Here is a 55706-nt window from a genome sequence, read left to right on the forward strand (position 1 = left end):
GCAGTCAGCCAACGACGGCGCGACGCTGTCATCGTCAAACCGCAAGACCCAATGCGCCGTCCTCGGGGTGCGGCGCCTGCGAACCCGCAGGCGCGTGATTGACGACCAGACCCGTCGGCACGGCCTCATACCGCGACAACGCCGCGGTCACCCGGCGCATCGCCGCCGAACCGAGCTCGCCGGCGCGCGCCACGAGGACGATCAGGTCCGCATGCGCCGCCAGCGCGATGGCGTCGGGCTGCAAGGCGAGATTGCCGGCATGGACGATGATCAGATCGAACTCCGAACGAATATCGTCCTCGGGCCTCGCGTCTGCCTTTCGGCCGGCACTGAGAAGCTCGTCGATCGACTGAAGTCCCGCCGTGGTCGAGCCGTCGTTCCATTCGGTCACCGGCGGCTGGTGACCTGCGAATTCCGGCTGCAGCCGGATCAATACGCTCATCATGCCGCGGTTCACGGCGGCGCGATTGAGCGAGCGCGCAACGGTGTTGCCGCCAGCACTCTTGCCGACCGACAGCACGAGGGCGACCTTGCAACCGCGCACCGGCACGCGATCGATCCGCTCGAGCAGCGGCCGCAGATAGGCGCCGAGATCGAGCTCGACCGAGGCGGCGATCGGTCTTTGCCAGACGGTGTTGGTCGCAGTCCCGGACGCCAGATCAGGAATGCGGGCCCAGACGGGAAGGCGCGGCATCGCCTCGGGCCGGGGCGCGGCAGCGGCGGAAGGCTGGACTTGAGTTTGGGCTTGCTGCTGGACTTGCGTGTCCTGCGCCCCCGCATGCACGGCGGCCTCGGCAGGCCCAGGCCCGCCGGACATGCTCGTCATCGCCGCTGTGGCGGCGGTCGATGTCAGCAGCGAGCCGATCCCCAGCGCCGCCAGCAGCAAAGCGAGCGGCGGACGGGTCGAGCGCAACGGCGGAATGGCGGGCGAAGCGATCTTGGTCTGGGAGTTTTGCAGCTGACGCTGCTCATTGGTCGTCTTGAACCGCGACAGGAACTGTTCGTAAATGTTCCTGTTGGCATCGGCGTCCCGCTGCAGCTCCTGCAGCTTCACCAGCGCCTGGCCGTCGACCAGCATCTGCGTCTCGACCGCCTTGAGCTGCTTTTCCAGCGCGTTCTGCTGCTCCAGCTGAGCCTCATATTCGGACTTGGCGGTGTCGATGTTCTTCTTCCGCTCGACCTCGATCTGCCGGTTGATATCGGCCAGCTGGCTGTAGGAGATCGCGAGGTCGGGATGGCGCTCGCCGTACACCGCCTTCTTCTGCGCGATCTGGTCATTTAGGGTCGAGCGCTGCGCGCGCAGCATGCTCAGCAGGTCCTGCTTCACGGGACCTTCGACATTGGCCTTGAGATCGCGTTGCACCTGCTCGTAGCGCGCCTTGGCTTCCTCGGTGCGAAGACGGGCGGCGGAGACCTGCTGATTGAGATCGGTCACCCGCAATTGCTGCGTGGTTGAATCCTTGCCGGCATTGAGGATCTTGTGCTCGAGCCTGAAGGCGGCGACGGCGTCTTCCGATGCGCGCAGCCGCTCGTTCAGCGTCTTCAGCCGGTCCTTGAGCCAATCGGCCGCCTCGTCCGTGGCCTCGGTGCGGACGCGGCCCTGGCTGGCAACGAACGCCGCGGCGATGGCGTTGGCGTAGTAAGCGGCCCGCTCGGAGCGGTTCGAGGTGAAGGAAATGGCAATGACGTAAGTGAGCCCGCGCCGCGTGATCTCGAGGCGGTTACGGAATTTCTCGAGCAGGCGCGTCATGTCGGTATGACCGCCCGCGATGTCATCGTCATCGGCGATCTTGAGCTGCTCGATCAGGGGGCGGAGAAAGCCGTCCGATTTGGCGATCTCGATCTGGCTCTGAAGCGCCGCGGCGTCCTGGCCGATGCCCGGCAGCACCTCCTGATCCGAGGTCACGCGCAGCTCCCGGGGATCGAGCACGACCAGGGCGGTCGCGGCGTACCGGACCGGCAGAATCATCAGAACGACGACGCCGAGGGCGAACAGCGCCACCGCCAGCGTCAGAATGCGCCGGCCGTTCTCGCGCAGGAAAGACAGCACACCGGTGACGGTCAGCGATCCCTTGATCAGCGCCGGCGCGGCGCCGTCAGGTTTCATCCGCGCAGCCCGCGGCGCTTCCCACGAAGCCGCAGGCTCCGTCGGGGCGATGCTTCGCGGAGTTGCGCGGCTACCGAACGCCATGGGCTCGACTCGAAATCAACTGACAGTCACAGTTCAGAGGCTTTCGACACCGTAAATATCCATGGTTAACCGGCGGTTACGGCCGGCGCGCGAAGCCGTCATGGCAAATGCCTGCGAACCGGCCCGTTCAGGCGGAAAAGAACGGCTTGGATGGTCTGCGTGCCGGGCCTGCCGCACTGGCAGCCAGCGGCGCCCTCGGCGCGGCCGGCCGCGCGCGCTCGACATCGCCAAGCAGGCAGGACCGCAAGGTTTCGATCTCCGGACAATCGGCAGTGCCAAGCGGCCCGATCAGGAAGCCGCTCTGCAGGGGCTCGCACCTGTAGCCGGGACAGCGCTGCACCCTGTCCGCAATCACGACGTCGACCTTGCCTTCGAGCAGCTCGTGCAGCCCCGCCGGCTGGCTGATGCGAATGGCGAGCTGGGGCTCGGCCCGGCGGAACTGCGCCAGGCGCGCCCGCAACGCATCGATCGCAAAACTGGCGTGGAGGCCGATATGCAGCAGGCTTGTGACGCCCTCGGGCTTGAGCTCGGCGGTGGCCTCGGCAAGACAGCGAAACGCCTCCCGGACCCGCGCCAGATAGGTTTCGCCGGCAGCGGTCAGAATGATCTGCCGTGTCCGTCGCTCGAACAGCTGCACCCCCAGCCGCTCCTCCAAGAGGCGGACTTGCTGGCTGACGGCACCGGCCGTGACGTGCAGCTCGTGAGCGGCCTGCTTGAAGCTGAGATGGCGGGCGGCGGCCTCGAAGGCGCGCAGGGCATTGAGTGGCGGCAGCAGATACGTCATGGCCGGCTCCGGGCGATGCGGGAAGCCGGCAGGATGCATGAGTTTCGCTCGCTCGACAAAAGAGAAATCCTGCTTTGTCGCCGCTGACGGCGAGCGATACCCCAGGGCCGATCCTAGCCCAGCCCGAGGAAACCTGTCGCAGTGCCACCCGAAACGCCGTCGATCGAAAACTTCTATTCCTGGATTCGCCTCACCGTCTCCATGGCACTCAGCACCCTGGGCTGCGTCGGCATGTGGTCGCTGGTCGTGGCATTGCCGGCGGTGCAGGCCGATTTCAACGCGCCCCGCGCCGAGGCAACGCTGCCCTACACGCTCGCCATCATCGGCTTCATGATCGGCGGCATCGTTATCGGCCGCCTGACAGATCGCTTCGGCATCCTGCCGCCGCTGGCCGGCGGCACGGTCCTGATGAGCCTCGGCTACGTCCTCACCGCCTTCGCACCGAGCCTGTTCGTGTTCGCGCTGATCTCAGGTCTCACGATCGGCCTCGGCGGCGCGGCCAGCTTCGCGCCTTTGGTCGCCGACGTCTCGCTGTGGTTCGACAAGCACCGCGGCCTTGCCATTTCCATGGCGATGGCCGGCAGCTCTCTGGCCGGCGTGGTCTGGCCACCGATCGTCCAGCACGCCATCGCCGCGTATGGCTGGCGGCAGACCCATATCGGCATCGGCCTGTTCTGCCTGGCGACGATGCTGCCGCTGTCTCTGGTTTTGCTGCAGCGACCCCTCGCCCGCATGGCCGCACGCGAAGCCGCGGGCAGCGGCAGCACGATGCAGACCATCGGCCTGCCCCCTTCCGTCACCCAGGGCCTGCTGGCGTTAGCCGGCATCTGCTGCTGCGTCGCCATGGCGATGCCGCAGGTCCATCTGGTCGCCTATTGCGGCGACCTCGGCTACGGCTCTGCGCGCGGTGCCGAAATGCTGGCGGTCATGCTCGGCTTCAGCGTGGCGAGCCGCTTTGTTTTCGGCTGGCTGTTGAACCGCATCGGCGGCCTGCCGACCTTGCTGCTGGGCTCGGCGATGCAGGCCATGGCACTCGCGCTCTATCTAGCGTTCAACGGGCTGGTCTCACTCTACGTCGTATCCGCCATTTTCGGCCTGGCGCAGGGCGGCATCGTGCCGAGCTATGCGGTGATCGTCCGCGAGCTGTTCCCGGCGCGGGAAGCCGGCTTCCGCGTCAGCCTCGCCATCTCGGTCACGCTCGCCGGCATGGCGCTGGGGGCCTGGATGGCCGGGGCGACCTACGACTGGACCGGCTCCTACGCTTCGGCGCTGGTCAATGGCATCGCCTGGAACATCGTGAACATGGCGATCGCAGCCTGGCTGCTGCAGCGCCAGCGTCGGCATGTTGTCGGCGTCGTCGCCGCCGCGCTCAGCTGATGTTCAGCAGGATCCGCCCCGATGTGCCGCTGCGCATCAAATCCAGCGCGTCGTTGACGTCGTCGAGCGCGAACTCGTGGGTCACGATCCCGCGGTAGCTCACCTTGCCGGCGTCGCTCAGGCGAACGAGACGCGGGATGTCGCGCGCGGGCTGGCACTGCCCGCCTTCCGAGCCCTTCAGCACCTTCTCGAAATGTAACGGCAGCGTGTAGATCTCGGCCTTCTCGCGGGGAACGCCGACCAGGATACAACGGCCTTTCTTGGCCGTGATCTCGTAGGCGAGCTCGATCAGATTCTTGACGCCCGTCGTCTCTACCACCTTGTCGGGCCCGTCCGAACCGGTGATGGCGCGAACCGCGGCAGCGACATCCTTGACCGCTTCGGAGTTGATGGTGTGGGTGGCGCCGAAATCCTTCGCCATCGCCAGCTTGTTGTCGAGGCGGTCGACCGCAATGACCGGATAGGCGCCGACCATCGCGGCGAATTGCACGATGTTCAACCCGACGCCGCCGACGCCGAACACGACGACGGCTTCGCCGATGGCGATCTGCGCGTCGTTGTTGACGACGCCGAGTGCGGTCGTCACCGCGCAGCCGAGCAGCGGCGCGCTGGTGCGGTCGATCGAGGCGGGAACGGGCGTGACACGGTTCTCCGAGACCACGGCATATTCATTGAAGGTGGTGACCCAGCCCGCATTGAGGCGCTTGCCGCGCCAGGAATAGGCCGGCGTATTGGACTGGATGCCCTTGCCGGGCCGCCAATGCATGACGACGGTGTCGCCCTGCTTGCAGGAGACCACGCCGGGTCCGGTTTCGACGATCGTGGCGAGCGCTTCGTGTCCCAAAAGATGCGGCAGGAACTTGTCGACGCCTTTGACGGCGTCGATCTCGTTGATCTGCGCGCCGCAGATGCTCGACGTGTGCACGTGCGCGAGCACCTGGCCGTGTTCGAGCCTGTCGGGCAAGGTGAACTCGTCGACGATCAGCGGCTTGCCGGATTCGACGAGAATGGCCGCCTTGGCAGTCTTGATGTCCATGAGAGCGCCCGATCACTCGAAATAGATGAATTCGTAATCGCCGGTGTAACCGAGCTTGCCGTAGAGCCAGATCCATTCCGACGTATGCAGGATCGACTCCGCCGTCAGCGCCCAGCATTCGAGGTTGTGCAATTCGGCGACGTTCCGGTAGCCCTCGACCATGACGTATTTGTTCTTGCCGACCCGCTCGACCTCCTTGAGCGCCGCTTCGAGCTCGTACAGCCGAAGATTGTGCAGGGTGCCGAGCGAGATGACGAGATCGAAACTGTCGTCGCCATAGGGGTAGATGTCCTGGGCGCGATAGTTGAAGAGGTAGGGCTTCACCTGCTCGTGTGCATTTTCGAGGCCGTGCTTGGAGATATCGAAGCCGACGACCTTCAAACCCGGCAGGATCTTCTGCATCTCGTACAGCAGAAAGCCCTTGCCGCAGCCGACGTCGAGCACGCTGGAGCCGTTCTTCAGGCCATAGGTCTCGATCAGCGCCTTGGCGACCGGCGCCCAGCGCCCCTCGATGAAGCGGTAGCCGCCATAGCCGAAGCGGCGGTCGCCGTCCCAATAGTCGGCCTCGTATTCCCGCGCTTTCAGCGAGCAGCCGATCTTGTCGTCGTTCATGCGGCCCATGTAGTCGCGCTTCGTCGCCGTATGCAGCGGCGTCACGATATTCAGTAGTCGTCCCATTGAGCCCTCAGATTCCAACACGCGCTGCGATTGCCGCGACTGGCCGGGGAGCCCTGAGTCGCGACTTGCGAGTCGTTCTAGCATTGGTGGTCGAGATCATCATTGCTTCAGATCAATGATGGGGAATCCTGAGACGAGACCGTCAGCCGCCGGCGGAGGTTCCGTTGCTGGCAGCAGAGCCGTGGACTCTGAAGCTCGCATCGCCGCCAAATCCAAATCATAGACTGCCGGCGACGGTTCGATCGCTCGCGGCTGTGCGGTTTCGCCGCAATGGTCGCCGTGAAATGAATCACTATAGTCAGGATGTCATGGCATATGTCGTCGACATAGATGCGCGCACCGCGCGCTTTGGTCTTCACGCCGGCCGCCTCCAAGCAGGCGGTTAGCCGGACGGTGCTTGCGCCGTCCGGGCTCTTTTCCAGCTTTCGTGACCTCGCCCTGAGAGGTCGTCTTGAAGCAGAAGGAGTGTGCCGTGCTGCCTCTTCCAAAAATCGCGCTCGCCGCATCGGACTATCCGCGACTCGAACGGCTTGCCCGCCTTGCCGCCCAAAAAGGCGATTTGGACGGGATATTCCTCATCAGTGAGATCAACCGCGCCGACATCGTGCCGAACGATTGGGACGATCTCCGTTCGCGCGTGACCGTGGGATCATGGGTCACCTGTTGCACGAACTGGGGCGTTCCGCGTCGCATCGTGCAATTGGCCTGGCCCGAGGAGTGTTGGTCGGATCCCGCCCGCATTTCGGTCCTGACACCATTGGGGGCTGCCTTGATCGGCCTGCGGGTCGGCGACCAAATGCCATACATCCTCGCCGGCTGCCTGAACGTCGTCAGGGTTCAGAACGTCACCCAATCAAGCCCCAACGTCGTCCCGCTCTTCCGGGCTCATCGGCGCAGCAAGCCGCGCGATGACGATCCCGGACCAACTGCAGCATAGGAGATTTCAAATGCACAACTTCGAAGCCGAGATTTGGCGCGACCAGCCGGCGTTGCCACCGATCAAGATCACGGAAGACGAATCGCGACGTCTGAGCTCGCTGGCGAATTCGACCATGGATCTGTTTCCCCGTGTCGCGCAGTTTCTGGCGCGCGAACTGGAGCGCGCGTCGGTCGCCGCAGAGAACGATTTGCGCGGCGTGGTCAGGATGGGCTCCAAAGTAACCTATCGCGATGACGAGAAAGGTGCCAGCCGGGAGATCGTGCTGGTCTATCCGCACGAGGCGAACATCGAACTCAACCGGGTCTCGATCCTGACGCCTGTTGGCGCGGCCCTGATCGGCCTCTCGGTGGGGCAGCGGATCGAGTTCGAGACGCCGGACAAGCGCACCAGGGGGCTGACCGTTCTGGCCGTCTCCGAATGAGGGCTGTCATCCGACCGAGCAGAACACTCTAGCGAGGCCAGATAGAAGCGGAGCGTGCTTGCGCAATGTTTCGCGATGCGCAGGCACCCTCCTGCTGTCCTATTGCACCTCGATGTTGGCGTCCTTGACCAGCTTGCGCCAGCGCTCTTCCTCCTGCCCGACATAGCGATCGAGCTGTTCCGGAGCGCCGCCGACCATGATGAGGCCTTCGTTGGCCTCCAGCTTCTTGAAAGCACCGGACTGAACCGCCTTTGCGATCGTCTGATTGAGACGCGCAATCACCGGAGCGGGCGTCTTGGCCGGAGCGTACAGTCCGTACCAGGATTCGGCGGCGTAGCCGGGAACCCCGGCCTCGGCGACTGCAGGCAATTGCGGAAATGCCGCCGAACGTTCGGCGGACGTGACAGCCAGCGCCCGGAGCTGACCTGCAGCCACCAGCGAGGCCGCGCTGGCCACCGTGGTGAACATCACGTCGATCTGTCCCCCTAGGAGATCGCTGATCGCAGGCGCCGCGCCCTTGTAGGGCACAGCGGTCATCTTGACCTTCGCCATCGCATTGAACAGTTCGCCCGCGAGATGAGCCGAGGTGCCGGTGCCGAACGTTCCGAAATTGAGCTTGCCGGGATTGGCCTTGGCTTCAGCGATCAAATCCGAGATCGAGTTGATCTTGGAGGCCGGATTGACCACGACGATATTGAAAGACCGCGCGATCAGCGAGACCGCCGCGAAATCCGTGTGCGGATCGAACGGCAGCTTCTTGTACAGGCTCGGGTTGACCGCGTGCGCGAAGGTCGCCATCAGCAGCGAATAGCCGTCGGGCTCGCTGGTGGCCACCGTCTGGGTCCCGATGATGGTCCCGGCGCCCGGCTTGTTCTCGATGATGACGGACTTGCCGAGGTCCGTCTGGATTTCCTGCGCCGTCGTTCGCGCGATGATGTCGGTCCCGCCGCCGGCTGCGAAGGGCACCACGATCTTGATGATCTTGTCGGGATATTCCGCGCGCGCCGGCGAGGCGCCCAGCCCGGCGACCGCCAGCACGACGGCACAAGCGAGGATGGCGAGGTTCAGCCAGCGCCGCACGGCGAAGCCGTTCCCGCGCGCGCCGTCGTGATTGATGATTCCGCCACTGGCCATCTGGAACTCCATCCGATTTTGTTCAGGCATCGAGAACAACCAATCCGTCTGCCGCCTTCACGCCCCGGCCCGCCGGCAGCACGAAGACCGGATTGATTTCGGCCTCGACGAGGTGATCGCCCAGTTGCGCAACCAGGCGCGAGAAAGCGACGATCGCTTCCGCGAGCGCTTCGACATCGCATTTCGGCCGGCCGCGAAAACCGTCCAGCAATGGCCATGTGACGAGATCGCGCGCCATCGCGAGGGCGTCGGCATGGCTGAGGCCGGCACCCGTTGGCAGCAGGCGCATCGTCGTGTCCTTGAACAGTTCGGCGGTGACGCCGCCCATTCCGAGGAGGATGGCCGTTCCCAGGGGATCGCGATGCATTCCGAGAATGATCTCGACGCCGCCTGAAATCATCTCCTGAACCAGGAATTGGGCGGGCCGCGTCCCGACCTTGGCCTCGACCTCGTCCGCCATCTTCATCAGGCGGCTGCCGATGGCTTCGGCGGTCAGGTTGACCGCGACGCCGCCGACATCGCTCTTGTGCGCGATCTCGCGCGAGAGGATCTTGAGCACGACCCGGCCGCCGAGGTCGCGCGCCGCCTGCTCGGCTTCGCGCGCCGTCGCGACCACTTTCTCTGCCACGACCGGAACACCAAAGCGGGCGAACAGCGCTTTGGCCTGTGCTTCGTCGAGCGATCCCGCCGGGAAGTCGCTGACATCGACCGCCGTCAGGGGCGAGGTGGGTGTCTGGACCTGCTCCGGCGCTCCGGCCCGCAAGAGCCCGTCGAGCGCAGCCGTGCAGCTCTCGGCGGAGGTGTAGGCCGGGACGCCTCGGCGGGTGAGGACGGAAACCACCTTGGGCGCGTAGGGGCTCACATAGGCAATGACGGGCTTGTCGCTGAGCGGCAGGCAGTCGTGGATGGCATCGGCCATCAGGCCCGGCGATCCCACCGCTGACGAGCCGGCAATGACGACCAGCGCATCGTAGGAGGGACTTGCGAGCAGGATGCGGATCGCGGCACGAAGCAGATCCGGCTGCAGACCGGCCAAGGTCACATCGATCGGATTGCGATCGAGATTGGCTTGCGGTCCCGACTGCAGGGCGCGCAATTGCGCGGCAGTCTCAGGGTCGGGGGCGGGCGTTGCAAAGCCGGCGACGCCGAGACTGTCTGATACGATCGTGCCGGCGCCGCCGGTCGAGGTGAGAATCGCAACACGCCGGCCGGACAGCTTCCGTCCCGCACCAAGGGCTGCGGGAATGTCGAGCAGGTCTTCGAAGGTTTTGGCGCGGATCACGCCGAGTTGCCTGAACAAGGCGTCATACATGCGGTCCGAGCCGGCAAGCGCGCCGGTGTGCGAGACGGCCGCTTGTGCGCCTGCCTCCGATCGACCGATCTTGAAAGCGACGATTGGCTTGCCGGCGCGTCGCGCTTTCAGAACCGACTCGCGAAAGCGAGATGGATTGCGGATCGCCTCGACATAGAGCGCAATGACGCTGGTTGCGCTGTCGCCGGCGAGAAAGTCGATGAAATCAGCGAGTTCGAGATCGGCTTCGTTGCTGGTCGACACGAGCTTCGACAGCCCGACACCGCGCGCCGCAGCGCGCGACAGCAAGGCTCCGAGAATGCCCCCGCTCTGCGAGATCAACCCGATGGATCCCGCCGGGAAGTCATCCATCGCCAGCGCGCCCGACGCCGACAGCACGATATTGTCGGTGAGGTTGACGAGGCCGATCGTGTTCGGCCCGAGGATCCGCATGGAGCCGGCGGCTTGCATGAGCTGTTGCTGGCGCGCGGCGCCTTCCGCCCCGGCTTCGGTGAAACCGCTGGCGAGAACGATCGCGGCGGCAGCCCCCCGCTCGGACAATTCGCGCACCGCGATGTGCGCGCGCTCGGCGCCAAGCAGGACAAGACCGACATCAGGCACATCGGGCAGCGAGGCGACGTCGGGGTAGCAGGTCAGACCGCCGATGTTCTCGACCTTCGGATTGACGGGATAGATCGCACCCGCAAAGCCATGCTTCCGGAGATAGGACACCGGGCGCCCCGACGTCTTGCTCGGGTCCGCCGATGCACCGATGACAGCGACGCTACGCGGCCGGATCAGGCGTTCGATCGCATCCATGGCTCAATCCTTCGACGCGGATTGCGCAAGGAACGCCGTCACGGCGTCGCGATGCTCCGCGCTGGTGTAGCAGATGGCCTGCGCCTGGCTGCCGAGACTGAAAATGTCGTGCGCGGAATGCTCGAACGTCTCGTTCAGGATCTTCTTGCCCAACGCCAACGCGGTGGGAGAGCCCTGAGCCAGTTCGACCGCCCAGGCCTGCGCGGCCGACAGGAGCTCGCTCGAGGTCACCTTGCGATCGACGATGCCGAGCGCGAGCGCTTCGTCGGCCTCGACGACGCGTCCGGTGAAGATCAGCTCCTTCGCCTTGGGAAGCCCGACCCGGCGCGGCAGAAAATACAGGCCGCCGCCGTCGGGGATCAAACCGCGCTTGATGTAGGACCAGGTGAACTTCGATCGCTCCGTGCCCATGACGAAGTCGCAGGCCAGCGCGGTGTCCGCACCGAGGCCCGCCGCAGCGCCGTTGACGGCGGCGATCGTCGGCTTCGGCAGCCCGAGCAGGAACGATTGCACGTGATGCACGCCCTGCTGACGGCTCCATCCGTTGAATGCAACTTCGCCCTGCGGCGCCGCGAGCCGGCGCTTCATTCCGCTGATATCGCCGCCGGCGCAGAACGCACTGCCGCGCCCCGTCAGCACCAGAGCCTTGATGGCCCTCTCGCGAGCCACGGTTTCGAGCGCAGCGACGAACTCGGCGCGCATGTCGTCGCTCATGGCGTTGCGCCGGTCCGGCCGGTTGAATGCAATCGTCGCGACACCGGCCTCGACGGAAAATTCGATGAGCTGATAGGACATGGCAAGCTCCCTGGCTGGAGTCGGATCGATCGCCGCGACGCATTGCGGATGTCGAATGCCGATTTCAGGCCGTGCCGTTTCCTCGTTGAGCCCCAGCACGGCCGGGCGTTCTTCTTCGCTGGGCTGATAGCGGCTTGCGCCCGCCGTAACATCCCCCTAATTCCACTTAGTGGAAACGCTGAGCGGAGGCTGATGTGCCGCAGGTACGCAGATATGCGGGCGGGGTTGACGGCAACCGGTCGCTCGAACGGGGCATCGAGATCCTCCGGTCGTTCCGGCCCGGCGTCGACACGCTTGGCAACGGCGAGATTTCGGAGCGAACAGGATTGCCGCGATCGACGGTCAGCCGGCTGACGCGAACGCTGGTCAATTCCGGGATGCTCGACGAGGTCCGTAACCAGCGGACCTACCGGCTTGCCGCATCCGTCATCAGCATCGGTCACGCGATGCGGACGGGATCACCGGTGCTCAACGCGATCGGACCGATGATGCGGGCCGAATCGGCCAAGCGCCGGCTCAACGTCGGGCTCGCGACCGCGGATCGCACCATGATGGTTTACCTGGAGTCGATCCGCTACAGCCCGCGCGCGGCACTGCGCAACGTCGTCGCCGGCCAGCAGGTCCCGATGGAGTTAACGTCGCTCGGTCGCGCTTATCTCGCCGGCATTGCCGAGGCCGAGCGCGAGCGATTGCTGAAACTGTTCAAGCGGCGCAGCACTGCGGCCACGAAGGCGCTGCTTGCGGACGTCAGGACATCGATACGCTCGGTCGAACGCAACGGCTATTGCGCGGTGTCGTGGCAACCCGGCGTTCTCGCCGTTGCCACGCCCATCGTGCTGGCCGGGCTTCCGGTCTACGCGCTCAACATGAGCCTGCAGAATGTCGATCGGTCCGAGGCGCTGGCCAGCGAGATCGGCGCCTACCTCAACGCCTTCGCGGCCAAGTGCAAGGAGGTGCTGGCGGGCGGTTGAAGCCGGCCGGCGCCGTTACAATTTCCCGTAGACCCGCCCGGCGACCGCCTTCAGGCGCTCGACCGAGCCGGACTCCGGATGCGGCTTGACCGGCGCGAACAGGATCGAAGCCTGCCTGCCGTTCTTCCAGACATAGATGGTGACGGCGTTGCCGTTGCCCTTGGTGCAGGAATACTCGCCGAACGCTTCACTGCCGAGCTCTTGTATCGCCGTGTGCTTGCAGGGGCCTGCGCGTTTCATCATGCCGATGGCGGTGTCGCGCGAGGTCGCGATCACCGCGACGGTCATGGTGTTGGCCTCGCGATCGAACATCATGCAGCTGCCCGCGCCGGTCCGCTGCACCGTCAGCGTGCCCGTGTCGAGAAAGCCGTCGGCATCCGCGGCCGTGAGCCACTCGCAATTGCCGAACCGTTCGCTGCTCTTGCTCACGCTGCCTATGGCCACGCGCGCGGCTTCGGTGACCGGCCCGAGCAGCGCTTCATCAGCGCGCCGGCCGATCGGATAGACGGTGATCTGCAGAATGTAATCGCCTGACAAGGCGACGACCGAGGCTTCCTGGCGCTCCGCGCCGGCCGCGCTCGTTCCGCCCTGGCCTTCGTCGCCGATCCCCGCGACTGCGTTGAGCGGCATGCGCTCGCCAAGCGTCTTGACGAAGGTCGCGTACAATTCCCTGGCGCGGTCCTTGTCGGGATTGCGGAACACGGAGAGCATCATCGTGTCGCCGCGCCCGGCCTGGTAGATGCAGCCGCGGCCGTCCTGATTTGAAATCAGTGACCATTTGAGCGCCGGCATCGCACGGGCGAGATCCTGGGCGCTGATGAACGGGCAGGTTTCGGCCGCGCGCGCGGGAAGCACCGGGACGGCTGCGATGGCGAGGAAAAGAGCGAGGCAGGTGAACAGACGACCGATGGTACGCATGGACGTACTTACTACCGAAATGCCGCGCCCGGAACAATTCGAACGTCCGCCCCTCAGATCCGTCGCCTGATGCTCTATCGAGCCGATGGCCCGGCCAAGTCAGCGCAGGGCCGTCGTCACTGCCCGTTATATTCGGCCCAGCAATCCGCCGTTTCATAGACCCGGACCGCCGACAGCTGTCGAAGGCTCGGCTTCAACCGGTCCCAGATCCAGATCGCGATATTCTCGGCGGTGGGGTTCTCGAGGCCTTTGACCTCGTTCAGGCAGTGGTGATCCAGCGCGCCCAGGATGTCGGCGAAGCATTCTTCGATGTCGAAGAAATCCGCGACGAAGCCGGTGTGCGGATCGACCGGCCCGTCCAGCTGGACCTCGACCCGGTAGGAATGACCGTGCAGCCGGCGGCATCGATGGGTCTCGGGCACGTTCGGCAGCCGATGCGCCGCCTCGAACTTGAACGCCTGCGATATCTTCATTCCGCTCCTCACACGGCATCGCCATCCGGTCTCGGGCCCGTCTGGCGACCAGATGCTGCTAGGTCCTGACCTTTCGGCGAAGAATGGCGCGCCCGGAACGATTCGAACGTCCGACCCTCAGATTCGTAGTCTGATGCTCTATCCAGCTGAGCTACGGGCGCGTTTTTCGCGAACAGTGCGGACCTAAGCCCGCAGGCAGCCTCCGGACAGCGCCGGAGGGGTGCGAAAGAGCGCTCTGACTAACCGCTCTTGCCCCGATTGGCAAGGTCCGGGATGGGGAGATTTTGCAAGGAAATGACGGGGTCGGTGTCATTCCGGGATGGCCCAATGGGCCAGGCCCGAAATCCATAACCCCCGCTGGTGGCTATGGATTTCCGGGCTCGCGACGTCGTCGCGCCCGGGAATGACGGATAGATGAGTGCTCCAGACCCTGCAATGACGGAAGAACTCGGCCTTGGGCCGACTTACGCCCTCTGCCGCTCGTTGCGGATGGAGAGGAGCTCGACGGGGCGGTCGGGGATGACGATACGGAAAGTGGCGCCGATGGTGCCTTCGACCAGGTGGATGTCGCCGCCATGGGCGCGGACCAGCTCGGCGGCGATGGCGAGGCCAAGGCCGCTGCCGCCGGGGCGGCCGGAGGTCTGGAACGCCTCGAACAGGTGCTCCCGGGTCTTCTGGGGGACACCGGGGCCGGTGTCGGAAACCTCGAGAATTGCGACAGCGCCCTCGCGTTTTCCCGTGATCCGGATCTGCTGCACCCCACCCTCGCCGGAGGCGTGACTTTCCAGCGCCTGGGCGGCGTTGCGGACGAGGTTGAGCAGCACCCGGAACAGCTGATCGGGATCGGCATCGACCGCAAGCCCGCGATCGATCGCGGCGACCCAGGCGATCGAGGCGTCGGAGGCGAGGCCCGCGGTCTCGCGCACCTCCAGCACCACAGGCTCGATCAGGATCATGCGACGGTCCGGTGCGGCCTCCTGGGCGCGGCCGTAGGACAGCGTCGACTGGCAGAAGGCGATGGCACGCTCGAGCGAGCGCACCAGCTTTGGCGCAAAGCGCTGCACCCGCGGATCCGGCACGCTGGCGAGCTGATCCGACAGCAGCTGGGCCGAGGCCAGCAGATTGCGCAGATCGTGGTTGATCTTGGACACGGCGAGGCCAAGGGCGGCGAGCCGGCTTTTCTGATGCAGCATCGACATCAAATCGCGCTGCATGTCCGACAATTCGCGCTCGGCGACCCCGATCTCGTCGCTGCGCTGGCTCGGCACGATGATCCCCGCCGAGCTTTCGGGGTTCTCGTGGAAGCCGACCAGGCTCGCGGTCAGCCGCCGCATCGGGCGGACGAAGAGATAATGAAGCGCCAGATAGACGAGGCCCGCGGTCAGCGCGGCGATGATCAGCGCGACCACCACGACGTTGCGGGAGAACCGGTACATCTGCTGCCGCAGCGGCAACTCGTCGGTCACGATCTCGATGAACTGGGCCGTGCCGACGCCGGGGCCGACGATGCGGATGGCCTGGTTGCCGGTCTCCAGCATCATCCGGAACGAGCCGGTGATCGCGTCCCAGGCCGTCATGTCGCGCAGGTCGATGTCATGCTCGATGGCGGCCGGAATGTTGTCGCTGGCGAGCAATCGGCGCTGCTGGCCCATCTTGATGGCGACGGCGCGGGCATTGATGCTTTTCAGGATCTGGCGCGACAGCGAATCGGGAACCATGCCGAGCGGCGCCGCATCCAGCACCAGCGCCGCCGTGTTGGCGGCGGCGACGCGGTCGTTGAGCCGGTTGACCCAGAAGTTGGCAATGGCGGGCACATAGAGCAGCACGGCCGCGATCATCACCAGGGGGACGGTGAGCAGCAACAACTTGCCTGACAGCCCGAGCCCGCGCGTCCCACGGGGGCGCATCGCCGGCGGGTCCGGCTGATCCTGATCCCGGACCGGCTGGAGGTCTGTCGTTGCCACGAAAGTCGCCCTCGCCTTTGGCGGATGAAGGATTGGCAGTATGAAGATGCGGCCCGACCTCGGTCCGGTCAAATTACGGATCGCTAATCTGCCGAGGTGGGATGTAAGCGCTGATATCGCGAGTCGCCACCTCAAGGGTTAAAAACCCCGCACAAACAGCGATATTCACCGGAATCGTGCGCTTGTGCGGCGTTGACGAAAACAAGGCGCTCGCTTATAAGCCGGCCAAATTGTCCGCGATGACCCGGTGCGACACCGGGAGCGGCTCTCTTGGGGCCGGAAACGGCCCGTTTTGGGCCGCATCTTCGGGACTTTACCATCAATTCTACAGGCAAATTGCCCGGTCAGCGGAGAAAAACCCGTGAAGCGGACTTATCAACCCAGCAAACTGGTGCGCAAGCGCCGTCACGGCTTCCGTGCCCGTCTCGCCACTGCCGGCGGCCGCAAGGTTCTCGCCGCCCGCCGCGCTCGCGGCCGCAAGCGTCTGAGCGCCTGAGCCGGACCCCCTTTTCCGGGATTTCATCATGGATCGGCTGAGGCAGCGGGCGGATTTCGTCGCCGTTGCCAATGGCGCGCGGGTGAACAGTCCCGCGTTCGTCCTGCAAAGCCGCCCCCGCGATGACGGCGGCCCGATCCGTATCGGCTTCACCGTTACCAAAAAGAACGGCAACGCCCCCGCGCGCAATCGTATCCGGCGCCGGCTTCGCGAACTGGTGAAGCGGCTCGATCCGGTGTCGATGCAGCCCCATCATGATTATGTCCTGGTCGGACGAAGCGGCGCGCTCTCGCGCGACTTCGCCACCATGCTCGACGATCTGCGCATGGCGTTCACGAAGCCGGCGCGGCATACGGCCAAGGGACCTGCGAATGGACGCAGCCCGAGGACTGACCGTACCGGGCCCCGCCCCGCTCCTGCTGCCAGCCGCAAACCGGAATGATGACGAGACCCCAGAGATGACCGACAATCGCAATACCATCCTCGCCGTCATTCTGTCGGGCCTCGTCCTGATCGCCTGGCAGTATTTCTACAATGTGCCGGCGATGGAGAAGCAGCGCGCCCAGCAGCAGACGCAGGCCGAGCTCCAGAAGACCACGCCGCAGCCGTCGGCCTCCGCGACGCCGGGCGCGGCGCCGCAGCAGCCGGGCAACGCCGCTCAGCCGGCAACGCCGGGCGCGACCCAGCAGGCCCAGCCCGTGGTGGCGCGCGAGGCCGCGATTGCAGCCAGCCCGCGCGTGAAGATCGACACGCCGCGGATTGCCGGCAGCATCGCGCTGAAGGGCGGCCGCATCGACGACATCGCGCTGGTGCAATTCCGCGAAACGGTCGATCCGAAGTCGCCGCCGATCATCCTCTATTCGCCCTCGGGCACCGCGGAGCCCTATTACGCCGAATTCGGCTGGGTGGCGGCGACGGGCGTGACGGCGAAGATGCCTGATGCCCAGACCGTCTGGCAGCAGGACGGCAGCGGCAGCCTGACGCCGACGACGCCGGTGGTGCTGAAATGGGAGAATGGCGATGGTCTCACCTTCCGCCGCACCATTGCGGTCGACGACCATTATCTCTTCACCATCAAGGACGAGGTGAGCAATGTCGGCAATGCGCCGGTTACGCTCTATCCGTTCGCGCTGATCTCGCGCCACGGTGCGCCGCAGGTCTCCGGCTACTACATCCTGCATGAAGGCCTGATCGGCTATCTCGGCGACCAGGGCCTGCAGGAATATGCCTACAAGAAGATCGACGAAAGCAAGAAGGTGGACTTCAAGGTCACCAACGGCTGGCTCGGCATCACCGACAAGTACTGGGCCTCGGCGCTGTTGCCGGATACCAATGCCCAGCTGCAGGCGCGCTTCTCATCGAACCCATCCGGCAACGTCCACACCTACCAGACCGATTATCTGCTCGACCCCGTCACCGTCGCGATCGGCGGCACTGCGACCGCGAACGCGCGGCTGTTCGCCGGCGCCAAGGAAGCCGGCGTGGTCGGCGTGTTCCCGTTCGCCGGCCTCGGCGGCTACAACAAGGAGCTGGGGCTGAACCATTTCGATCTCTTGATCGACTGGGGCTGGTTCTACTTCATCACCAAGCCGATGTTCCTCGGCCTCGACTTCTTCTACCGCTTCTTCGGCAATTTCGGCATCTCGATCCTGCTCGTGACCGTGATCGTGAAGCTGCTGTTCTTCCCGCTGGCGAACAAGTCCTACGCCTCGATGGCGAAGATGAAGTCGGTTCAGCCGCAGCTGCAGGCGCTCAAGGAGCGTTATCCCGACGACAAGGTGAAGCAGCAGCAGGAGATGATGGAGATCTACCGCAAGGAGAAGATCAATCCGGTCGCCGGCTGTCTCCCCGTGCTGATCCAGATCCCGGTGTTCTTCTCGCTCTACAAGGTGCTGTTCGTCACCATCGAGATGCGGCACGCGCCGTTCTACGGCTGGATCAAGGACCTCTCGGCGCCGGATCCGACCAACCTGTTCAACCTGTTCGGGCTGATCCCGTTCGATCCGACCACGATCCCGGTGTTCGGCCATTACCTCGCGCTCGGCATCTGGCCGATCATCATGGGCATCACGATGTGGTTCCAGATGAAGCTGAACCCGACACCGCCGGACCCGACGCAGCAGATCATCTTCAACTGGATGCCGCTGATCTTCACCTTCATGCTGGCGGGCTTCCCGGCGGGCCTCGTGATCTACTGGGCCTGGAACAACCTGCTCTCGGTGATCCAGCAGAGCTACATCATGCGCCGCAACGGGGTGAAGGTGGAGCTGTTCGATAATCTCAAGGCGACGTTCGCGAAGAAGGCGACGTAGCTGCACACGAAGCGTGCCCGGTCATGCGGGCGCAAATGCCTCCACAGCGTCATGCCCGGGCTTGTCCCGGGCATCCACGTTTTGGAGGGTACCGCGCAGACAGACGTGGATGGCCGGGACATTTGAATGGGAAGACGCGCTTCGCGCTTTTGCCCGGCCAAGACGCGAGGATAGACTTTCCAGATGACCGATAAATCAGACGACAAGCTGATCGAGGCCGGGCGGAAGCTGTTCGCGCGCGACTGGCAGTTCATCTGGGCCTCGCCCTCGATCCAGACGCTGCCGCCGATGGCGGGGCTGGAGGTCGCCTTTGCCGGGCGCTCCAATGTCGGCAAGTCGAGCCTGATCAACGCGCTGACGGGGCGCAACGCGCTGGCGCGCACCTCGCATACGCCGGGACGCACCCAGGAGCTGATCTTCTTCGAGGTCCCCGGCAAGACCGACCTGCGCCTGGTCGACATGCCCGGCTACGGCTATGCCAAGGCGCCCAAGAGCCAGGTGGCGTCCTGGACCGAGCTGATCCACAAATTCCTGCTGGGACGCGCCTCGCTTGCGCGCGTCTACGTGCTGATCGACGCGCGGCATGGCCTCAAGGAGGTCGACCTCGAGGTCCTCAAGACGCTCGACCGCTCCGCGGTCAGCTACCAGATCGTGCTGACCAAGGCCGACCAGGTGAAGGCCTCCGAGCTGCAATCGCGCATCGCCGAAACCGAGGCGGCGCTGGCCAGGCATCCGGCCTCGTTCCCGAACGTGCTCGCGACCTCGTCACGCAGCTCGACCGGCATGGAGAGCTTGCGCGCCGCGATGGCGAAACTGCTGGAAGAGCGCGCTACGTGATGGTGGCGCAGCGCCTGCTGATCGGACTTGCCGGTTTGATGGGCGCCGCCGGCGTCGCGCTGGCCGCCGCCTCGGCGCATGGCGGCGATGCGAGCCGGCTGGCCTCGGCCAGCGCGATGCTGCTGTTTCATGCAACTGCCATACTTGCAGCTGTCGCCCTGCTGGCGCGCGGCCTTCTGCACGGCGGAATTGGCCTCATCGGTGCATTCGGCTTCGTGATCGGCGCCGTGCTGTTCGCGGGCGACCTCACCTTGCGGCAATATGCCGGGCACTCGCTGTTTCCATACGCAGCGCCGACGGGCGGGACGGTGATGATCGCGAGCTGGCTGGCCGTGACGCTGGCCGCGGTGGTGGCGCGGAAATAGGTCTCGTGTCCCGGACGCGGTGCGGCACCTAAAGCGCGTTTACGCGCGTCTTCGACGCGCTATGGTGACGCTCCGCAGAGCCGGGACCCAGCAAGCCGCATGGGCCCCGGCTCTGCAGCGCACCGCTGAAGAAGCGCTGCGCTGCGTCCGGGGCACGAAGACCACTTTGCGCCACGCCCGCCAATCGGATAGAACGCAGGCCGCTCCAGTCCCGCCAGCGAGATCCGCGACATGACCGACATCTCCCCGCTCGACCAGGCCCGCATCCTGTCGGAAGCGCTGCCGCACATGCAGCAGTATGACGAGGAAACCATCGTCATCAAATATGGCGGCCATGCCATGGGCGACGAGGAGACCGCGAAGAATTTTGCCCGCGACATCGTGCTGCTGGAGCAGACCGCCATCAATCCGGTGGTGGTGCATGGCGGCGGCCCGCAGATCGCGACCATGCTCAAGCGCCTCGGCATCGTCTCGGAATTCGCAGCCGGCCTGCGCATCACCGATGCGGCGACCATCGAGATCGTCGAGATGGTGCTCGCCGGCTCCGTCAACAAGCAGATCGTCGGCTACATCAACGAAGCCGGCGGCAAGGCCGTGGGGTTGTCCGGCAAGGACGGCAACATGGTGAAGGCGTCGAAGACGACGCGGACCATCATCGATCCGGGCTCGAACATCGAGAAGGCAATCGATCTCGGCTTCGTCGGCGATCCCGAGAAGGTGGACCTCACGCTGCTCAACCAGCTGATCGGCTACGAGCTGATCCCGGTGCTGGCGCCGCTCGCAACCTCGAAGGAAGGCCAGACGCTGAACGTCAACGCCGACACTTTTGCCGGTGCGGTTGCCGGCGCGCTGAAGGCCAAGCGCCTGTTGCTGCTCACCGACGTGCCTGGCGTGCTCGACAAGTCGAAGAAGCTGATCCCGCAATTGTCGGTCAAGGACGCGCGAAAGCTGATCGCCGACGGCACCATTTCCGGCGGCATGATCCCGAAGGTCGAGACCTGCATCTATGCGCTGGAGCAGGGCGTGGAGGGCGTCGTCATCATCGACGGCAAGATGCAGCACGCGGTGCTGCTTGAGCTCTTCACCAACCAGGGCACGGGAACGCTGATCCACAAGTGAGGGACGAGCGGACAAAGAAAACCGTCATGGCCGGGCTTGTCCCGGCCATCCACGATCTTTCGATCCGCGCCAAGAACGTGGATGCCCGGGCCTTCGCCTCGCCGAAGAGGCTTCGGCCTCGCAGGCGGGACAAGCCCGGGCATGACGGGCGGAGGGCTCAGCGCCCCCGCCGCTCACCCCTGACCCGCTTCCTGATGGCGCTGCCGGCCGCGGCCGTCTCGTTCGTCTTCTCCTCAGTGCCGGCCCTCGCCGATCTGAAGATCTGCAACCGCATGTCCTATGTCGTCGAGGCCGCGATCGGCATCGACGACAAGGCGGCGACCGCGACGCGCGGCTGGTTCAGGGTCGATCCCGCCACCTGCCGCGTGGTGGTGCAGGGCACGCTGACCGCCGATCGCATCCTGCTCAACGCCCGCGCGCTCGGCGTCTATGGCGCCTCCCCGATTCCGCAGAACGGCAGCGACATGCTCTGTGTCGCGCAGGACAATTTCGTCATCGCGGCGGCCCGGCAATGCCGCAGCGGCCAGACCCAGGCTGCGTTTACGCAAGTGACGCCGGCGCAAGGAGCCGACGGCAACCTCATTGCCTATCTCGCCGAGGATTCCGAATATGACGACGAGCAGGCCCGCCTCGCCGGCATCCAGCGGCTGTTGGTGATCGCGGGCTACGACGCCGCGCCGATCGACGGCGTCGACGGGCCGAAGACGCAGGCAGCCCTGGCCGCGTTCCTGAAGAGCCGCGGCTTGTCGTCGGACATCGTGGGCTCGCAAAACTTCTTCAAGACCATGGTCGATGCGGTGCAGACGCCGTCCCCGACCGGCCTCACCTGGTGCAACGACACGCCGCACAAGGTGATGGCGGCGATCGCGACCGACGACGGCAAGTCCGTGACCAGCCGCGGCTGGTATCGCATCGATCCCAAGACCTGCCTGCATCCTGATGTGACCGGCCAGCCCAAGCAGATCTTCAGCTTCGCGGAGGCCGTCGACGCCGACAACCGCGCCGTCAAGCTGAAGGACCGGCCGTTGAACTGGGGCGGCGACAGGCAGCTCTGCACGCGCGAGACCAAGTTCGAGACCGTTGAGCAGACCGATTGCGGCGCGCGCGGATTTGCGATGACGGGATTTGGCGCGGTGGACATGTCGAGCGGCGGCAAGACGCTCCGCTTTGCGGTGCCGTGAAATTGGCGTCATGATCAACACGCAAGCGCCTACAAGCTCCGCTGTCGTCCCCGCGAAGGCGGGGACCCATAACCCCAGGGAGTGGTTGTGGCGCGAAGCTGGCCACCCCGACTCTTCGCCGAACTCCTCCCCGTGGTTATGGGTCCCGGGCTCGCGCTTCGCGCGCCCCGGGACGACGAGCTGAGAATGTTGATATGAACCAACTCCGCACCTTTGCTCATGTCGACACCTGGGTGTTCGACCTCGACAACACGCTGTATCCGCATCACGTCAATCTGTGGCAGCAGGTCGATGTGCGGATCACCGAGTTCGTGTCCAGCTGGCTGCAGGTGACGCCGGCGGAGGCGCGAAAACTGCAGAAGGATTATTACCTGCGCTTCGGCACCACGATGCGCGGCATGATGACCCTGCATGGCGTGTCCGCCGACGACTATCTCGCCTATGTCCACAAGATCGACCATTCACCGCTGCAGCCGAACCCGGCGCTCGGCGAAGCCATCGCAAACTTATCGGGGCGCAAGCTGATCCTGACCAATGGCTCGGTCGACCATGTCGATGCGGTGCTGGCGCGTCTCGGCCTGGCAACGCATTTCGACGGCGTGTTCGACATCATCGCCGCCCAGTTCGAGCCGAAGCCGGCGGCGCAGACCTATCAGAAATTCCTCGCCGACCACGCGGTCGATCCGACCAAAGCCGCGATGTTCGAGGACCTCGCCCGCAACCTCACCGTCCCGCACCAGCTCGGCATGACCACCGTGCTGGTGGTGCCTGACGGAACGAAGGAGGTGGTGCGGGAGGACTGGGAACTGGAAGGCCGGGATGCCGCCCATGTCGACCACGTCACGGATGATCTGACGGGGTTTTTGGCAGGGCTCTCGCCCCTATAACCGCCGTCGTCCCGGGCAAGCGTAAGCGCAGACCCGGGACCCATAGCCACGGGATTTGGTTGTCGCGCCGGATTGGTAACTCCGAATCTTCGTCAAACCACTCCCTGTGGCTATGGGTCCCGGATCGGCGCTCCGCTTCGCTGCGCTTGTCCGGGACGACAGTGGAGTATGGACGACGGCGGAGTATGCCTTGACTCCGCCCGCCCAAATCCCGAAAAAGCGCCCCAATCCGTCAAATTCCTGCTTCCCAGAGGAAATCCCGATGTCCCTCCAAGCCCTCGAATCCACCATCAACAGCGCCTTCGACGCGCGCGACGGCATCTCGACCTCGACCAAGGGCGAGGTGCGCGAGGCCGTGGACCAAGCACTGGAGATTCTGGACAAGGGCGAGGCGCGCGTTGCCGAGCGCGGCAGCGACGGCAAGTGGAAGGTCAATCAGTGGCTGAAGAAGGCCGTGCTGCTGTCGTTCCGCCTCAACGACATGGGCGTCATTCCCGGCGGATCCGGCAAGGCGACCTGGTGGGACAAGGTGCCCTCGAAGTTCGAAGGCTGGGGCGAGAACCGTTTTCGCGACGCCGGTTTTCGTGCCGTGCCCGGCTCGGTGGTGCGCCGCTCGGCCTTCATCGCCAAGAACGTCGTCTTGATGCCGTCCTTCGTCAATCTCGGCGCCTATGTCGATGAGAGCACCATGGTCGACACCTGGGCCACTGTCGGCTCCTGTGCGCAAATCGGCAAGCGCGTGCACATCTCCGGCGGCGCCGGCATCGGCGGCGTGCTCGAGCCGCTGCAGGCCGAGCCCGTGATCGTCGAGGACGATTGCTTCATCGGCGCGCGCTCAGAGGTCGCCGAGGGCGTGATCGTGCGCAAGGGTGCGGTGTTGGCGATGGGCGTGTTCCTGGGCGCCTCGACCAAGATCGTCGACCGCGAGACCGGCGAGGTCTTCATCGGCGAAGTGCCCGAATATTCCGTCGTGGTGCCCGGCGCGCTGCCCGGCAAGCCGATGAAGAACGGCCAGATCGGCCCGAGCACCGCCTGCGCCGTCATCGTCAAGCGCGTCGACGAGCGCACGCGCTCCAAGACCAGCATCAACGAGTTGCTGCGGGATTGAGTTCGGCGCACACCGCTGTCGTCCCGGCGAAGGCCGGGACCCATACTCCGAGGCCGTGGTTTGGCGAAGACTCGTCGTTCGGTACGACTATCTTTCTACTGTCGATAGATCACGCGGTATGGGTCCCGGCCTTCGCCGGGACGACACCGGAGCCCTATCGAACCCACCCCCTCTCCATCGCGACCAAATATCGGGCGGCTCCTCCCGCCCGGAGCCGTTCGCATGGACTGGATCTGGTATCTGTTCCGCTTCGACGGCCGCATCAACCGCGCGTTGCTGTGGCAGGCGCTGCTGATCGTCGCGCTGCTGGCGGGCTTGCTGGAGATTGCCGGTCAAGTCATCGGGATCGTCGGAGGGACGAGGTCCACCCTGAAGCTCGGAATTGAGCTCGATTTCGACTTCGGTCTCGACGGCCTCTTCAAGCTGGTCGACCCCCGCGTCTCCCACGCGCTGGCATCGGCCGATCTCGCGGGCTCGATCCTCAAGGCGTCCGGCATGGCGCTGTTCTTCTGGATCTATCTCGCGACGGCGATCAAGCGACTCCATGACCGCGACAAGAGCGGCTGGTGGATCGTTCCGTTCTTCTTCTTGCCCGGCCTGTTCAGCCAGTTCGCGGACCTGCTGCCCAAATCAAGCTGGATATTTTCGCTCAACCTGACTGCCGCACTGCTGTGGCTGTGGGGCCTCGTCGAAATGTTCTGCCGGTCCGGCACCTCGGGCCACAACCGGTTCGGCCCTGATCCGCTCCTCGATATCGAGGACAGTTCGGCATCCGCCGCCTCCCCTGCGAAAGGCTGGGACCAGAGCCGCGAGATCGAAATTGTCCCGCCCCGCGCTAGCCCACCCGGCGGCATGCATGTTAAGCGGGGCGCATGACCGATGCTCTCTCCATTGCCCGCGATCTGATCCGCTGCCCCTCGGTAACCCCTGAAGATGCCGGTGCGCTCGGGGTGCTCGAAAAAGCCCTCACCGCCGCCGGCTTCGCCTGCCACCGCGTGACCTTCAGCGAGCCCGGCACCGCCGACGTCGACAATCTCTATGCGCGGATCGGCACCGAAGGCCCGCACATCACCTTTGCCGGCCATACCGACGTGGTGCCACCCGGTGACGAGAGCGCCTGGAGCATCGGTGCGTTCTCCGGAGAGGTGAAGGACGGCGTCCTGCACGGCCGCGGCGCGGTCGACATGAAGGGCGGCATCGCCTGCTCGGTCGCCGCGGTGCTGGAGCATCTCGCCGCCAATGACGGCAAGCCGCGCAACGACGGAAAGGGCTCGATCTCGTTCCTGATTACGGGCGACGAGGAAGACGTCTCCATCAACGGCACCATCAAGCTATTGAAATGGACGGCCGAGCGCGGCGAAAAATTCGACCATTGCGTGCTGGGCGAGCCCTCCAATGTCGAGACGCTCGGCGACACCATCAAGGTCGGCCGCCGCGGCTCGCAATCCGGCACGCTTTATGTCGACGGCGTGCAGGGCCACGTCGCCTATCCGCATCGGGCCTCCAATCCGGTGCCTGACATCGCAAGGCTGATCGTTGCGATCTCCGACGAGCCGCTCGACCATGGCAGCGCGCAATTCCAGGCCTCCAATCTCGAATTCACCTCGGTCGACGTCGGCAACAAAGCGAGCAACGTCATCCCCGGCGAGGCCCGCGCAAAATTCAACATCCGCTACAACGACAACCACACCCAGGCCTCGTTGCGCGAGCTGGTCGAGACGCGGCTGACAAAAGCCTGCGGCAACCGCATCAAGGCCCGCATCGTCTGGGAGCCCTCGAACTCCAACGTGTTCGTGACCAAGCCGGGCCCGTTCACCGATCTCGCGGTGTCCGCGATCGAGGAGGTGACGGGGCGGAAGCCCGAGCTGTCGACATCAGGTGGCACGTCGGATGCGCGGTTCATTTCCAGCTACTGCCCGGTGATCGAATTCGGTCTGGTCGGCCAGACCATGCATCAGGTCGACGAGCGGGTGCCGGTCAAGGATCTGGAGAAGCTGACGCAGGTCTATCGCGGGATTTTGGCAAGGTATTTCGGGTAGGTGCGGTCATTGCCAAGTATTCCGCCGTCATGCCCGGGCTTGTCCCGGGCATCCACGTACTTCAGTCCCAGCAAGAAAGATCGTGGATGGCCGGGACAAGCCCGGCCATGACGGTGTGGCGGCATCACGCGCTAATAGTCCACCTTCATCAGATACAGCCCATCCGGCGGGGCGACGATGCCGCAGGCGGCGCGGTTGCGCGCCTCTAACGCTGCGGAGAGGTCTTCGGCGGTCCAGCGGCCCTCGCCGACCCAGATCAGCGAGCCCACCATCGAGCGCACCTGGCTGTGCAGGAACGAGCGCGCCGAGGTGACGATGGTGATCTCGCGGCCGTCACGCAGCACGTCGAGCTGGTCGAGCGTCTTCTCCGGTGACTTGGCCTGGCACTCGGTGTCGCGGAACGTGGTGAAATCGTGCTTGCCGAGCAGACGCTGTGCCGCCACATGCATCGCCTCCGCATCGAGCCGGCGCGGCACGCGCCAGGCATGACCGATGTCGAGCGCGAGATTGGCGCGGGTGTTGATCACGCGGTAGCGGTAGTGGCGCTTCACCGCGGAGAAGCGCGCCTCGAACGTGTCAGGCACGATCTCCGCCTCCAGCACCGCGATCGGATGCGGGCGCAGATGCGCGTTGAGCCCGTCGCGAAAACGGCCCGGCGGAAACTGCTTGTCGATATCGACATGCGCGACCTGGCCACGCGCATGCACGCCGGCATCGGTGCGGCCGGCGCCATGCACCCGCAAATCCGCGCCGGTCATCGCCTTCACGGCCGCCTCCAGCGCGCCCTGCACCGAAGGCAGCGTGTCCTGCACCTGCCAGCCGAAAAACGGCGCGCCGTCATACTCGATGGTGAGCTTGTAGCGGGGCATCGCTGATCAGTTGAACCTCGCTCCCGCCTTCAACGGCACGCCGCGCAGGAAATCCGCGGCCTGCATCCGGCCCTTGCCTTCGCGCTGGATCTCGATGATGCGGATGGCGCCCTCACCGCAGGCGATGGTGAGGTTGTCATCGAGCACCTCGCCCGGCGCGCCCGACCCCTTTGCCAATTCACACCGCAGGATCTTGACGCGCGCATTCTCGCTGACGCCGGCAAGCTCGGCCCAGGCGCCGGGGAATGGCGACAGGCCGTGGATGTGACGCAGCACGGCACGCGCCGGCCTGGTCCAGTCGATGCGCGCCTCGGCCTTGTCGATCTTGGCGGCGTAGGTGACACCGTCCTCGCTCTGCTTCTTGAGCTGGAGCCCGCCGCGCCCGAGCGCGGCCATCGCGCGCACCATGAGATCGGCGCCGAGGCGAGAGAGACGATCGTGCAAATCGAGTGCAGTCATGTTGTCCGTGATCGCGAGGCGCTCGGCCATGGCGACGTCGCCGGTATCGAGACCGACATCCATCTTCATCACCATCACGCCGCTCTCGGCATCGCCGTCCATGATCGCACGGTTGATCGGCGCTGCGCCGCGCCAGCGCGGCAGCAGCGAAGCGTGCAGATTGTAGCAGCCGAGTTTTGGCGCATCGAGGATCGCCTGCGGCAGGATCATGCCATAGGCGACGACCACGGCGGCATCGGCGTCGAACGCGCTGAACTCGTCGAGCGCTTCCTGGGTCTTCAGCGTCTTCGGCGTCCGCACGGGAATGCCGAGCTTTCGCGCAGCTTCTTCGACCGGCGTCGGCTGCAATTGCAGGCCGCGCCGCCCGCCGGGCTTCGGCGCGCGGGTGTAGACGGCGACGATCTCGTGGCCATGCGCGACCAGCTCGAGCAGCGTCGGCACGGAGAAATCGGGCGTGCCCATGAAGATCAGGCGGAGGGGCATGTGGCGAGACAATCCTCGGAAACGAGCAACGTACTCGTCATGGCCGGGCTTGTCCCGGCCATCCACGTTCTTCCGGCCTGCGGCGGCACAGAACGTGGATGCCCGGCACAAGGCCGGGCATGACGGCGGAGAACGTGGTTACTCCGCGCGCTTGGCGGCCTTCTCGAACTTCTTCATCACGCGGTCGCGCTTGAGCTTCGACAGATAGTCGACGAACAGCACGCCGTTGAGATGGTCGATCTCGTGCTGGATGCAGGTGGCATAGAGGCCTTCGGCGTCCTCCTCGTGCACCTTGCCGTCGAGATCGGTGAAGCGCACGCGCACCTTCGCAGGGCGCTCGACCTCCTCGTAATATTCGGGGATCGAGAGACAGCCTTCCTCGTAGACCGAGAGCTCCTCGGACGAGGCGATGATCTCGGGGTTGATGAAGACGCGCGGAAGCGGCGTGGTCTCGCCGTTCTCGTCGCGTTTGGCGAGGTCCATGGTGATCAGCCGCAGCGGCTGCGCGACCTGGATCGCGGCGAGGCCAATACCGGGCGCGTCGTACATGGTCTCGAACATGTCGTCGGCAAGCTTGCGAATCTCCGGCGTGACCTTCTCGATCGGCTTGGAGACCAGACGCAGCTGCCTGTCGGGCAGGATGATGATTTCTCTGAGGGCCATGGCCGCGATTTAAGCCGCGCGCCGGACGCGGTCAATCCGGCCGGGAACCCCGTTAACCCCTCGCTAACCATAAAACTTGAGGTTTCGTTAACCATAAAAATTAGGGGGCTATTAACCATAACCGTTCCCTCTTCGTTCGCTAAGGTCGGCGAATCGCGCTAGAAGGGCCCATGAACGAGATCATTTTCATGCTGGCCGACTGGCCGGTGCGCACGATTGATGCCCTGATCGGCTTCGGCGCCCTTGTCCTCACCCTGCTGGTGACGATCGCCGTCGTGATCGCCCGCTCGGGCCGGCGCGGCGCGGAACTCGCGATGGCGCATGCGATCCGGGCCGACGAGCTCGAGGAGCGCCTGAGCGAGGTGCTGCGCGCCCAGAGCGAATCCTCAGGGAGGGTCGACGCCATGACCCAGGCGCTGGCGGGACGCCAGGCCGAGATGGCGCGCGCGGTCAACGAGCGGCTGGATTCGGTCACCCATCGCGTCGGCCAGTCGATGGAACATTCGACGCGCAACACCATGGAGAGCCTGCGCGCGCTGCACGAGCGGCTCGGCATCATCGACAGCGCCCACAAGAACCTTACCGATCTCACCACCCAGGTGACGACCCTGCGCGACGTGCTCGCCAACAAGCAGTCGCGCGGCGCCTTCGGCCAGGCGCGGATGGAGGCGATCGTCCAGGACGGTCTGCCGAAGGGCGCCTACGAGTTCCAGTTCACGCTCTCGACCGGCAAGCGGCCCGACTGCGTCGTGTTCCTGCCAGACCAGCGCCCGCTCTGCATCGACGCGAAGTTTCCGCTGGAGGCGATGACGGCGCTGCACGACGCCCGCACCGACGAGGAGAAGCGCGTTGCCACGCAGCGGCTGCGCGGCGACGTGATGAAGCATGTCAGCGACATCGCGGAAAAATATCTCGTCACCGGCGAGACCCAGGAGATGGCACTGATGTTCGTGCCGTCGGAATCGGTCTATGCGGAAATCCATGACGGTTTCGACGACGTGATCCAGAAGGCCTATCGCGCCCGCGTGGTGCTGGTGTCGCCCTCGCTCTTGATGCTGGCGATCCAGGTCATGCAGCAGATCATGAAGGACGCGCGCATGCGCGATGCCGCCGACCAGATTCAGACTGAAGTGATCAAGCTCGGCGACGATCTGGGTCGTCTCAGGGATCGCGTGGTCAAATTGCAGAAGCATTTTTCCGATGCGAACGAGGACGTCCGCCAGATCCTGATTTCCGCCGACAAGATCGAGAAGCGCGCAGGACGAATCGAGGAGCTCGATTTCAGCAAGGCGGACGCGCCGGCCGAGGGACCGCGGCTGGTCGCGGGCGCGGGCGAGCTGTTTCCGCGGAAGCTCCAGGCGGGGGAGTGACACCGTTTCGTCATGGCCAGGCTTGTCCCGGCCATCCACGGACTTTTCAACGGCACCAAGAACGTGGATGCCCGGAACAAGCCCGGGCATGACGGGATTTGTGGCAGAGGCATCACCCCCAGAATCTGCTAACACCACCCCATGACCGCTCCCGACGCGACCTCCCCCGCCGCGACCTCCGTCCCTGCGCCCTCCTGGCGCGACAGCCTTGCCGTGTACCTGCAGCCCCGGGTGCTGATCGTGCTGTTCCTCGGCTTCTCCTCGGGGCTGCCGCTGGCGCTGTCGGGCTCCACGCTGCTGGTGTGGATGCGCGAGGCCGGGGTTGACCTGAAGACGATCGGGCTGTTCGCGCTGGTCGGCACGCCCTACACGCTGAAATTCCTGTGGGCGCCGCTGGTGGATGCGCTGCATGTGCCGCTGTTCACCCGCGCGTTCGGGCGGCGGCGCGGCTGGCTGCTGTTCTCGCAATTGCTGCTGATCGTCGCGATCCTGCTGCTGGCGATGACCGACCCGGCCAGCTCGCCGTTCTACGTCGCGCTGGGCGCGCTGCTGGTGGCGACGACGTCGTCGACGCAGGACATCGTGGTCGACGCCTTCCGCGTCGAGAGCCTGCCGGAGAGCGAGCAGGCCGCCGGTATGGCGGCTTACGTTGCGGCCTACCGCATCGGAATGCTGGTCTCGACCGCGGGCGCGCTGTTCATCGTCTCGGGCTTCGAAGGCACCGGCATACCCCGCACCTCGGCGTGGATGTGGGGCTATGTGGTGATGGCCGCGATGGTGCTGATCGGCACGATCACCGCGCTGGCCGCGACCGAGCCGGCGCAATCCGCACAGGCGGAAGCTGCGACACAAACCGAGACCGCCTTTGCGCGTGTGTTGAGCGCGGCGATCGGCGCGTTCTCCGAATTCCTGTCGCGCAAGGATGCTCTCGCCGCGCTCGCCTTCGTCGTGCTATTCAAGTTCACCGATGCCTTCTCGGGCACGATGACGGCGCCGTTCGTGATCGACCTCGGCTTCACCCGCAACGATTATGCGGCGATCGTGAAGGGCGTCGGCCTCGCCGCCACCCTGATCGGCGGGTTTGCCGGTGGTTTCGTCGCGCGGCGCTATCCGCTGGCAATGTCGCTCTGGATCGGTGGCGTGGTGCAGGCGCTGGCCAATTTGTCCTTTGCCTGGCTCGCAGTGGTCGGCACCAATCAATGGGCGCTGGCGCTCGCGATCTGTGCCGAGAACTTCACCAGCGCCATCGGCACCGTGATCTTCGTGGCCTACCTCTCGGCGCTCTGCCAGAACCCGCTGCACACGGCGACGCAATATGCGCTGCTCACCGCGCTCGCGGCGGTGGGGCGAACATATCTGTCGTCGAGCGCGGGCTATGTCGCGGACACCACGGGCTGGCCGCTGTTCTTCGTGATCTGCGTGCTGGTGGCAATCCCGAGCCTGGTGCTGCTCGCATGGCTGCAGAAGCGCGGACATTTCGAGGCGCTGGGGCCGGTGAGGGTGTGACGCTCTGTAGGGTGGGCAAAGGCGCACTTGCGCCGTGCCCACCATCGTTCCAAGCATTCGACACAGGCGGTGGGCACGCTTCGCTTTGCCCACCCTACGGCATCTCGATCTGCCCCCCTACTGCTTCTTGATCAAGCTCCACTTCGTGATCACGGCTTCGCTCATCTGGCCGGGATCGCTGGCGCAGGCGACTTCGTCGACCTTGACCGAGATTTCCTTGCCGACGAACGTCTTCAGCTGCGCGGCCTGCGCATCGCCGCTCGGAACGAGCTGGAACGTCTCGGGCCCGGTCTCGAGATTGCACAGCCCGTTCGGCGGCGGCAGGCGGCGCGGCTCGGACGTGATCTGGTAGGTCGCAACCCGCTTGCCGGCATTCTTGACGTCGCGCACTTTCAAGGCATTCAACTCGCCGGACAACACCTCGCCGGCGTTGATCGGCTTGCCGGGCTTGGACGGCGGCGGCGCCCCGTCGTCCTGCTGCGCGGAGATGGCCGGGCTCGCCAGCAGCATCATCGTCGCGACCAAAGCCAAGCGTGTGGCGAAAAGTTTCGTCATGTCGTCCGTTCCGTAAAGTCTGGATGGCTAGAACAGGGTACGCTGCCGCATCGCGGCCGATAGCGTACCTTCATCGAGATAATCAAGCTCGCCACCGACAGGCACACCATGGGCCAGCCGGGTTACTTTTACGTTGGCGTCCTGGAGCAGGTCGGTGATGTAGTGCGCCGTGGTCTGGCCGTCCACCGTGGCATTCAGCGCCAGGATGATTTCGTGCACCCGAGAATCATGCGCGCGCGCGACCAGCGCGTCGATGGTCAGATCCTGCGGGCCGACGCCGTCGAGCGGCGACAATGTCGCGCCCAGCACATGATAGCGACCCTGGGTCGCATTGGCCCGCTCCAGCGCCCAGAGATCGGCGACATCGGCGACGACGACGATGATGGCGTCATCGCGCTTGGGATCGGTGCAGACGGTGCAGGGATTTTGCGTATCGATGTTGCCGCAGGTCTTGCAGACCTGGACCTTGTCGAGCGCGACCTGCATGGCCGAGGCCAGCGGCATCATCAGCGCTTCGCGCTTCTTGATCAGATGCAGCGCCGCGCGCCGCGCCGAGCGCGGACCGAGGCCCGGCAGCCGCGCGAGAAGCTGCACCAGCCGCTCGATTTCGGGACCTGCAACCGCGCCCATCTTACTGGCCGACCAACCCCGGCGGCAGGCCGAGCCCGCCGGTCAGCGACTGCATCTTCTCCTGCATCGCGGTCTCCGCCTTGCGGCGGGCATCACCGAGCGCGGTGACGAGCAGATCTTCCAGCACTTCGCGCTCTTCCGGCTTCATCAGCGAGGGGTCGATCTTGATACCCTTGACGTCCATTTTCGCGGTCATGCGCACCGCGACGAGGCCGCCGCCGGAGATGCCCTCGACTTCCACGTTGGCCAGCTGCTCCTGCATCTCCTGCATCTTGGATTGCAGCTGCGCCGCCTGCTTCATCATGCCGAGAAAATCAGCCATCGGTGCTCGTCCTTGGAAAAAGATGGGCTCAGAGATCGTCGCCGTCGGAACCGTCGGGCGGATCGTCACTGCCATAGTCAGCGTTTATATTGGCTTCCGGCGTCTCGGGGGCAAGCCTGCGGACCTCGACAACCTTCGCGCCGGGGAAACGCGACATCACCTCCCGCACGCGCGGATCGGCCTCTGCGGTACGGGCATGCTCCTGCTTCGCCGCCTGGTTCACCGAGCGCAGCGTCGGCTGGCCCTGCTCGTTGGAGACGATCACCGTCCAGCGGCGGCCGGTCCACAGCTCGAATTTCTTGGCGAGATCGGAGATCATGGTCTTGGAGGCGTTCGGCTCGAGCGCGACCTCCAGCCGGCCCTCCTCGAAACGGACGAGGCGCATGTCGCCCTCGAGCGCGCTCTTGGTCATGATGTCGCGCTTCTGCCCGGCGAGCGCGACGAGCTGGGTGAAGCTCGTGACGCGCAGCTGGGGCACCGCCCCTTGCGGATCCGGCGCGGGCGCCGCCATCTGCGGCCGCGCGCCGCCACCGCCGAACGAAGGCGGCGACGAGGTCGGCATGCGAACAGGCGCCGAGGAGGCCGTCGGCGCGGCCGGCGCGCTGCGTGCAGCACCGCCGCCGCTCGCGACCGGCGAGCCGCCGCCGTTCTGCTCCAGCATCCTGATCGCTTCGTCCGGCGTCGGCAGGTCGGCGACATAGGCGATGCGCACCAGCACCATCTCGGCGGCCGCAGCCGGGCGCGTCGCGGCCTGCACCTCGGCAATGCCCTTGAGCAGCATCTGCCACATCCGCGACAGCACGCGCATCGAGATCTTTGAGGCGAAATCCTTCGCACGCACGCGCTCAGTCTCACCATAGGCAACGTTGTCGGCAGTCGCCGGCACGATCTTCACGCGGGTGACGAAATTGACGAACTCGGCAAGGTCCGAAAGCACGACGATGGGATCGGCGCCGACATCATACTGGTCGCGGAACTCCTTGAAGGCGGCGGCGATGTCGCCGCGCGCCAGCGAATCGAAGAGGTCGATGACGCGGGTGCGGTCGGCGAGCCCCAGCATCTGCCTGACGGCATCGGCCTTCACGGCGCCTGCCGCATGCGCGATCGCCTGGTCGAGCAGCGACAGCGAATCACGCACCGAGCCTTCGGCAGCGCGTGCGATGATGCCGAGCGCCTCCGGCTCGATCTCGACGTTTTCCTTGGCGGCGATATTGGCGAGGTGCTTCATCAGCACGTCCGCCTCGACGCGGCGCAGGTCAAAGCGCTGGCAGCGCGACAGCACGGTGACCGGAACCTTGCGGATCTCGGTGGTTGCGAACACGAACTTGGCGTGCTCCGGCGGTTCCTCCAGCGTCTTTAGGAAGGCGTTGAACGCCGCCGTCGACAGCATGTGGACTTCGTCGATGATGTAGACCTTGTAGCGCGCGCTGGCCGGCGCGTAGCGCACGCTGTCGTTGATCTGGCGGACGTCGTCAACGCCTGTGTGCGAGGCCGCGTCCATCTCCAGCACGTCCATGTGCCGGCTTTCCATGATCGCCTGGCAATGCACGCCCAGGGTCGGCATGTGGATGGTCGGACCCTTTACCGAACCATCAGGCATCTCGTAGTTGAGTGCACGGGCCAGAATGCGCGCGGTGGTGGTCTTGCCGACGCCGCGGACGCCGGTGAGGATCCAGGCCTGCGGAATGCGCCCGGTCTCGAACGCATTGGAGACGGTGCGGACCACCGCTTCCTGGCCGATCAGATCGTCGAAACTGGAGGGACGGTATTTGCGCGCCAGCACCCGGTACGGCGCATTGCCGGCCTGGCCGGCGCTGTCGGGGTTGGAAGGGGCGCCAGCGTCGGTCATCGGTCGATCCGCAATGAAATGTCTCTTGGCCGGCTTTTGCGGAAAGGAGCGCGCTGGCGGCTGATGCCGCCGGCGCTGGTTCGCTCGAAAAACAGGTAGGAGACTGACGAGCGACCCGATCCGGACCTCGTTAGGGCTGCTTCCTTCCGGACCTGACCCGGTTGGCGAGTGGCTCGTCCACCGCCAATCTCCCGGTCCCTATTTGGGGCCAAAAGGGGCGGAAAGCAAGCGGCTATCGCCCCTGATCGACGGCGCCTGCCCAGCATCCGGGCAATTCCCGATCTGCCCAGCCGATAGGCTGTGCTTTCACTGAAAGTGCGACCTTGGTATGAACCTGACGGAACCTGTCCCAACCAGAAAAGCGATTGATCCCAATGGTTACACGTCGTGATGTTGCATCGATTGTCGGACTTGGCGCGATGACCGCGGCCGCGCTGGCTTCGCCGGCCGTGGCCCAGACCGCCGATCCGAACGAATCGACCTTCGCCCGCATCCGCCGCACCAAGAAGATGCGAATCGGCGCGGTCGGCGGCGGCGCGCCCTATTACATGAAGGATCTCTCCAGCGGCCAGTGGAAGGGCTTCTACATCGACATCGCCAAGGGGCTCGCCGACGACATGGAGGCCGAGCTCGAGATCACCGAGACGACCTGGGGCAATTCGGTGCTCGACCTGCAGGCCAACAAGATCGACATCTTCTTCGGCCTCAACCCGACCCCGAAGCGCGCGCTGGTGGTCGACTTCTCGGTGCCGGTCTTCAACAACGCCTTCGCCATCCTCTGCAAGAAGGACTTCAAGCCGAAGAGCTGGGCCGAGCTGAACTCGCCCGACATCAAGATCGCCGTCGACCAGGGCTCCTCGCACGATCAGGTCGTCAGCCGCCTGACGCCGAAGGCGCAGATCACGCGGCTGAAGACCGCGGACGACGCCACCGCGGCGCTGCAGACCGGCCGCGTCGACGCGCAGTGCCTGATCACCATGCTGTCGCTGACCGTGCTGAAGAAGAACCCCTCGCTCGGCCAGCTCGTGCTGCCGACGCCGATCTTCGCAACGACCTCGAATGCCGGCTTCCGCCGCGAGACCGACAAGACCTGGCGCGATTACGTCAACACCTGGATCGACTTCAACAAGGGCCTCGGCTTCATCCGCAACGCGATCATCACCAACATGGAGCTGGTGGGCGTGACCGAAGCGGACATTCCGCCGGGCGTTTCGTTGTAAGTTTCCACTTTCGTCATTCCGGGGCTCGCGAAGCGAGAACCCGGAATCTCGAGGATCCGGGTTCGATGCTTCGCATCGCCCCGGAACGACAACGCCAGCGGCCAAGGCGTACGACGAGTAACATACGCATGTATCAGTGGGACTTCGGCATCCTCTGGAGCTATCGCTGGCTGTTTCTCAACGGACTCGGCGTCACCGTCGGCTTCACCGTCGTCATCGTCGTGTGCGGGCTGCTGTTCGGCCTGTTCGGAGCGTTCGGGACCCTGTCGCGGTTCAAGGCGCTGCGTCTTCTCGCGCTCACCTTCATCGAGGCGTTCCGCTGCACGCCGATCCTCGTGCAGCTGATCTGGTTCTATTACGCGCTGCCGATCCTCGCCGGCGTCGAGATGACGCCGATCACGGCCTCGGCGCTGGCGCTCTCGCTCTATGGCGGCTCGTTCTATTCGGAGATCATCCGCGGCGGCATCATCTCGATCGACCGCGGCCAGTCCGAAGCCGGCGCCGCGCTGGGCATGACGCCGATCCAGACCATGCGGCGCATCGTGCTGCCGCAGGCGATCAAGCGCATGATCCCGGCGCTGATGAACCAGTCGATCATCCAGTTCAAGAACACCTCGCTGGTCTCGGTGCTGGCGGTGCCCGACCTCGTCTATCAGAGCCAGGTCGCCGCCCATGACAGCTACCGGCCGCTGGAGACCTACACCGCGGTCGCGGTCGCCTATGCGGCGATCCTGATCCCGCTCACCATCCTCGTCCGCCGCGGCGAGAAGCGACTGGCGGTCAGCGAATGAGCGAGACGCAAAAGATCGAGATCCGCAGCCTTCGCAAGAGCTTTGGCAGCAACGAGGTTTTGAAGAACATCAATCTCGACGTCGCCAAGGGCGGCGTCGTGGCGTTGATCGGCCCGTCGGGCTCCGGCAAGTCGACTCTGCTCCGCTGCATCAATCTGCTGGTCGTGCCCGACGGCGGCAGCGTCCGCGTCGGCGACACGCGCTTTGCATTTGGTGAAGGTGCAAAACTGCCTGATGTGAAGACGCTGGCAAAATTCCGCGCTACCACCGGCATGGTGTTCCAGCATTTCAACCTGTTCCCGCACATGACGACGCTTGAGAACGTGATGGAGGGACCGGTTACGGTGCGGCGCATGGCCAAGGCGGACGCGGAGACGCTCGCGCGTGCCCAACTCGCCAAGGTCGGCCTTGCCGAGAAGGCCGACCAATATCCGGCGACGCTGTCCGGCGGACAGAAGCAACGCGTCGCCATCGCCCGCGCGCTGGCGATGGAGCCCGATGTGATGCTGTTCGACGAGGCCACCTCTGCGCTCGATCCTGAATTGGTCGGCGAGGTGCTGAGCGTGATCCAGCAACTGGCCTCCGAAGGCATGACCATGGTGATCGTGACCCACGAGATCGCCTTTGCCCGTGAGGTCGCCGACCGCCTCATCTTCATGCGCGACGGTGTCGTGGTCGAGGAAGGCCCGGCGCGGCAGGTGATCGACAATCCCAGGGAAGCCGCCACGCGTGCCTTCCTCAGCCATTTCCACCGCACCGGCGCGCTGCCGCCGGCCACAACGGCATCGTGATGTCCGATATCAACCGCGTCTATCTCGTCACCGGTGCCGCCAGCGGCATCGGCCGTGCCACCGCAAAGCTGCTCGCGGCGCCCGGCACCGCACTTCTGCTGCACACGCGATCGAACGCGGAAGGTCTTCAAGCCACCGCAGTGGACATTGAAGCGAAGGGCGCCGTGGCCGCAAAATGCCTCGGCGACCTCGCCGAGGAGAGCGCGGCCACCGTCGCCATCGCCGCCGCGAAAGCCGCCTTCGGCCGGCTCGACGGATTGATCCTGGTCGGCGGCCATGCCCGCCGCGGCAGCGCGATCGGCACGCCGGCCGATCAGTTCCGGCAGGCGATGGACGAGTCGGCGCTGGCCTTCACGCGTCTTGTTGATGCCGCGCTCCCACTGCTGCGCGCGGGGCATGATGCACGGATCGTCGCCGTGTCCTCCTTCGTCGCACATGCGATCCGGCCCGAATTCGCACCGTTCGCGGCAACGGCCGCGAGCCGTTCCGCGCTGGAAGCCTTGGTGAGGCTGACCGCGATCGAGCTCGCCAGCGACGGCATCACCGTCAACGCGGTGTCGCCGGGCCTCATCATCAAGGACAAGCCGGGCGAGAGCCGGCTGTCGCCCGAGCAGATCGCGGCGACCGAAGCGCTGATCCCGATGCGCCGCCGCGGGCGACCGGAAGAGGTCGCCGAGATCATCGCCTTCCTGGCATCCCCCAAAGCATCCTACGTCACCGGCCAGGTCTGGCACGTCAATGGAGGCCTGACATGAGCGAAGCGACCGTCGAACGTCTCAGGCTGTTCCTGATCGAAAGCCCGATCAAGATGGCGCGCCTGCAGGGCGTCGGCAACGTCAAGGGCACGGTGAAGCGCGTGCTGATCGAGCTCACCGCGAGCGATGGCGTGATCGGCTGGGGTGAAGCCGCGCCATGGGAGGTGTTCACGGGAACGCCGGAAGCCGCGTTCGCCGCGCTCGACATCTATCTGCGTCCCATCGTGCTCGGCAAGCCGGTGCGCCGGATCCGCGCGCTGATGACAGAGCTCGACCGCGCGCTGGTCGGACATGCCGAGGCCAAAGTTGCCATCGAGATGGCGCTGCTCGACATCGTCGGCAAATCGTCGGGGCTGTCGGTTGCCGACCTGCTCGGTGGCCGCGTGCGCGACACGATTCCCCTCTCCTTCTCCATCGCCGATCCGGATTTCGCCGCCGACCTCGAGCGCATGCGAAAGATGGTTCCGGACGGCAATGTCATCTACAAGGTCAAGACCGGCGTGAAACCGCACCGCGAGGATCTCGATCATCTCGAGGCGATCCGGAAAGAATTCGGCGACAAGGTTGATCTGCGCGTCGACTACAACCAGGCACTCGCGCCATTCGGCGCCATCAAGATCTTGCGCGATGTCGAAGAGTTTGCGCCAACCTTCATCGAGCAGCCGGTGCCGCGCAAATACCTCGACGTGATGGCGCAGCTCACCGCCGCGCTGGAAACGCCCGTGCTCGCCGACGAAAGCTGCTTCGACCGCCGCGACATGATGGAAGTGGTGCGCCGCGAAGCCGCCGATGCCGTTTCGATCAAGCTGATGAAGGCCGGCGGCCTGTTCGAGGCGCAGGCGATCATGGCGATCGCCGACATCGCCGGGCTGCCCGGCTATGGCGGCACGCTGTGGGAAGGCGGCATTGGGCTAGCCGCCGGCACGCAGCTGATCGCGGCGACGCCGGGCATCTCGCTCGGCTGCGAATTCTACATGCCGCACCACGTGCTGACCGAGGACGTGCTGGAAGAGCGCGTCGCCAACCGCGCGGGCCATGTCGTGGTGCCCGACGGGCCCGGCCTTGGCATTCGCGTCAGCGAAACCTCGGTCCGCGCCAATGCGCGGGTCCTGGCGGAGGCGTAGTTTCCGTCATTCCGGAGCGCGCGCAGCGCGAGCCCGGAATCCATAACCACAGGGCGAGGTTGGTGCGCGAGCCGGCAACCACGAGTCTTCGCCACACGACTGCCTGTGGTTATGGGTCCCGGATCTGCGCTTCGCTTGTCCGGGACGACGACCGCGTATGCGGTGACAGCGGGGCGCCATCCTTCCCCTCAGGGAATCCCTATCGTATGGTCGTGCCCAACACGCCCGAACCCACCGGGCCATCCGGAAACGCATATGCCCGAACCCGCCTGGTCGCTGCACTCCCGCCTGAAAGAGGACACCATCGACATCGGCGATCTGCCGCTGTCGAAGGTGCTGGTCATCAAGGACGCGCATTATCCCTGGCTGCTGCTGGTGCCACGGCGCGCTGACGCGGTCGAAATCATCGATCTCGACGAGGTGCAGCAGGCGCAGCTGATGACGGAGATCTCCCGCGTCTCGCGCGCGCTGAAGGAGATCACCAGATGCGACAAGCTCAATGTCGCGGCGCTCGGCAACCTCGTGCCGCAGCTTCACGTTCACATCATCGCGCGCCGCACCAGTGACGCGGCCTGGCCGCGGCCGGTCTGGGGCGTGATGCCGCCATTGGCGCATGACGCCGCAGAGGTTCAGAATTTCATCAGCGCGCTTCGCCGCAAGATCTGGTTGGGTTGAAAGAACGATAATGTCAGCATTCAACGCATTTCCGCTAGGACAGCCGGCCTTCGTCACCAACATCCTCGATCGCGCCGCGCATCTGCGCCGCGACGACCAGAAGCTGTTCGCGATGGAGCAGAAGCCGACCTCGCGCGCCTATGTCGTTTATCGCGACTCGCTCCTGGTCAAGCGCGAGGGCGACAAGATTCGCGCGCTGCTCTCGATCGACGAGGCGCTGAAGTGCGGCGCCAATCCCGGCACGATCTTCCTGGGGCTGCGGGATGGCGCCGCGATGTTCGGCATGGGCCTGTCGCAGGCCGCCGCCGAGAAGCTGGTGGGACGCGAGGACTACACCGTGACCGAGCTGCGCGGCATGGCGATGCAGGGCGCGATTCCTCCCGACCAGCTGTCGGCGATCGCGATGGCGAAGTCGATGGTCGGCTGGCACCAGCGCCACGGCTATTGCGCCAATTGCGGCTCGCGCAGCGCGATGAAGGAAGGCGGCTGGAAGCGCGAGTGCCCGGCTTGCAAGGCCGAGCATTTTCCCCGGACCGACCCTGTCGTGATCATGCACGTCGCCTCCGGCGACAAGTGCCTGCTTGGCCGCCAGAAGCAGTTTCCGGCAGGGATGTATTCCTGCCTCGCCGGCTTCGTCGAGGCCGCCGAGACCATCGAGGACGCGGTGCGCCGCGAGATCCTGGAAGAATCCGGGATCCGCTGCACCGACGTGCAATATTACATGACGCAGCCCTGGCCCTATCCGTCGTCGCTGATGATCGGCTGCAGCGCGCGAGCTGTGAGCGAGGACATCATCGTCGATCACTCGGAGCTTGAGGATGCGCGCTGGTTCACGCGCGAGGAGGCAGCTCTGATGCTGACGCGGACGCATCCGGACGGGCTCGCCGGCCCGCATCCCTTCGCCATCGCCCATCATTTGCTCGGCCGCTGGGTGCACGACAAGAGCTGACCGCCGATGGCCGCACCCGGGATCGCGCCGCGAATCCTCTGCATCGGCATTCCGGTGCGCGACCTCACCTTTCGGGTCGAGTCCGTGCCGGCGCGCGGCAGCAAGGCCAACGCCAGCCACCTCGCCGAGATCTGCGGCGGCAACGCGCTCAATGCCTCGATCGCGATTGCGCGGCTTGGTGGTCACGTCTTCTTCGCTGGCCCCATGGGCGATGCGCGGGAGACATCGAGCGGCTTCATCCTCGACCAAATGGCGCAGGAGGGCATCGACACCACGCATATCGTGCGCATGCCTGATATGACCACGCCGGTCTCGGCGATCATGATCGATCCCTCGGGCGAGCGGACGCTCACGATCTATCGCGATCCCGGCCTGTGGCGCGTGAAGCTGCCCAATGCCGACGAATTGCTGGCCGATTGCCGTGCGGTCCTCGTCGAAAGCCGCTGTGCCTCATTCTGCGTTGATCTCTGCGCCGAGGCCCGGCGACGCGGCATTCCCGTCATCGTCGGCGTCGATCGCGCGATGTCGTTGCAGGACGGCCTGCTGACCGCCGCCTCGCATCTGCTGTTCGCCAGCGAGCAGGTGCAGGAGACCGCCGGCATCGCCGACGACGCCAAGGCGTTGCAACGCCTGGCCAGGCTGACGCCGGCCTTCCTTGCCGCGACCCGCGGTCCGCTCGGTACGATCTGGCTGAACGAGGCAGGCGAGCCGGAAGAGACGGCGGCCTTCCCGGTCCAGGCGGTCGATACGCTCGGCGCCGGCGACGTCTTTCATGGCGCCTTCGCGCTTGGCCTCGCCGAGGGTAAGGGGGTGCCGGAGGCGCTGCGATTCGCCGCGGCCGCTGCAGCACTGAAATGCACCCGCCATGGCGGCGGCATGGCTGCACCCCAACGTATTGAAGTTGAAGGATTTTTGCGAGGGAGGCCCTAGAGCAATTCCATCGATGAGCCGAGATTATGGGCTTGCTGGGGAAAGATTTTCTCTATATCAGGGAAATCAGCCCCTGAAATGGAACAAAGTTCTTCAAATGACCGACCTCGCCGTCCAGATCCCCGAGACCAGCCGCCGCCTCGATGCCATCGACCGCAAGATCCTGATGGTGCTGCAGGAGGATGCCTCCCTGTCCGTCGCCGAGATCGGCGACCGCGTCGGCCTGTCCTCGACCCCCTGCTGGAAGCGCATCCAGCGCCTGGAGGCTGACGGCGTGATCCTGAAGCGGGTGGCCCTGGTCGACCAGAACAAGATCGGGCTCGGCATCTCCGTGTTCGTCTCGGTGGAGAGCTCCGACCATTCCGACGCCTGGCTGAAGAAATTCGCCGAAGCCGTCAGCGCGATGCCCGAGGTGATGGAGTTCTATCGCATGGCCGGCGACGTCGACTACATGCTGCGCGTCGTGGTCGCGGACATGCAGGCCTATGACGTGTTCTACAAGAAGCTGATCAGCGCCGTGCCGCTGAAGAACGTCACCTCGCGCTTCGCGATGGAGAAGATCAAGTCGGTGACGGCGCTGCCGATTCCGGCGGTGGTGGCGGCTTAGCTGCTCGACGGAGGACGACGGGCCTTCGGCAATCGTCATGGCCGGGCTTGTCCTGGCCATCCACGTCCTTGCATTCGCGCAAGAGGAGAGGCGTGGATGCCCGGGACAAGCCCGGGCATGACGGCGGAGATAGCGGCGTCCAGTATCTCTGAAACTGCTCAAATCGTCTGATTGTACTCACCGACCTCGGGATGCGTACGCAGCACGCTGTTCACCATCTCGAACATGTCGTGCATGCGCTGCTCCGAGACCGGACTCTCGACCACGACGACGAGCTCGGGCTTGTTCGAGGAGGCGCGCACCAGGCCCCAGCTGCCGTCCTCGACCGTGACGCGCACGCCGTTGACGGTGACGAGGTCGCGGATCGCCTGTCCCCCGATCCTGGCGCCCTTGGCCTGCAAGCCCTCGAAATGCTTCACCACCTGGTCGATGACGCCGTACTTGGTCTCGTCGGCGCAATGCGGCGACATGGTCGGCGACGACCATGTCTTCGGCAGCGCGTTCTTCAGGTCCGCCATCGACTTGCCCGGCGCGCGGTCGAGCATGTCGCAGATCGCGATCGCCGACACCAGGCCGTCGTCATAGCCGCGTCCATACGGCTTGTTGAAGAAGAAATGGCCGGACTTCTCGAAGCCCGCCAGCGCGCCGGTCTCGTTGGTGCGGCGCTTCATGTAGGAATGGCCGGTCTTCCAATAGGCGACCTTCGCGCCCTGCTTCTGCAGCACCGGATCGGTGACGAACAGGCCGGTCGACTTCACGTCGACGATGAACTGCGCGTCCTTGTGGATCGCCGACATGTCGCGCGCCAGCATCACGCCGACCTTGTCGGCAAAGATCTCCTCGCCGGTATTGTCGACGACGCCGCAGCGGTCGCCGTCGCCGTCGAAGCCGAGGCCGACATCGGCCTTGTGATGCAGCACCGCATCGCGGATCGCGTGCAGCATCTCCATGTCCTCGGGGTTCGGATTGTATTTCGGGAAGGTGTGGTCGAGCTCGGTGTCGAGCGGGATCACTTCGCAGCCGATCGCCTCCAGCACCTGCGGCGCGAAAGCGCCGGCGGTACCGTTGCCGCAGGCCGCGACGACCTTGAGCTTGCGCTTGAGTTTCGGACGATTGGTGAGATCGGCAATGTAGCGCGCCGGGTAGTTCTCGTGGAACTGGTAGGAGCCGCCGGCCTTGTTCTTGAACTCCGCGTTCAGGACGATCTCCTTCAGCCGCGTCATCTCGTCGGGGCCGAAAGTCAGCGGACGGTTGGCGCCCATCTTCACGCCGGTCCAGCCATTGTCGTTGTGCGAGGCGGTCACCATCGCAACAGCGGGCACGTCGAGATCGAACTGCGCGAAATACGCCATCGGCGTCACCGCAAGACCGATGTCATGCACCTTGCAACCCGCAGCCAGCAGGCCGGAGATCAGCGCGTATTTGATCGAGGCCGAATAGCCACGGAAATCATGCCCGGTGACGATCTCCTGCTTGACGCCGAGCTCGGCGATCAGCGCGCCCAGCCCCATGCCGAGCGCCTGCACCCCCATCAGGTTGATTTCCTTCTGGAACAACCAGCGCGCGTCGTATTCGCGAAAGCCCGTGGGCTTCACCATCGGCTCGGATTCGAAGGCGTAGGTGTTGGGCAAAAGGACGGATTTCGGCTTCGGGAACATTGAGATGGTCTCGTGAAGGGCAGGAATTGAGGCAGCCTTAGCGAATGCAGGGCCGCAGCGGAAGGCGGGAATGAAGGCTTATGGCCGATAATTGCGGCAGTTTGGTAACGAAGAAACGTTACCGCGAGGGCAGTACCAAATGTATGACCGGAATGAGCTAACTCTGCAGTCGTGCAATCTCCTCTTCGACGACTGCCTTGAGAGCCGGCAGAGCCTGCTGAACAGTTTCCCACACAAGATGTGCAGCAACATCTTCATAGTTGTGGCGATAGACATTGCCCGCCGCCGCCATCTGTCTCCATGCAATGGCCGGGTGCCTGGTCTTCAGATCCTCTGGGGGCGGCGAGACGCTTCTGAAATGATCTCCAGACATCGCGTAACGGCATAGACCGCCCGGAGGTCCGCCGCGAACGCCTCGCGATCGAGACTTCCGACGAACTCGGTCGCCAAGTCGATGTGATGCAGGATGTCCCGCAGGGTCCCGTCGATGCGATCAGAAGGCATAGACGGCATCGGCCGTCGCGGCAGGAGCGACGTATGATTTCAGACCATCGCGATTGACGACGTCGACCGGGCCGTCAAACAGATTGGAAATGTATTCCTTGAGTTCGACGTAGTCGAACACAGTGATCCGCGCATCTGGATCAATCTCGACCATGATATCGACATCGCTGCCGGAGTGATTTTCACCCCGCGCCATCGAGCCGAACAACGCGGCATGCAAAACGCCCCGCTCGCGAAGGGCGCGTTCGGACTTTCGCAGGATCGCCATTGCATCGGGTCCATTCATGGACAGAATATAGCACCCTGTTCGGCCCGGCGGGAGCCCCCGCCAATGCCCCTCCGGGCGGGCCTACTGCTCCAGCACCATCTGGCCGTTGGAATATTCGAAACGCTTCAGGCGGGACAGGAAAGACAGGCCGAGCAGGTTCTCCGACAGCGCCTCGTCGGGCAGCACCATGGCGTCGACGTCGCGCACGACCAGACCGCCAACCTCGAGCATCGCGATGCGGGTGCGCGCGGCCTTGATGGTGCCGTTGGCGGTGGAGACGGTGGCGTTGTAATCGCTGCGCGAAGGACGCAGGCCAAAGCGGGCCGCCGAGGTCTCATTCAGCGCAACCACGGAGGCGCCGGTGTCGAGCATGAAGCCGATGCGCTGACCCTCGATCCGGCCTTCGGTCTGGAAATGACCCCGGCCATCGCGGGAAACGGCGAGGCTGCGGCCCCCGGCGGGCGCAGTGGCCGCGACGGCGACAGTGGTGCGCGGCGCCGAGCTTGCGGAGGCGGAGCTCATCCTGTCCGCCATCTGCGCCATGAAGGTGCCGAGGCCGATCATGACGGCTGCGATGATCATAATGTTACGCATCACACCACTTCCGAGCCGGAAAGCTCGATTTCAACACGCGGCACACCAAGCCGCGAGCATTGCTGCGGCCAGAGCGATGCTATTTTGACGAAAAGGATGAGCGGACGGTTAATGCGCCCTCACGTCCCGCGCGGCTTGGCCCGCCGGGTCGGCACGGCGCTGGCCGGATCGTCCGGCCAGGGATGACGGGGATAGCGGCCGCGCAGGTCGGAACGGACCGCGGCGTAGCTGCCGCGCCAGAAACCGGGAAGGTCGCGCGTCACCTGCACCGGGCGCTGCGCCGGCGACAGCAATTCCAGCACCAGCGGCACCTTGCCGGCGGCGATCGAGGGATGGGCGTTGAGGCCGAACAATTCCTGCAGCCGCACCGCGATGGTCGGCCCCTGCTCGGCCTCGTAGTCGATCGCGAGCATGCTTCCGGTCGGCGCCTCGAAATGCGTCGGCGCCTCGCGCTCGAGCCGCGCGCGCATCTCCCACGGCAGCAGCGCCATCAGCGCGTCGGAGAGATCGCCGGGCGAAATGTCCTTGAGCGCGATCTTGTCATAGAGCGCCGGCACCAGCCAGTCGTCGCGGCGCGCGATCAATCCCTCGTCGGACAGGTCGGGCCAGCTGTCGCCCTCGGCCTTGCGCAGGAACATCACCCGGTCGCGCCATTGCTTTGCAGCCTTCGACCAGGGCAGCCGATCGAGGCCGGCGGCGATCAATCCATCCGCGAAGATACGCGCGGTATCCTCGGAGGGCGAGACGGCAAGTGTCGCTTCGGACAGTGTGATCGCATGCAGCACGCGCTTGCGCCGCGCGCGCAGCGCCATCGCGCCGCGGTCGAACGAAATCTCGTCGGCGCTCTCGATATGCTCGGCGAAATGCCGCTCGATCTCGCTCTCAGTGATCTGCGCGGCGAGCAGGATACGCCCGCTCGCCGCCGTCCCGGTCATCTCGCCGATCGCGATGTAGGGCGCGCGGGCGAGCGAGGAGGTCTGCTCGACGGCGGCGCCGCGGCCGTTGGCCAGCACGAAACTGCCATTGCCGCGATTGCGTGCGACGCGATCGGGGAAGGCATAGGCGAGCATCAAGCCGGTCGAGAGATCATCCTGCGGCCCGGCCCTCTCCGACGCCGCCACTTGCGAGGCCCAGCGCCGCGCCAGATCGCGCGCGCTGGCGGCGCGCGGCGAACGGTCGCGGCGGAACTGGTCGCGCCGATGCTCGAGATCGACGCTGTCGCCGCCAAGCCCGCGCTCGGTGATGATGGCCGCGATCTCGGCGGCGGCTTCGCCCTCGCCTGCGCGATGCGAATCCACGATCATGCGCGCCAGCCGCGGCGGCAGCGCCAGTGCACGCAGGCTTTTTCCCTCTGCGGTGATGCGGCCATCGCCATCGAGTGCGTTGAGCTCGGAGAGGAGGCTTTTTGCCTCTTTCCACGCGGGCGCCGGCGGCGGATCGAGGAACGACAGCGCGGCGGGATCGCTCACGCCCCATTGCGCGAGATCGAGCACCAGCGAAGACAGGTCGGCGCTCAAAATTTCCGGCTGGGTGTAGGGCGCGAGCGAAGCCGTCTGCGGCTCGTCCCAGAGCCGGTAGCAGACACCCGGCTCGGTGCGGCCGGCGCGACCGCGGCGCTGATCCACTGCCGCACGCGCGGCGCGCACGGTCTCGAGCCGCGTCAGCCCGATGTCGGGCTCGTAGCGCGGCACGCGGGCAAGACCGGAATCGACCACGATGCGTACGCCTTCGATCGTCAGCGAGGTCTCCGCGATCGACGTCGCCAGCACCACCTTGCGCATGCCTTTGGGTGCAGGCGAAATGGCGCGATCCTGCACAGCGGCATCGAGCGCGCCGAACAGCGGCACGATCTCGATCGAGGCGTCCTGCACGCGCTCGCTGAGGAAATTCTGGGTGCGGCGGATTTCGGCGGCGCCCGGCAGGAACGCCAGCACCGAGCCGCTGTCGGCACGCAGCGCCGAAGCAATCGCATCCGCCATCTGCCGCTCGATGGGCGCATCCGCCTTGCGGCCGAGATAGCGCGTCTCGACGGGGAAGGCCCGCCCCTCGCTCTCGACGACGGGCGCTTCCCCAAGCAGCCTTGCGACGCGCGCGCCATCGAGCGTCGCCGACATCACGAGGATGCGCAGGTCTTCGCGCAGACCGGTCTGCGCATCGCGCGCCAGCGCGAGGCCCATATCGGCATCGAGCGAGCGCTCGTGGAATTCGTCGAACAGGATGGCGGCAACGCCTGACAGCTCGGGATCGTCGAGGATCTGGCGGGTGAAGATGCCTTCTGTCACCACCTCGATGCGCGTGGTGCGCGAGATCTTCGAGCCGAACCGGACGCGATAGCCGACGGTCTCGCCGGCGCGCTCGCCCAGCGATTTGGCCATGCGGTCGGCGCTGGCGCGCGCCGCGATACGCCGCGGCTCCAGCACGATGATCTTCTTGCCCTTCGCCCAGGGCGCATCGAGCAAGGCCAGCGGCACGCGCGTGGTCTTGCCGGCCCCGGGCGGCGCCACCAGCACGGCGGCATTGCTGGCCTCCAGCGCGCGCGACAAGTCGTCGAGCACGGCATCGATCGGGAGGGGTGTGTCGAAACTGCGGGGCAAGATCTCGCATCCGTCATCACCCGCCTTGCGCGCCGGGCGGGTGATCCAGTCAACTCAGATCCCGATCATCACGAAGATCGGGATTACTGGATACCCCGCCTTCGCGGGGTATGACAATCGTGTGTGGCGATCAGCCCTGCACAGGCGGGCGGCCGATGCTGTCATAGGTGAAGCCGGCGGCTTCCATGTCTTCGGGGCGGTAGATGTTGCGCAGGTCGACGACCACGGGCTGCGCCATGACGCTCTTCAGCCGGTCGAGATCGAGCGCACGGAACTGCACCCATTCGGTGACGATGACGAGCGCGTCGGCACCTTGCGCACAGGAATAGGCGTCCTCGCAATAGGTGATATCGGGCAGCTCGCCCTTGGCCTGCTCCATGCCGACGGGATCGAACGCCTTGACCGTCGCGCCCATGTCGATCAGGCCTGTCACCAGCGGGATCGACGGCGCATCGCGCATGTCGTCGGTGTCGGGCTTGAAGGTGAGGCCGAGCACCGCAATGGTCTTGCCGCGCAGCGAGCCGCCGAGCGCCTGGCTGACCTTGCGCGCCATCGCGCGCTTGCGATTTTCGTTCACGGCCAGCACGGATTCGACGATGCGCAAGGAGACGTCGTAATCCTGCGCGATCTTGATCAGCGCCTTGGTGTCCTTCGGGAAGCACGAGCCGCCGAACCCGGGACCGGCATGCAGGAATTTGGTGCCGATGCGGTTGTCCAGGCCAATGCCGCGCGCGACCTCCTGGACGTTGGCGCCGGCCTTTTCCGAGAGATCGGCGATCTCGTTGATGAAGGTGATCTTGGTCGCGAGAAACGCGTTCGCGGCGTATTTGATCATCTCGGCGGTGCGACGCTCCGTGAACATCAGCGGCGCCTGGTTCAGCGACAGCGGACGGTAGATGTCGCCCATCACCTTGCGGCCGCGCTCGTCGGAGGTGCCGACCACGACCCGATCGGGAAATTTGAAGTCACGGATCGCCGCGCCCTCGCGCAGAAATTCTGGATTGGACGCGACCACGACGTCGGCTTTGGGATTGGTCTCGCGGATGATGCGCTCGACCTCGTCGCCGGTGCCCACCGGCACGGTCGACTTCGTCACCACGACGGTGAAACCGGTGAGCGACCGCGCGATCTCTTTCGCTGCGGCGTAGACATAGGAGAGGTCGGCGTGGCCGTCGCCGCGCCGCGACGGCGTGCCGACCGCGATGAACACGGCATCGGCATCGGCGACCGGCTTGGACAAATCGGTGGTGAAGTCGAGCCGCTTGGCCTTGACGTTGGTCGCGACCAACTCGTCGAGGCCGGGCTCGTAGATCGGAATCTCGCCGCGATGGAGCGCCGCGATCTTCTTCTCGTCCTTGTCGACGCAGGTGACGTCGTGACCGAAATCAGCAAAGCAGGCTCCGGACACCAGTCCCACGTAACCCGTGCCGATCATCGCGATGCGCATGAAAATCCCTGTTTTAGATTGGTTAACGAAACCCCGACACGGGGCGGTTTAGCATTTTCCCGAGGGGAGGGAACAGTCCGCAGGCAAAAAAGCGGCATGGGAATTGAACCGGTAAAGAAGTCGGAAACCGTGCAGGCCCCACACTGCCTCGCACCCGAACAGGACAGGGCGGAACGCGCCTCGAAAAGAGACACCATGGCACCATCTGGCACAATTGCAGGGAGCGGAGGCAGCCAATCCCCTTCTGCCGCGCGTGTCGACTGGATCGACTACGCCAAGGGCATTTGCATCATCATGGTCGTGATGATGCATTCGGTGCTGGGGGTCGAGCTCGCCGCCGGCGAGACCGGTTTCATGCATGTCGCCGTGGCCTTCGCAAAGCCGTTCCGGATGCCGGATTTCTTCCTGATCTCGGGCCTGTTCCTGCCACTGGTGATCGATCGGGACTGGCGAACCTATCTCGACCGCAAGGTGGTGCATTTCGCTTATTTCTATGTCGTCTGGGTGACAATCCAATTCGGCTTCAAGGCGCCCGCTTTCGCGGCGGAGACGAGCTGGCATCACGTTGGTCTCCTGTATCTCGAATCCTTCATCGAGCCGTTCGGCACGCTGTGGTTTATCTATCTGCTGCCGGTCTTCTTCGTCGTCACAAAACTGACACGCAAATTCCCGCCGCTCGCGATCTGGCTGGTCGCCGCCGCCCTGGAGACAGCCCGGATCTCGACCGGCTGGACCGCGATCGACGAGTTCTGCTCACGCTTCGTCTATTTCTATTCGGGCTATCTGTTCGCGCCCTACGTGTTCGCGCTGTCGGATCGCGCGCGGAAGCATCCCGTCCTTGCGCTCGCAGCGCTCGCGACCTGGGCACTGGTCAATGCCGGCCTCGTCGCGTCGGGCGCCAGCGAAGGGAAGGTCGTCTCGCTCGTGCTCGGCTTTGCCGGTGCCTGCGCCATCATCACCATGGGCACGCTGCTCGCGCGCGCGCAATGGCTGAACTTCTTCCGCTACTGCGGCGAGCATTCGATCGTGATCTATCTCGCCTTCTTCCTGCCGATGGCGGCGACGCGAACGCTGCTGCTGCGCACCGGCATCATTCCCGATATCGGCACGGTATCGCTGATCGTCACCGTCGCCGGCGTGCTCGGCGCACTCGCGATCTGGCGGGGCGCGTTACGGCTCAATGCGCACTTCCTGTTCGAGCGGCCGGAGGCGTTCTGGATTGCGCCGAAGAAGGCTGGGCCGGTGTTGCAGGCGGCGGAGTAGCAATCTGTCGTCCCTGCGAAAGCAGGGACCCATACCGCGTGATCTATCGATGGATCGTGGCTTCCGTACCAGGGCCTCGTCACCACCAGCCTTCGCCAAACTCCTCCCTGTGGCTATGGGTCCCGGATCGACGCTCCGCTCCCGGCAACGCTACGCGTTGCCAAGAGCTGCGCTTGTCCGGGACGACAATTGAGTGTGGGCTGAGGGCAAAAATCCCCTTCCCAAGGCTGTCAAAGCCCGCAAAAATTCATACATTGCGGCCATGCCAAAGACCTCCCCGAAGACCTCCGCCAAAGCCGATCCCCCCACTGCCGCGACAGCTGCTGCCAAACCGGTTGCAGCAAGGGCGGCCGGCAAGGGCGACCACATCTTCCTGGTCGACGGTTCCGGCTACATCTTCCGCGCCTACCACGCGCTGCCGCCGCTGAACCGCAAGTCCGACGGCCTGCAGGTCAACGCCGTGCTCGGTTTCTGCAACATGCTGTGGAAGCTGCTCCGCGACATGCCGGAAGACAACCGGCCGACGCACCTCGCGATCATCTTCGACAAGTCGGAGGTCACGTTCCGCAACAAGATCTACCCGGAGTACAAGGCCCACCGGGCGCCGGCGCCTGACGATCTCATCCCGCAATTTGCGCTGATCCGCGAGGCGGTCCGCGCCTTCGACCTGCCCTGCCTGGAACAGGTGGGCTTCGAGGCCGACGACCTGATCGCAACCTATGTGCGGCAGGCCTGCGAGCGCGGCGCCAGCGCGACCATCGTGTCCTCCGACAAGGATTTGATGCAGCTCGTCACCGATTGCGTCACCATGTACGACACCATGAAGGATCGCCGCATCGGCATCCCAGAGGTGATCGAGAAATTCGGCGTGCCGCCGAACAAGGTCGTCGAGGTACAGGCTCTGGCCGGCGATTCCACCGACAACGTGCCCGGCGTGCCCGGCATCGGCATCAAGACCGCGGCGCAGCTGATCACCGAATATGGCGACCTCGATCAACTGTTGTTCCGCGCCGGCGAGATCAAGCAGCCCAAGCGGCGCGAGGCGCTGCTCGAGAATGCCGAGAAAGCGCGGATCTCGCGGCAGCTCGTGCTACTCGACGACAAGGTCGACCTCGATGTGCCGCTGGACGACCTCGCGGTCCACGAGCCCGACGCACGCAAGCTGATCGCCTTCCTGAAAGCCATGGAATTCACGACGCTGACGCGACGCGTCGCCGAATATTCGCAAATCGATCCCGCCAATGTCGATGCCGACCCTGGCTATGCCAGCGGCGCCAGCGTGTTCACGACGCTGCCGCCCTCCGATGTCGTGCCTGCGCCGGGCGGCGATACGTCGGCGCAAGCCCGGGCGAAAGAGCCCAACAAGTCAGCGGGCAAGGAGGACAAGGCTGCGAGCCCGAAGGGCGCGCCGATCTCGCTGGCCGCCGCGCGCGAAGAGGCGCTGCGCAAGCTTCCAGTCGATCGCGCCAAATATCAAACGATCAAGTCGCTCGAGGAGCTCAACGCCTTCATCGCCCGCATCCACGATACCGGTCATGTCGCGGTCGAGATCCGCGGAAACTCGATCGACCCGATGCAGGCCGATTTCTGCGGCATCGCGCTGGCGCTGGCGCCGAACGAGGCCTGCTATGTGCCGCTGGCGCACAAGCAAGCTGGCGGCGGGGCCGGCCTGTTCGACGCCGGCCTTGCACCTGATCAGGTCAAGCATGCCGATGCGATCGAGGCCCTGCGGCCGGTGCTGGAATCGGCGGGCATTCTCAAGATCGGCTTCGATCTCAAATTCACCGCCGTCATGCTGGCGCAGCACGGCATCACCTTGCGCAACACCGACGATGCGCAGTTGATCTCCTACGTGCTCGATGCCGGCCGCGGGTCGCACGCGATCGAATCGCTGTCCGAGCGCTGGTTCGGACACGCCATGCTGAAGGAGAACGAGCTGCTCGGCAGCGGCAAGGGCAAGATCACCTTCGACCAGGTGCCGATCGACAAGGCCGCGGCACTGTCGGCGGAAGGCGCCGACGTCGCCTTGCGCGCCTGGCGCGTGCTGAAGCCGCGCCTGGTCGCCGAGCATATGACCGCGGTCTACGAGACGCTGGAGCGGCCGCTGGTTGCGGTGCTTGCGCGCATGGAGCGGCGCGGCATCTCGATCGACCGCCAGGTGCTGTCGCGCCTGTCCGGCGACTTCGCCCAGACCGCGGCCCGCGTCGAGGCCGAGATCCAGGAGATCGCGGGCGAGCCGGTCAATGTCGGCAGCCCCAAGCAGATCGGCGACATCCTGTTCGGCAAGATGGGACTGTCGGGCGGCACCAAGACCAAGACCGGCGCCTGGTCGACCACCGCGCAGGTGCTCGACGAGCTCGCCGAGCAGGGCCATGACTTCCCGAAGAAGATCCTGGAGTGGCGCCAGGTCTCGAAGCTGAAATCGACCTACACCGACGCTCTGCCGACCTACGTCAATCCGCAGACCCATCGCGTGCACACGACCTACGCGCTGGCCGCGACCACGACGGGCCGGTTGTCGTCGAACGAGCCGAATTTGCAGAACATCCCGGTGCGCACCGAGGACGGCAGAAAAATCCGCCGCGCCTTCATCGCAACACCCGGACACAAGCTCGTCTCCGCGGACTATTCGCAGATCGAGCTCAGGCTGCTGGCGGAGATCGCCGACATTCCCGTGCTGAAGCAGGCGTTCCGCGACGGTCTCGACATTCACGCCATGACGGCGTCGGAAATGTTCGGCGTGCCGATCAAGGGCATGCCGAGCGAAATCCGCCGCCGCGCCAAGGCGATCAATTTCGGCATCATCTACGGCATCTCCGCGTTCGGCCTCGCCAACCAGCTCGGCATCGCCCGCGAGGAGGCCTCGGCCTACATCAAGAAATATTTCGAGCGCTTCCCCGGCATCCGCGCCTACATGGACGAGACGCGCGATTTCTGCCGGCAGAATGGCTATGTCACCACGCTGTTCGGCCGCAAATGCCACTACCCCGACATCAAGGCCTCCAACGCCTCGGTGCGTGCCTTCAACGAGCGCGCCGCGATCAACGCGCGGCTCCAGGGCACCGCGGCCGACATCATCCGCCGCGCCATGACGCGGGTGGAGGATGCCCTCGCCGAGAAGAAGCTGTCGGCGCAAATGCTGCTGCAGGTGCACGACGAATTGATCTTCGAGGTGCCCGACGCCGAGGTCGAGGCGACGCTCCCCGTCGTGCAGCACGTGATGCAGGACGCACCGTTCCCGGCCGTGCTGCTGTCGGTGCCGCTGCACGTCGATGCGCGCGCGGCGACCAACTGGGACGAGGCGCATTGAGGCGGCTCTTTACCTCTCCCGCTTGCACTCGCTGACGCCACACGGTCGGTGTCGTCCCCGCGAAAGCGGGGACCCATAGCCACTGGATCGGGTTTGGCGAAGATTGCCCATGACTATCGCGCGTCAAACTTCTCCCTGGGGGTATGGGCCCCGCGTTCGCGGGGACGACGTTGGAGTGACATGCGAGAACCTGAATTGTCCTCCGAGCAATTGCGCGATGGCCCCACCTCGCCTCGCATATTAGAACCGTGCCATCTCCCGCACCGGTTCACCCATGCCCCACACCTCCGCCCTGCTCGGCTTCGCCCTCGTCTGCCTTGGCCTCGTGCTCACGCCGGGACCGAACATGATCTATCTGATCTCGCGCTCGATCACGCAGGGGCCGGCGGCGGGCATCGTCTCGCTCGGCGGCGTCGCGCTCGGCTTCGTGTTCTACATGCTGTGCGCGGCGTTCGGCATCACGGCGCTGCTGCTCGCCATTCCCTTCGCCTATGACGCGCTGCGCTTTGCCGGCGCGGGCTATCTGCTCTGGCTCGCCTGGCAGGCGGTGAAGCCGGGCGGACGTTCGCCATTCCAGGTGAAGCAGCTCGCGGTCGACAGCCCGCGCAAATTGTTCGCGATGGGTTTTGTCACCAACCTGCTCAACCCGAAGATCGCGATGCTGTATCTTGCGCTGCTGCCGCAGTTCATCGATCCCACCGCCGGCAGCGTGCTGACGCAGTCGGTGGTGCTCGGCGCAATCCAGATCGCGATCAGCGTCAGCGTCAACGCGATGATCGCGCTCGCGGCGGGATCGATCGCGCAATTCCTTGCGAACCGGCCGAGCTGGATGCTGGTCCAGCGCTGGCTGATGGGCACGGTGCTGGCCGGGCTCGCGGTGCGGATGGCGGTCGAAGCGAAGAAGGTGTGAGGCACTTTCTTCCTTCTCCCCTTGTGGGAGAAGGTGGCGCGAAGCGCCGGATGAGGGGTTCTCTCCGCTCGCAAGACTGTTCGTGAGGATGGAGACCCCTCACCCGTCTCGCCGCTTCGCGTCGATCCACCCTCTCCCACAGGGGGAGAGGGCAAGACCCCATCAATCCAGCTTCGCCTCCATGCCCCGCTTCACCGCCGGGCGCGCCATCAAGGCTTCGTACCAGCGCTTGACGTTGGGGAAGTCGGTCAGCTCAACCTTGTGGCGAGGGTGACGCCAGGCCCAGCCCAGGATGGCAAAATCGGCAATCGAGAGGTCGCCGGCGACGAAGTCGCGGCCGTCCAGGCGATGGTCTAGCACGCCGTAGAGCCGGCGGGTCTCGGCCATAAAGCGCTTCAGGCCGTAGGCGCGATCCTGCTCTATCTCGAGCGCGATGAAATGGTGCACCTGGCCCGGCATCGGGCCGAAGCCGCC

The 55706-nt window shown here is 65.2% G+C and carries 55 protein-coding genes, 1 tRNA gene and 1 other RNA gene (2 of these 57 cut by a window edge); 29 read left to right on the forward strand and 28 right to left on the reverse strand.

All coding sequences use genetic code 11. The features are described 5' to 3' along the window. From XH81_RS17270 to XH81_RS17280, 3 genes are all read right to left on the reverse strand, one after another. A protein-coding gene (locus tag XH81_RS17270) for a glycoside hydrolase family 5 protein (protein ID WP_028140812.1) crosses the window boundary here: on the reverse strand, window positions 1-32 show its 5' portion. 1108 nt of this gene lie to the left of the window's left edge; only the first 32 of its 1140 coding nucleotides appear in the window; the start codon lies at window positions 30-32; its stop codon lies off the left edge, out of view. 2 nt (window positions 33-34) lie between these two features. Beyond that, entirely contained in the window at window positions 35-2191 is a 2157-nt protein-coding gene (locus tag XH81_RS17275) for an exopolysaccharide transport family protein (protein WP_028140813.1), read from the reverse strand. A gap of 127 nt (window positions 2192-2318) precedes the next feature. Beyond that, entirely contained in the window at window positions 2319-2975 is a 657-nt protein-coding gene (locus XH81_RS17280) for a LysR family transcriptional regulator (RefSeq protein ID WP_028140814.1), read from the reverse strand. 141 nt (window positions 2976-3116) lie between these two features. Between XH81_RS17280 and XH81_RS17285 the strand changes: the two genes are divergently transcribed. Next, window positions 3117-4352, forward strand: coding sequence for an MFS transporter (locus XH81_RS17285; RefSeq protein ID WP_028140815.1), 1236 nt, complete (start codon window positions 3117-3119; stop codon window positions 4350-4352). Here the strand turns inward: XH81_RS17285 and XH81_RS17290 are convergent. Together XH81_RS17290 and XH81_RS17295 are read right to left on the reverse strand one after the other, a co-directional pair. Next, on the reverse strand, window positions 4345-5388 hold the full coding sequence (locus XH81_RS17290; protein ID WP_028140816.1) for a zinc-binding dehydrogenase: 1044 nt from the start codon (window positions 5386-5388) through the stop codon (window positions 4345-4347). The genes XH81_RS17285 and XH81_RS17290 overlap by 8 nt on opposite strands. Before the next feature lie 12 nt (window positions 5389-5400). Beyond that, window positions 5401-6066 (reverse strand): class I SAM-dependent methyltransferase, encoded by a 666-nt coding sequence (locus tag XH81_RS17295; protein ID WP_028140817.1) that lies wholly within the window; start codon window positions 6064-6066, stop codon window positions 5401-5403. 472 nt (window positions 6067-6538) lie between these two features. Here XH81_RS17295 and XH81_RS17300 point away from each other — a divergent pair, with 472 nt between their 5' ends. Continuing rightward, on the forward strand, window positions 6539-7003 hold the full coding sequence (locus XH81_RS17300; RefSeq protein WP_240536439.1) for a GreA/GreB family elongation factor: 465 nt from the start codon (window positions 6539-6541) through the stop codon (window positions 7001-7003). A 10-nt stretch (window positions 7004-7013) separates the two neighbouring features. Next, window positions 7014-7427, forward strand: a complete 414-nt coding sequence (gene rnk, locus XH81_RS17305; RefSeq protein WP_049801940.1) for a nucleoside diphosphate kinase regulator — start codon at window positions 7014-7016, stop codon at window positions 7425-7427. A gap of 99 nt (window positions 7428-7526) precedes the next feature. Here the strand turns inward: rnk and XH81_RS17310 are convergent, their stop codons facing one another. The 3 genes from XH81_RS17310 to XH81_RS17320 are packed head-to-tail and all read right to left on the reverse strand — an operon-like array spanning window position 7527 to window position 11466. After that, window positions 7527-8561 (reverse strand): tripartite tricarboxylate transporter substrate binding protein, encoded by a 1035-nt coding sequence (locus XH81_RS17310; protein WP_038972267.1) that lies wholly within the window; start codon window positions 8559-8561, stop codon window positions 7527-7529. Window positions 8562-8583: 22 nt separating this feature from the next. Beyond that, window positions 8584-10671: an acetate--CoA ligase family protein gene (locus XH81_RS17315; RefSeq protein WP_028140821.1), complete on the reverse strand. Its 2088-nt coding sequence runs from the start codon at window positions 10669-10671 to the stop codon at window positions 8584-8586. 3 nt (window positions 10672-10674) lie between these two features. Further along, window positions 10675-11466, reverse strand: coding sequence for an enoyl-CoA hydratase/isomerase family protein (locus XH81_RS17320; RefSeq protein WP_095425074.1), 792 nt, complete (start codon window positions 11464-11466; stop codon window positions 10675-10677). Between the two features lie 194 nt (window positions 11467-11660). On the opposite strand from XH81_RS17320, the gene XH81_RS17325 reads away from it, so the two are divergent. Further along, window positions 11661-12437 carry an IclR family transcriptional regulator gene (locus tag XH81_RS17325; protein WP_095425073.1) on the forward strand — a complete coding sequence of 259 codons (777 nt, stop codon included), beginning with the start codon at window positions 11661-11663 and terminating at the stop codon, window positions 12435-12437. Between the two features lie 15 nt (window positions 12438-12452). Here the strand turns inward: XH81_RS17325 and XH81_RS17330 are convergent, their stop codons facing one another. The 4 genes from XH81_RS17330 to XH81_RS17345 form a co-directional block, all read right to left on the reverse strand. Beyond that, on the reverse strand, window positions 12453-13355 hold the full coding sequence (locus XH81_RS17330) for a hypothetical protein (protein ID WP_271596305.1): 903 nt from the start codon (window positions 13353-13355) through the stop codon (window positions 12453-12455). 116 nt (window positions 13356-13471) lie between these two features. Then, window positions 13472-13828 (reverse strand): 6-carboxytetrahydropterin synthase QueD, encoded by a 357-nt coding sequence (queD, locus tag XH81_RS17335; RefSeq protein WP_271596306.1) that lies wholly within the window; start codon window positions 13826-13828, stop codon window positions 13472-13474. Between the two features lie 84 nt (window positions 13829-13912). Next, window positions 13913-13989, reverse strand: a tRNA-Arg gene (locus XH81_RS17340). A gap of 303 nt (window positions 13990-14292) precedes the next feature. Continuing rightward, the gene (locus XH81_RS17345) at window positions 14293-15735 is read right to left on the reverse strand and encodes an ATP-binding protein (RefSeq protein ID WP_049806495.1); all 1443 of its coding nucleotides are present in this window, start codon (window positions 15733-15735) and stop codon (window positions 14293-14295) included. A 418-nt stretch (window positions 15736-16153) separates the two neighbouring features. On the opposite strand from XH81_RS17345, the gene rpmH reads away from it, so the two are divergent. The 11 genes from rpmH to dapE all read left to right on the forward strand — a co-directional run bounded on the left by rpmH (window position 16154) and on the right by dapE (window position 26136). Continuing rightward, window positions 16154-16288 (forward strand): 50S ribosomal protein L34, encoded by a 135-nt coding sequence (gene rpmH / locus XH81_RS17350; protein WP_008542748.1) that lies wholly within the window; start codon window positions 16154-16156, stop codon window positions 16286-16288. Window positions 16289-16316: 28 nt separating this feature from the next. Beyond that, window positions 16317-16730: a ribonuclease P protein component gene (gene rnpA, locus XH81_RS17355; RefSeq protein WP_271596307.1), complete on the forward strand. Its 414-nt coding sequence runs from the start codon at window positions 16317-16319 to the stop codon at window positions 16728-16730. 16 nt (window positions 16731-16746) lie between these two features. Next, window positions 16747-18600: a membrane protein insertase YidC gene (gene yidC / locus XH81_RS17360; protein ID WP_038947350.1), complete on the forward strand. Its 1854-nt coding sequence runs from the start codon at window positions 16747-16749 to the stop codon at window positions 18598-18600. A 183-nt stretch (window positions 18601-18783) separates the two neighbouring features. Next, window positions 18784-19437 (forward strand): ribosome biogenesis GTP-binding protein YihA/YsxC, encoded by a 654-nt coding sequence (gene yihA / locus XH81_RS17365; protein ID WP_038947348.1) that lies wholly within the window; start codon window positions 18784-18786, stop codon window positions 19435-19437. After that, a complete protein-coding gene (locus XH81_RS17370) occupies window positions 19437-19802 on the forward strand; it encodes a DUF423 domain-containing protein (RefSeq protein WP_038974805.1) in 366 nt (121 codons plus the stop codon). Before yihA ends, XH81_RS17370 begins: the two co-directional genes overlap by 1 nt. Before the next feature lie 231 nt (window positions 19803-20033). After that, window positions 20034-20921, forward strand: a complete 888-nt coding sequence (gene argB / locus XH81_RS17375) for an acetylglutamate kinase (RefSeq protein WP_028140832.1) — start codon at window positions 20034-20036, stop codon at window positions 20919-20921. A 194-nt stretch (window positions 20922-21115) separates the two neighbouring features. Further along, the gene (locus XH81_RS17380; protein WP_038947346.1) at window positions 21116-22102 is read left to right on the forward strand and encodes a DUF1036 domain-containing protein; all 987 of its coding nucleotides are present in this window, start codon (window positions 21116-21118) and stop codon (window positions 22100-22102) included. Window positions 22103-22296: 194 nt separating this feature from the next. Beyond that, complete coding sequence (locus tag XH81_RS17385) at window positions 22297-22989, forward strand: pyrimidine 5'-nucleotidase (protein ID WP_038947345.1); 693 nt, start codon at window positions 22297-22299, stop codon at window positions 22987-22989. Between the two features lie 262 nt (window positions 22990-23251). Beyond that, window positions 23252-24097: a 2,3,4,5-tetrahydropyridine-2,6-dicarboxylate N-succinyltransferase gene (gene dapD, locus XH81_RS17390; RefSeq protein ID WP_028140835.1), complete on the forward strand. Its 846-nt coding sequence runs from the start codon at window positions 23252-23254 to the stop codon at window positions 24095-24097. A gap of 222 nt (window positions 24098-24319) precedes the next feature. After that, the gene (locus tag XH81_RS17395; protein WP_038947342.1) at window positions 24320-24973 is read left to right on the forward strand and encodes a DUF805 domain-containing protein; all 654 of its coding nucleotides are present in this window, start codon (window positions 24320-24322) and stop codon (window positions 24971-24973) included. Then, a complete protein-coding gene (gene dapE, locus XH81_RS17400) occupies window positions 24970-26136 on the forward strand; it encodes a succinyl-diaminopimelate desuccinylase (protein ID WP_271596308.1) in 1167 nt (388 codons plus the stop codon). Before XH81_RS17395 ends, dapE begins: the two co-directional genes overlap by 4 nt. Window positions 26137-26267: 131 nt before the next feature. Here dapE and truA read toward each other — a convergent pair whose 3' ends face one another. The 3 genes from truA to def all read right to left on the reverse strand — a co-directional run bounded on the left by truA (window position 26268) and on the right by def (window position 28610). Continuing rightward, window positions 26268-27005, reverse strand: coding sequence for a tRNA pseudouridine(38-40) synthase TruA (gene truA / locus XH81_RS17405; RefSeq protein WP_152102274.1), 738 nt, complete (start codon window positions 27003-27005; stop codon window positions 26268-26270). A gap of 6 nt (window positions 27006-27011) precedes the next feature. Further along, window positions 27012-27947: a methionyl-tRNA formyltransferase gene (fmt, locus tag XH81_RS17410; protein ID WP_212475044.1), complete on the reverse strand. Its 936-nt coding sequence runs from the start codon at window positions 27945-27947 to the stop codon at window positions 27012-27014. A gap of 138 nt (window positions 27948-28085) precedes the next feature. Next, entirely contained in the window at window positions 28086-28610 is a 525-nt protein-coding gene (gene def / locus XH81_RS17415) for a peptide deformylase (protein WP_028140840.1), read from the reverse strand. 170 nt (window positions 28611-28780) lie between these two features. On the opposite strand from def, the gene XH81_RS17420 reads away from it, so the two are divergent. Further along, window positions 28781-29980 (forward strand): DNA recombination protein RmuC, encoded by a 1200-nt coding sequence (locus XH81_RS17420; RefSeq protein ID WP_095425067.1) that lies wholly within the window; start codon window positions 28781-28783, stop codon window positions 29978-29980. Window positions 29981-30121: 141 nt separating this feature from the next. Continuing rightward, the gene (locus tag XH81_RS17425; RefSeq protein WP_038972273.1) at window positions 30122-31486 is read left to right on the forward strand and encodes an AmpG family muropeptide MFS transporter; all 1365 of its coding nucleotides are present in this window, start codon (window positions 30122-30124) and stop codon (window positions 31484-31486) included. A gap of 117 nt (window positions 31487-31603) precedes the next feature. Here XH81_RS17425 and XH81_RS17430 read toward each other — a convergent pair whose 3' ends face one another. From XH81_RS17430 to ffs, 5 genes are all read right to left on the reverse strand, one after another. After that, complete coding sequence (locus XH81_RS17430) at window positions 31604-32041, reverse strand: hypothetical protein (RefSeq protein ID WP_018320787.1); 438 nt, start codon at window positions 32039-32041, stop codon at window positions 31604-31606. 27 nt (window positions 32042-32068) lie between these two features. After that, entirely contained in the window at window positions 32069-32671 is a 603-nt protein-coding gene (recR, locus tag XH81_RS17435) for a recombination mediator RecR (RefSeq protein ID WP_018320788.1), read from the reverse strand. Between the two features lies 1 nt (window position 32672). After that, window positions 32673-32993 carry a YbaB/EbfC family nucleoid-associated protein gene (locus tag XH81_RS17440; RefSeq protein ID WP_271596309.1) on the reverse strand — a complete coding sequence of 107 codons (321 nt, stop codon included), beginning with the start codon at window positions 32991-32993 and terminating at the stop codon, window positions 32673-32675. 28 nt (window positions 32994-33021) lie between these two features. Next, the gene (locus XH81_RS17445; RefSeq protein WP_271596310.1) at window positions 33022-34842 is read right to left on the reverse strand and encodes a DNA polymerase III subunit gamma/tau; all 1821 of its coding nucleotides are present in this window, start codon (window positions 34840-34842) and stop codon (window positions 33022-33024) included. Between the two features lie 95 nt (window positions 34843-34937). Beyond that, window positions 34938-35034: signal recognition particle sRNA small type (ffs, locus tag XH81_RS17450), an RNA gene on the reverse strand. Window positions 35035-35216: 182 nt separating this feature from the next. On the opposite strand from ffs, the gene XH81_RS17455 reads away from it, so the two are divergent. The 9 genes from XH81_RS17455 (at window position 35217) to XH81_RS17495 (ending at window position 42684) form a co-directional block, all read left to right on the forward strand. Next, window positions 35217-36062 carry a transporter substrate-binding domain-containing protein gene (locus tag XH81_RS17455; RefSeq protein WP_028140845.1) on the forward strand — a complete coding sequence of 282 codons (846 nt, stop codon included), beginning with the start codon at window positions 35217-35219 and terminating at the stop codon, window positions 36060-36062. A 128-nt stretch (window positions 36063-36190) separates the two neighbouring features. Next, entirely contained in the window at window positions 36191-36853 is a 663-nt protein-coding gene (locus XH81_RS17460) for an amino acid ABC transporter permease (RefSeq protein WP_028140846.1), read from the forward strand. Continuing rightward, window positions 36850-37644 carry an amino acid ABC transporter ATP-binding protein gene (locus XH81_RS17465; RefSeq protein ID WP_038973186.1) on the forward strand — a complete coding sequence of 265 codons (795 nt, stop codon included), beginning with the start codon at window positions 36850-36852 and terminating at the stop codon, window positions 37642-37644. Before XH81_RS17460 ends, XH81_RS17465 begins: the two co-directional genes overlap by 4 nt. Further along, the gene (locus XH81_RS17470) at window positions 37644-38399 is read left to right on the forward strand and encodes an SDR family NAD(P)-dependent oxidoreductase (protein ID WP_038947334.1); all 756 of its coding nucleotides are present in this window, start codon (window positions 37644-37646) and stop codon (window positions 38397-38399) included. The genes XH81_RS17465 and XH81_RS17470 overlap by 1 nt, the downstream gene beginning before the upstream one ends. Continuing rightward, window positions 38396-39523: a muconate cycloisomerase family protein gene (locus tag XH81_RS17475; protein ID WP_095425062.1), complete on the forward strand. Its 1128-nt coding sequence runs from the start codon at window positions 38396-38398 to the stop codon at window positions 39521-39523. The genes XH81_RS17470 and XH81_RS17475 overlap by 4 nt, the downstream gene beginning before the upstream one ends. A 255-nt stretch (window positions 39524-39778) precedes the next feature. Continuing rightward, window positions 39779-40198: an HIT domain-containing protein gene (locus XH81_RS17480; protein ID WP_028140850.1), complete on the forward strand. Its 420-nt coding sequence runs from the start codon at window positions 39779-39781 to the stop codon at window positions 40196-40198. A 10-nt stretch (window positions 40199-40208) separates the two neighbouring features. Continuing rightward, entirely contained in the window at window positions 40209-41147 is a 939-nt protein-coding gene (nudC, locus tag XH81_RS17485; protein WP_028140851.1) for an NAD(+) diphosphatase, read from the forward strand. 6 nt (window positions 41148-41153) lie between these two features. Next, window positions 41154-42077, forward strand: a complete 924-nt coding sequence (locus tag XH81_RS17490) for a sugar kinase (RefSeq protein ID WP_028140852.1) — start codon at window positions 41154-41156, stop codon at window positions 42075-42077. Between the two features lie 97 nt (window positions 42078-42174). After that, on the forward strand, window positions 42175-42684 hold the full coding sequence (locus XH81_RS17495) for an Lrp/AsnC family transcriptional regulator (protein WP_011090847.1): 510 nt from the start codon (window positions 42175-42177) through the stop codon (window positions 42682-42684). Between the two features lie 158 nt (window positions 42685-42842). On the opposite strand, the gene XH81_RS17500 is transcribed toward XH81_RS17495, so the two are convergent. From XH81_RS17500 to XH81_RS17525, 7 genes are all read right to left on the reverse strand, one after another. After that, on the reverse strand, window positions 42843-44342 hold the full coding sequence (locus XH81_RS17500) for a phosphomannomutase/phosphoglucomutase (protein ID WP_028140853.1): 1500 nt from the start codon (window positions 44340-44342) through the stop codon (window positions 42843-42845). A gap of 157 nt (window positions 44343-44499) precedes the next feature. After that, on the reverse strand, window positions 44500-44634 hold the full coding sequence (locus tag XH81_RS38580) for a DUF86 domain-containing protein (protein ID WP_259217911.1): 135 nt from the start codon (window positions 44632-44634) through the stop codon (window positions 44500-44502). Between the two features lie 32 nt (window positions 44635-44666). Beyond that, window positions 44667-44855 carry a HepT-like ribonuclease domain-containing protein gene (locus tag XH81_RS38585; protein ID WP_333909149.1) on the reverse strand — a complete coding sequence of 63 codons (189 nt, stop codon included), beginning with the start codon at window positions 44853-44855 and terminating at the stop codon, window positions 44667-44669. Continuing rightward, entirely contained in the window at window positions 44836-45114 is a 279-nt protein-coding gene (locus XH81_RS17510) for a nucleotidyltransferase family protein (RefSeq protein WP_312015374.1), read from the reverse strand. Before XH81_RS17510 ends, XH81_RS38585 begins: the two co-directional genes overlap by 20 nt. Window positions 45115-45195: 81 nt before the next feature. After that, the gene (locus tag XH81_RS17515) at window positions 45196-45708 is read right to left on the reverse strand and encodes a TIGR02281 family clan AA aspartic protease (RefSeq protein ID WP_028140855.1); all 513 of its coding nucleotides are present in this window, start codon (window positions 45706-45708) and stop codon (window positions 45196-45198) included. A 119-nt stretch (window positions 45709-45827) separates the two neighbouring features. Continuing rightward, a complete protein-coding gene (hrpB, locus tag XH81_RS17520; RefSeq protein WP_028140856.1) occupies window positions 45828-48302 on the reverse strand; it encodes an ATP-dependent helicase HrpB in 2475 nt (824 codons plus the stop codon). A 130-nt stretch (window positions 48303-48432) separates the two neighbouring features. After that, window positions 48433-49749 (reverse strand): UDP-glucose dehydrogenase family protein, encoded by a 1317-nt coding sequence (locus XH81_RS17525; protein ID WP_028140857.1) that lies wholly within the window; start codon window positions 49747-49749, stop codon window positions 48433-48435. 195 nt (window positions 49750-49944) lie between these two features. Here XH81_RS17525 and XH81_RS17530 point away from each other — a divergent pair, with 195 nt between their 5' ends. The 3 genes from XH81_RS17530 (at window position 49945) to XH81_RS17540 (ending at window position 55232) form a co-directional block, all read left to right on the forward strand. Next, window positions 49945-51012, forward strand: a complete 1068-nt coding sequence (locus XH81_RS17530; protein ID WP_028140858.1) for an acyltransferase family protein — start codon at window positions 49945-49947, stop codon at window positions 51010-51012. 262 nt (window positions 51013-51274) lie between these two features. Then, window positions 51275-54322, forward strand: coding sequence for a DNA polymerase I (polA, locus tag XH81_RS17535; protein ID WP_028140859.1), 3048 nt, complete (start codon window positions 51275-51277; stop codon window positions 54320-54322). Window positions 54323-54596: 274 nt separating this feature from the next. Further along, complete coding sequence (locus tag XH81_RS17540) at window positions 54597-55232, forward strand: LysE family translocator (RefSeq protein ID WP_028140860.1); 636 nt, start codon at window positions 54597-54599, stop codon at window positions 55230-55232. A gap of 162 nt (window positions 55233-55394) precedes the next feature. On the opposite strand, the gene XH81_RS17545 is transcribed toward XH81_RS17540, so the two are convergent. Then, window positions 55395-55706 carry the final stretch of a glutathione S-transferase family protein gene (locus tag XH81_RS17545; RefSeq protein ID WP_271596311.1) on the reverse strand. The gene runs 315 nt beyond the window's last position, so 312 of the gene's 627 nt are visible here — the last part of the coding sequence; its start codon lies beyond the right edge, outside the window — the gene reads right to left on this strand; the stop codon is at window positions 55395-55397.

The sequence above is a fragment of the Bradyrhizobium sp. CCBAU 25360 genome (assembly GCF_028128695.1).
Classification (GTDB): Bacteria; Pseudomonadota; Alphaproteobacteria; order Rhizobiales; family Xanthobacteraceae; genus Bradyrhizobium; species Bradyrhizobium ottawaense.

Excerpts from the sequence above, each read along its gene's own strand:
- XH81_RS17275 (WP_028140813.1), bottom strand. The coding sequence starts at position 2,191 with ATGGCGTTCGGTAGCCGCGCAACTCCGCGAAGCATCGCCCCGACGGAG.
- XH81_RS17280 (WP_028140814.1), bottom strand. The coding sequence starts at position 2,975 with ATGACGTATCTGCTGCCGCCACTCAATGCCCTGCGCGCCTTCGAGGCC.
- XH81_RS17290 (WP_028140816.1), bottom strand. The coding sequence starts at position 5,388 with ATGGACATCAAGACTGCCAAGGCGGCCATTCTCGTCGAATCCGGCAAG.
- XH81_RS17295 (WP_028140817.1), bottom strand. The coding sequence starts at position 6,066 with ATGGGACGACTACTGAATATCGTGACGCCGCTGCATACGGCGACGAAG.
- rnk (WP_049801940.1), top strand. The coding sequence starts at position 7,014 with ATGCACAACTTCGAAGCCGAGATTTGGCGCGACCAGCCGGCGTTGCCA.
- XH81_RS17310 (WP_038972267.1), bottom strand. The coding sequence starts at position 8,561 with ATGGCCAGTGGCGGAATCATCAATCACGACGGCGCGCGCGGGAACGGC.
- XH81_RS17315 (WP_028140821.1), bottom strand. The coding sequence starts at position 10,671 with ATGGATGCGATCGAACGCCTGATCCGGCCGCGTAGCGTCGCTGTCATC.
- XH81_RS17320 (WP_095425074.1), bottom strand. The coding sequence starts at position 11,466 with ATGTCCTATCAGCTCATCGAATTTTCCGTCGAGGCCGGTGTCGCGACG.
- XH81_RS17330 (WP_271596305.1), bottom strand. The coding sequence starts at position 13,355 with ATGCGTACCATCGGTCGTCTGTTCACCTGCCTCGCTCTTTTCCTCGCC.
- queD (WP_271596306.1), bottom strand. The coding sequence starts at position 13,828 with ATGAAGATATCGCAGGCGTTCAAGTTCGAGGCGGCGCATCGGCTGCCG.
- XH81_RS17345 (WP_049806495.1), bottom strand. The coding sequence starts at position 15,735 with ATGCGCCCCCGTGGGACGCGCGGGCTCGGGCTGTCAGGCAAGTTGTTG.
- rnpA (WP_271596307.1), top strand. The coding sequence starts at position 16,317 with ATGGATCGGCTGAGGCAGCGGGCGGATTTCGTCGCCGTTGCCAATGGC.
- yidC (WP_038947350.1), top strand. The coding sequence starts at position 16,747 with ATGACCGACAATCGCAATACCATCCTCGCCGTCATTCTGTCGGGCCTC.
- yihA (WP_038947348.1), top strand. The coding sequence starts at position 18,784 with ATGACCGATAAATCAGACGACAAGCTGATCGAGGCCGGGCGGAAGCTG.
- XH81_RS17370 (WP_038974805.1), top strand. The coding sequence starts at position 19,437 with ATGGTGGCGCAGCGCCTGCTGATCGGACTTGCCGGTTTGATGGGCGCC.
- argB (WP_028140832.1), top strand. The coding sequence starts at position 20,034 with ATGACCGACATCTCCCCGCTCGACCAGGCCCGCATCCTGTCGGAAGCG.
- XH81_RS17380 (WP_038947346.1), top strand. The coding sequence starts at position 21,116 with ATGGCGCTGCCGGCCGCGGCCGTCTCGTTCGTCTTCTCCTCAGTGCCG.
- XH81_RS17385 (WP_038947345.1), top strand. The coding sequence starts at position 22,297 with ATGAACCAACTCCGCACCTTTGCTCATGTCGACACCTGGGTGTTCGAC.
- dapD (WP_028140835.1), top strand. The coding sequence starts at position 23,252 with ATGTCCCTCCAAGCCCTCGAATCCACCATCAACAGCGCCTTCGACGCG.
- XH81_RS17395 (WP_038947342.1), top strand. The coding sequence starts at position 24,320 with ATGGACTGGATCTGGTATCTGTTCCGCTTCGACGGCCGCATCAACCGC.
- dapE (WP_271596308.1), top strand. The coding sequence starts at position 24,970 with ATGACCGATGCTCTCTCCATTGCCCGCGATCTGATCCGCTGCCCCTCG.
- truA (WP_152102274.1), bottom strand. The coding sequence starts at position 27,005 with ATGCCCCGCTACAAGCTCACCATCGAGTATGACGGCGCGCCGTTTTTC.
- fmt (WP_212475044.1), bottom strand. The coding sequence starts at position 27,947 with ATGCCCCTCCGCCTGATCTTCATGGGCACGCCCGATTTCTCCGTGCCG.
- def (WP_028140840.1), bottom strand. The coding sequence starts at position 28,610 with ATGGCCCTCAGAGAAATCATCATCCTGCCCGACAGGCAGCTGCGTCTG.
- XH81_RS17420 (WP_095425067.1), top strand. The coding sequence starts at position 28,781 with ATGAACGAGATCATTTTCATGCTGGCCGACTGGCCGGTGCGCACGATT.
- XH81_RS17425 (WP_038972273.1), top strand. The coding sequence starts at position 30,122 with ATGACCGCTCCCGACGCGACCTCCCCCGCCGCGACCTCCGTCCCTGCG.
- XH81_RS17430 (WP_018320787.1), bottom strand. The coding sequence starts at position 32,041 with ATGACGAAACTTTTCGCCACACGCTTGGCTTTGGTCGCGACGATGATG.
- recR (WP_018320788.1), bottom strand. The coding sequence starts at position 32,671 with ATGGGCGCGGTTGCAGGTCCCGAAATCGAGCGGCTGGTGCAGCTTCTC.
- XH81_RS17440 (WP_271596309.1), bottom strand. The coding sequence starts at position 32,993 with ATGGCTGATTTTCTCGGCATGATGAAGCAGGCGGCGCAGCTGCAATCC.
- XH81_RS17445 (WP_271596310.1), bottom strand. The coding sequence starts at position 34,842 with ATGACCGACGCTGGCGCCCCTTCCAACCCCGACAGCGCCGGCCAGGCC.
- XH81_RS17455 (WP_028140845.1), top strand. The coding sequence starts at position 35,217 with ATGGTTACACGTCGTGATGTTGCATCGATTGTCGGACTTGGCGCGATG.
- XH81_RS17460 (WP_028140846.1), top strand. The coding sequence starts at position 36,191 with ATGTATCAGTGGGACTTCGGCATCCTCTGGAGCTATCGCTGGCTGTTT.
- XH81_RS17465 (WP_038973186.1), top strand. The coding sequence starts at position 36,850 with ATGAGCGAGACGCAAAAGATCGAGATCCGCAGCCTTCGCAAGAGCTTT.
- XH81_RS17470 (WP_038947334.1), top strand. The coding sequence starts at position 37,644 with ATGTCCGATATCAACCGCGTCTATCTCGTCACCGGTGCCGCCAGCGGC.
- XH81_RS17475 (WP_095425062.1), top strand. The coding sequence starts at position 38,396 with ATGAGCGAAGCGACCGTCGAACGTCTCAGGCTGTTCCTGATCGAAAGC.
- XH81_RS17480 (WP_028140850.1), top strand. The coding sequence starts at position 39,779 with ATGCCCGAACCCGCCTGGTCGCTGCACTCCCGCCTGAAAGAGGACACC.
- nudC (WP_028140851.1), top strand. The coding sequence starts at position 40,209 with ATGTCAGCATTCAACGCATTTCCGCTAGGACAGCCGGCCTTCGTCACC.
- XH81_RS17490 (WP_028140852.1), top strand. The coding sequence starts at position 41,154 with ATGGCCGCACCCGGGATCGCGCCGCGAATCCTCTGCATCGGCATTCCG.
- XH81_RS17495 (WP_011090847.1), top strand. The coding sequence starts at position 42,175 with ATGACCGACCTCGCCGTCCAGATCCCCGAGACCAGCCGCCGCCTCGAT.
- XH81_RS17500 (WP_028140853.1), bottom strand. The coding sequence starts at position 44,342 with ATGTTCCCGAAGCCGAAATCCGTCCTTTTGCCCAACACCTACGCCTTC.
- XH81_RS38580 (WP_259217911.1), bottom strand. The coding sequence starts at position 44,634 with ATGGCGGCGGCGGGCAATGTCTATCGCCACAACTATGAAGATGTTGCT.
- XH81_RS38585 (WP_333909149.1), bottom strand. The coding sequence starts at position 44,855 with ATGCCGTCTATGCCTTCTGATCGCATCGACGGGACCCTGCGGGACATC.
- XH81_RS17510 (WP_312015374.1), bottom strand. The coding sequence starts at position 45,114 with ATGGCGATCCTGCGAAAGTCCGAACGCGCCCTTCGCGAGCGGGGCGTT.
- XH81_RS17515 (WP_028140855.1), bottom strand. The coding sequence starts at position 45,708 with ATGCGTAACATTATGATCATCGCAGCCGTCATGATCGGCCTCGGCACC.
- XH81_RS17525 (WP_028140857.1), bottom strand. The coding sequence starts at position 49,749 with ATGCGCATCGCGATGATCGGCACGGGTTACGTGGGACTGGTGTCCGGA.
- XH81_RS17530 (WP_028140858.1), top strand. The coding sequence starts at position 49,945 with ATGGCACCATCTGGCACAATTGCAGGGAGCGGAGGCAGCCAATCCCCT.
- polA (WP_028140859.1), top strand. The coding sequence starts at position 51,275 with ATGCCAAAGACCTCCCCGAAGACCTCCGCCAAAGCCGATCCCCCCACT.
- XH81_RS17540 (WP_028140860.1), top strand. The coding sequence starts at position 54,597 with ATGCCCCACACCTCCGCCCTGCTCGGCTTCGCCCTCGTCTGCCTTGGC.